The 56,321-nt window shown below is 64.5% G+C and carries 59 protein-coding genes and 1 tRNA gene (2 of these 60 only partly in view); 50 read left to right on the top strand and 10 right to left on the bottom strand.

Annotation, left to right across the window (positions count from 1 at the left end; genetic code table 11):
• Positions 1–395, bottom strand: the 5' portion of a protein-coding gene (locus QRM95_RS16530; RefSeq protein ID WP_043456042.1) for a winged helix-turn-helix transcriptional regulator. The gene continues 304 nt to the left of window position 1, outside the view; 395 of the gene's 699 nt are visible here — the first part of the coding sequence; its start codon is at positions 393–395; its stop codon lies off the left edge, out of view.
• Between the two features lie 340 nt (positions 396–735).
• Between QRM95_RS16530 and QRM95_RS16535 the strand changes: the two genes are divergently transcribed.
• The 6 genes from QRM95_RS16535 (at position 736) to QRM95_RS16560 (ending at position 6,172) form a co-directional block, all read left to right on the top strand.
• Positions 736–1,503, top strand: coding sequence for a permease (locus tag QRM95_RS16535; protein ID WP_285248617.1), 768 nt, complete (start codon positions 736–738; stop codon positions 1,501–1,503).
• A 171-nt stretch (positions 1,504–1,674) separates the two neighbouring features.
• A complete protein-coding gene (locus QRM95_RS16540; RefSeq protein ID WP_018760487.1) occupies positions 1,675–2,283 on the top strand; it encodes a nitrobindin family protein in 609 nt (202 codons plus the stop codon).
• 17 nt (positions 2,284–2,300) lie between these two features.
• The gene (locus QRM95_RS16545) at positions 2,301–3,035 is read left to right on the top strand and encodes a flavodoxin family protein (protein WP_285248618.1); all 735 of its coding nucleotides are present in this window, start codon (positions 2,301–2,303) and stop codon (positions 3,033–3,035) included.
• A 58-nt stretch (positions 3,036–3,093) separates the two neighbouring features.
• Positions 3,094–4,176, top strand: a complete 1,083-nt coding sequence (gene ygfZ / locus QRM95_RS16550) for a CAF17-like 4Fe-4S cluster assembly/insertion protein YgfZ (protein ID WP_285248619.1) — start codon at positions 3,094–3,096, stop codon at positions 4,174–4,176.
• A complete protein-coding gene (locus QRM95_RS16555) occupies positions 4,176–4,595 on the top strand; it encodes an ankyrin repeat domain-containing protein (RefSeq protein ID WP_285248620.1) in 420 nt (139 codons plus the stop codon). Before ygfZ ends, QRM95_RS16555 begins: the two co-directional genes overlap by 1 nt.
• Before the next feature lie 53 nt (positions 4,596–4,648).
• Positions 4,649–6,172, top strand: coding sequence for a DHA2 family efflux MFS transporter permease subunit (locus tag QRM95_RS16560; RefSeq protein WP_285248621.1), 1,524 nt, complete (start codon positions 4,649–4,651; stop codon positions 6,170–6,172).
• Here the strand turns inward: QRM95_RS16560 and QRM95_RS16565 are convergent.
• From QRM95_RS16565 to QRM95_RS16585, 5 genes are all read right to left on the bottom strand, one after another.
• Positions 6,134–6,850: a GNAT family N-acetyltransferase gene (locus QRM95_RS16565; protein WP_285248622.1), complete on the bottom strand. Its 717-nt coding sequence runs from the start codon at positions 6,848–6,850 to the stop codon at positions 6,134–6,136. The genes QRM95_RS16560 and QRM95_RS16565 overlap by 39 nt on opposite strands.
• Before the next feature lie 27 nt (positions 6,851–6,877).
• On the bottom strand, positions 6,878–7,903 hold the full coding sequence (locus QRM95_RS16570; protein ID WP_285248623.1) for an ATP-dependent 6-phosphofructokinase: 1,026 nt from the start codon (positions 7,901–7,903) through the stop codon (positions 6,878–6,880).
• 209 nt (positions 7,904–8,112) lie between these two features.
• Positions 8,113–8,376, bottom strand: a complete 264-nt coding sequence (locus QRM95_RS16575; RefSeq protein WP_285248624.1) for a PspC domain-containing protein — start codon at positions 8,374–8,376, stop codon at positions 8,113–8,115.
• A gap of 3 nt (positions 8,377–8,379) precedes the next feature.
• Positions 8,380–8,634 (bottom strand): hypothetical protein, encoded by a 255-nt coding sequence (locus QRM95_RS16580; RefSeq protein ID WP_285248625.1) that lies wholly within the window; start codon positions 8,632–8,634, stop codon positions 8,380–8,382.
• Between the two features lies 1 nt (position 8,635).
• Positions 8,636–10,189 carry a PspC domain-containing protein gene (locus tag QRM95_RS16585; protein WP_285248626.1) on the bottom strand — a complete coding sequence of 518 codons (1,554 nt, stop codon included), beginning with the start codon at positions 10,187–10,189 and terminating at the stop codon, positions 8,636–8,638.
• 125 nt (positions 10,190–10,314) lie between these two features.
• Here QRM95_RS16585 and QRM95_RS16590 point away from each other — a divergent pair, with 125 nt between their 5' ends.
• Positions 10,315–11,649 (top strand): ATP-binding protein, encoded by a 1,335-nt coding sequence (locus tag QRM95_RS16590; RefSeq protein ID WP_285248627.1) that lies wholly within the window; start codon positions 10,315–10,317, stop codon positions 11,647–11,649.
• Complete coding sequence (locus tag QRM95_RS16595) at positions 11,646–12,335, top strand: LuxR C-terminal-related transcriptional regulator (RefSeq protein WP_285248628.1); 690 nt, start codon at positions 11,646–11,648, stop codon at positions 12,333–12,335. The genes QRM95_RS16590 and QRM95_RS16595 overlap by 4 nt, the downstream gene beginning before the upstream one ends.
• 104 nt (positions 12,336–12,439) lie before the next feature.
• Here QRM95_RS16595 and QRM95_RS16600 read toward each other — a convergent pair whose 3' ends face one another.
• Complete coding sequence (locus tag QRM95_RS16600) at positions 12,440–13,657, bottom strand: pyridoxal phosphate-dependent aminotransferase (RefSeq protein ID WP_285248629.1); 1,218 nt, start codon at positions 13,655–13,657, stop codon at positions 12,440–12,442.
• Between the two features lie 277 nt (positions 13,658–13,934).
• On the opposite strand from QRM95_RS16600, the gene QRM95_RS16605 reads away from it, so the two are divergent.
• The 9 genes from QRM95_RS16605 (at position 13,935) to rplL (ending at position 20,474) form a co-directional block, all read left to right on the top strand.
• Positions 13,935–14,007, top strand: a tRNA-Trp gene (locus tag QRM95_RS16605).
• 83 nt (positions 14,008–14,090) lie between these two features.
• Positions 14,091–14,375: a preprotein translocase subunit SecE gene (gene secE, locus QRM95_RS16610; RefSeq protein WP_018760474.1), complete on the top strand. Its 285-nt coding sequence runs from the start codon at positions 14,091–14,093 to the stop codon at positions 14,373–14,375.
• 115 nt (positions 14,376–14,490) lie between these two features.
• The gene (gene nusG, locus QRM95_RS16615; RefSeq protein ID WP_285248630.1) at positions 14,491–15,312 is read left to right on the top strand and encodes a transcription termination/antitermination protein NusG; all 822 of its coding nucleotides are present in this window, start codon (positions 14,491–14,493) and stop codon (positions 15,310–15,312) included.
• A 128-nt stretch (positions 15,313–15,440) separates the two neighbouring features.
• Complete coding sequence (gene rplK, locus QRM95_RS16620; protein ID WP_018760472.1) at positions 15,441–15,872, top strand: 50S ribosomal protein L11; 432 nt, start codon at positions 15,441–15,443, stop codon at positions 15,870–15,872.
• Positions 15,873–16,051: 179 nt separating this feature from the next.
• A complete protein-coding gene (gene rplA, locus QRM95_RS16625; RefSeq protein ID WP_018760471.1) occupies positions 16,052–16,759 on the top strand; it encodes a 50S ribosomal protein L1 in 708 nt (235 codons plus the stop codon).
• 115 nt (positions 16,760–16,874) lie between these two features.
• On the top strand, positions 16,875–18,014 hold the full coding sequence (locus tag QRM95_RS16630) for a GNAT family N-acetyltransferase (protein ID WP_285248631.1): 1,140 nt from the start codon (positions 16,875–16,877) through the stop codon (positions 18,012–18,014).
• A gap of 7 nt (positions 18,015–18,021) precedes the next feature.
• Entirely contained in the window at positions 18,022–19,140 is a 1,119-nt protein-coding gene (locus QRM95_RS16635; RefSeq protein ID WP_285248632.1) for a GNAT family N-acetyltransferase, read from the top strand.
• A 296-nt stretch (positions 19,141–19,436) separates the two neighbouring features.
• Complete coding sequence (gene rplJ, locus QRM95_RS16640; RefSeq protein ID WP_285248633.1) at positions 19,437–20,018, top strand: 50S ribosomal protein L10; 582 nt, start codon at positions 19,437–19,439, stop codon at positions 20,016–20,018.
• Between the two features lie 78 nt (positions 20,019–20,096).
• On the top strand, positions 20,097–20,474 hold the full coding sequence (gene rplL, locus QRM95_RS16645) for a 50S ribosomal protein L7/L12 (protein WP_018760467.1): 378 nt from the start codon (positions 20,097–20,099) through the stop codon (positions 20,472–20,474).
• 80 nt (positions 20,475–20,554) lie between these two features.
• Here rplL and QRM95_RS16650 read toward each other — a convergent pair whose 3' ends face one another.
• The gene (locus QRM95_RS16650; protein WP_285248634.1) at positions 20,555–21,052 is read right to left on the bottom strand and encodes an aminoacyl-tRNA deacylase; all 498 of its coding nucleotides are present in this window, start codon (positions 21,050–21,052) and stop codon (positions 20,555–20,557) included.
• Positions 21,052–22,251: an acetyl-CoA C-acetyltransferase gene (locus tag QRM95_RS16655; RefSeq protein ID WP_285248635.1), complete on the bottom strand. Its 1,200-nt coding sequence runs from the start codon at positions 22,249–22,251 to the stop codon at positions 21,052–21,054. Before QRM95_RS16655 ends, QRM95_RS16650 begins: the two co-directional genes overlap by 1 nt.
• Before the next feature lie 257 nt (positions 22,252–22,508).
• Here QRM95_RS16655 and QRM95_RS16660 point away from each other — a divergent pair, with 257 nt between their 5' ends.
• From QRM95_RS16660 to QRM95_RS16705, 10 genes are all read left to right on the top strand, one after another.
• Positions 22,509–22,973 (top strand): hypothetical protein, encoded by a 465-nt coding sequence (locus QRM95_RS16660; protein WP_285248636.1) that lies wholly within the window; start codon positions 22,509–22,511, stop codon positions 22,971–22,973.
• 297 nt (positions 22,974–23,270) lie between these two features.
• The gene (gene rpoB / locus QRM95_RS16665) at positions 23,271–26,780 is read left to right on the top strand and encodes a DNA-directed RNA polymerase subunit beta (protein ID WP_018760463.1); all 3,510 of its coding nucleotides are present in this window, start codon (positions 23,271–23,273) and stop codon (positions 26,778–26,780) included.
• A gap of 145 nt (positions 26,781–26,925) precedes the next feature.
• Positions 26,926–30,825 carry a DNA-directed RNA polymerase subunit beta' gene (locus QRM95_RS16670; RefSeq protein ID WP_018760462.1) on the top strand — a complete coding sequence of 1,300 codons (3,900 nt, stop codon included), beginning with the start codon at positions 26,926–26,928 and terminating at the stop codon, positions 30,823–30,825.
• Between the two features lie 388 nt (positions 30,826–31,213).
• Positions 31,214–31,588, top strand: a complete 375-nt coding sequence (gene rpsL / locus QRM95_RS16675; protein WP_009358312.1) for a 30S ribosomal protein S12 — start codon at positions 31,214–31,216, stop codon at positions 31,586–31,588.
• A gap of 1 nt (position 31,589) precedes the next feature.
• On the top strand, positions 31,590–32,060 hold the full coding sequence (gene rpsG / locus QRM95_RS16680; RefSeq protein ID WP_003803829.1) for a 30S ribosomal protein S7: 471 nt from the start codon (positions 31,590–31,592) through the stop codon (positions 32,058–32,060).
• A 69-nt stretch (positions 32,061–32,129) separates the two neighbouring features.
• Complete coding sequence (gene fusA, locus QRM95_RS16685) at positions 32,130–34,244, top strand: elongation factor G (protein WP_018760461.1); 2,115 nt, start codon at positions 32,130–32,132, stop codon at positions 34,242–34,244.
• A 265-nt stretch (positions 34,245–34,509) separates the two neighbouring features.
• Positions 34,510–35,700: an elongation factor Tu gene (tuf, locus tag QRM95_RS16690; RefSeq protein ID WP_018760460.1), complete on the top strand. Its 1,191-nt coding sequence runs from the start codon at positions 34,510–34,512 to the stop codon at positions 35,698–35,700.
• Positions 35,701–35,849: 149 nt separating this feature from the next.
• Positions 35,850–40,052, top strand: a complete 4,203-nt coding sequence (locus QRM95_RS16695; RefSeq protein ID WP_285248637.1) for a hypothetical protein — start codon at positions 35,850–35,852, stop codon at positions 40,050–40,052.
• Positions 40,053–40,082: 30 nt separating this feature from the next.
• Entirely contained in the window at positions 40,083–40,208 is a 126-nt protein-coding gene (locus tag QRM95_RS16700) for a hypothetical protein (RefSeq protein ID WP_285248638.1), read from the top strand.
• A gap of 105 nt (positions 40,209–40,313) precedes the next feature.
• A complete protein-coding gene (locus QRM95_RS16705) occupies positions 40,314–41,564 on the top strand; it encodes an Nramp family divalent metal transporter (protein ID WP_285248639.1) in 1,251 nt (416 codons plus the stop codon).
• 21 nt (positions 41,565–41,585) lie between these two features.
• Here QRM95_RS16705 and QRM95_RS16710 read toward each other — a convergent pair whose 3' ends face one another.
• A complete protein-coding gene (locus QRM95_RS16710; protein ID WP_018760456.1) occupies positions 41,586–43,022 on the bottom strand; it encodes a GH1 family beta-glucosidase in 1,437 nt (478 codons plus the stop codon).
• A gap of 395 nt (positions 43,023–43,417) precedes the next feature.
• On the opposite strand from QRM95_RS16710, the gene rpsJ reads away from it, so the two are divergent.
• The 23 genes from rpsJ to map all read left to right on the top strand — a co-directional run.
• On the top strand, positions 43,418–43,726 hold the full coding sequence (gene rpsJ / locus QRM95_RS16715; RefSeq protein ID WP_003803825.1) for a 30S ribosomal protein S10: 309 nt from the start codon (positions 43,418–43,420) through the stop codon (positions 43,724–43,726).
• A gap of 17 nt (positions 43,727–43,743) precedes the next feature.
• Entirely contained in the window at positions 43,744–44,394 is a 651-nt protein-coding gene (gene rplC / locus QRM95_RS16720; RefSeq protein ID WP_013601833.1) for a 50S ribosomal protein L3, read from the top strand.
• Positions 44,395–44,398: 4 nt separating this feature from the next.
• Positions 44,399–45,019, top strand: a complete 621-nt coding sequence (gene rplD / locus QRM95_RS16725) for a 50S ribosomal protein L4 (protein WP_018760455.1) — start codon at positions 44,399–44,401, stop codon at positions 45,017–45,019.
• Complete coding sequence (gene rplW, locus QRM95_RS16730) at positions 45,016–45,321, top strand: 50S ribosomal protein L23 (protein ID WP_011692807.1); 306 nt, start codon at positions 45,016–45,018, stop codon at positions 45,319–45,321. Before rplD ends, rplW begins: the two co-directional genes overlap by 4 nt.
• A 29-nt stretch (positions 45,322–45,350) precedes the next feature.
• Positions 45,351–46,190 carry a 50S ribosomal protein L2 gene (gene rplB / locus QRM95_RS16735; protein ID WP_026264302.1) on the top strand — a complete coding sequence of 280 codons (840 nt, stop codon included), beginning with the start codon at positions 45,351–45,353 and terminating at the stop codon, positions 46,188–46,190.
• 12 nt (positions 46,191–46,202) lie between these two features.
• Complete coding sequence (gene rpsS / locus QRM95_RS16740) at positions 46,203–46,484, top strand: 30S ribosomal protein S19 (protein ID WP_003803803.1); 282 nt, start codon at positions 46,203–46,205, stop codon at positions 46,482–46,484.
• A 38-nt stretch (positions 46,485–46,522) separates the two neighbouring features.
• Entirely contained in the window at positions 46,523–46,888 is a 366-nt protein-coding gene (rplV, locus tag QRM95_RS16745) for a 50S ribosomal protein L22 (protein WP_009358304.1), read from the top strand.
• Entirely contained in the window at positions 46,889–47,719 is an 831-nt protein-coding gene (gene rpsC, locus QRM95_RS16750; RefSeq protein ID WP_056075369.1) for a 30S ribosomal protein S3, read from the top strand.
• Positions 47,720–48,136: a 50S ribosomal protein L16 gene (gene rplP / locus QRM95_RS16755; protein ID WP_015937848.1), complete on the top strand. Its 417-nt coding sequence runs from the start codon at positions 47,720–47,722 to the stop codon at positions 48,134–48,136. It abuts the gene before it with no gap.
• A 2-nt stretch (positions 48,137–48,138) separates the two neighbouring features.
• The gene (rpmC, locus tag QRM95_RS16760) at positions 48,139–48,468 is read left to right on the top strand and encodes a 50S ribosomal protein L29 (RefSeq protein WP_018760452.1); all 330 of its coding nucleotides are present in this window, start codon (positions 48,139–48,141) and stop codon (positions 48,466–48,468) included.
• Positions 48,465–48,770 carry a 30S ribosomal protein S17 gene (gene rpsQ / locus QRM95_RS16765; protein ID WP_018760451.1) on the top strand — a complete coding sequence of 102 codons (306 nt, stop codon included), beginning with the start codon at positions 48,465–48,467 and terminating at the stop codon, positions 48,768–48,770. The genes rpmC and rpsQ overlap by 4 nt, the downstream gene beginning before the upstream one ends.
• A gap of 483 nt (positions 48,771–49,253) precedes the next feature.
• Positions 49,254–49,622, top strand: coding sequence for a 50S ribosomal protein L14 (gene rplN, locus QRM95_RS16770; protein WP_003803789.1), 369 nt, complete (start codon positions 49,254–49,256; stop codon positions 49,620–49,622).
• A 3-nt stretch (positions 49,623–49,625) separates the two neighbouring features.
• Complete coding sequence (gene rplX, locus QRM95_RS16775; protein WP_018760450.1) at positions 49,626–49,988, top strand: 50S ribosomal protein L24; 363 nt, start codon at positions 49,626–49,628, stop codon at positions 49,986–49,988.
• The gene (gene rplE, locus QRM95_RS16780) at positions 49,988–50,569 is read left to right on the top strand and encodes a 50S ribosomal protein L5 (RefSeq protein WP_018760449.1); all 582 of its coding nucleotides are present in this window, start codon (positions 49,988–49,990) and stop codon (positions 50,567–50,569) included. The genes rplX and rplE overlap by 1 nt, the downstream gene beginning before the upstream one ends.
• A gap of 82 nt (positions 50,570–50,651) precedes the next feature.
• Entirely contained in the window at positions 50,652–51,050 is a 399-nt protein-coding gene (gene rpsH, locus QRM95_RS16785) for a 30S ribosomal protein S8 (RefSeq protein ID WP_018760448.1), read from the top strand.
• 18 nt (positions 51,051–51,068) lie between these two features.
• The gene (gene rplF / locus QRM95_RS16790) at positions 51,069–51,605 is read left to right on the top strand and encodes a 50S ribosomal protein L6 (RefSeq protein ID WP_018760447.1); all 537 of its coding nucleotides are present in this window, start codon (positions 51,069–51,071) and stop codon (positions 51,603–51,605) included.
• Positions 51,606–51,607: 2 nt separating this feature from the next.
• Entirely contained in the window at positions 51,608–51,991 is a 384-nt protein-coding gene (gene rplR, locus QRM95_RS16795) for a 50S ribosomal protein L18 (protein ID WP_018760446.1), read from the top strand.
• Positions 51,988–52,704, top strand: coding sequence for a 30S ribosomal protein S5 (gene rpsE, locus QRM95_RS16800; RefSeq protein ID WP_018760445.1), 717 nt, complete (start codon positions 51,988–51,990; stop codon positions 52,702–52,704). The genes rplR and rpsE overlap by 4 nt, the downstream gene beginning before the upstream one ends.
• Positions 52,705–52,706: 2 nt before the next feature.
• On the top strand, positions 52,707–52,913 hold the full coding sequence (gene rpmD, locus QRM95_RS16805) for a 50S ribosomal protein L30 (RefSeq protein WP_018760444.1): 207 nt from the start codon (positions 52,707–52,709) through the stop codon (positions 52,911–52,913).
• A complete protein-coding gene (gene rplO, locus QRM95_RS16810; RefSeq protein ID WP_013601817.1) occupies positions 52,914–53,399 on the top strand; it encodes a 50S ribosomal protein L15 in 486 nt (161 codons plus the stop codon).
• Positions 53,400–53,610: 211 nt separating this feature from the next.
• The gene (gene secY / locus QRM95_RS16815; RefSeq protein ID WP_026264301.1) at positions 53,611–54,921 is read left to right on the top strand and encodes a preprotein translocase subunit SecY; all 1,311 of its coding nucleotides are present in this window, start codon (positions 53,611–53,613) and stop codon (positions 54,919–54,921) included.
• 5 nt (positions 54,922–54,926) lie between these two features.
• On the top strand, positions 54,927–55,496 hold the full coding sequence (locus QRM95_RS16820) for an adenylate kinase (RefSeq protein WP_285248871.1): 570 nt from the start codon (positions 54,927–54,929) through the stop codon (positions 55,494–55,496).
• Positions 55,497–55,568: 72 nt separating this feature from the next.
• Positions 55,569–56,321 carry the 5' portion of a type I methionyl aminopeptidase gene (map, locus tag QRM95_RS16825; protein ID WP_285248640.1) on the top strand. It continues 75 nt past the right edge of the window, so the window shows 753 of its 828 coding nt (coding positions 1–753); it begins with the start codon at positions 55,569–55,571; its stop codon lies beyond the right edge, outside the window.

The following is a 56,321-nucleotide window of genomic DNA, read 5'->3' on the forward strand; positions in this document are numbered from 1 at the left end:
ACACCGGCGGCCCGGATCTCGCTCGGCGTGTCCTCCTGCTCCGGGACGGCCCTTGCTACGGACAGCCGGATGCGGGCTTCCACCTCGGCGGGTCCGGCAGAATCGAGGACGATGTCGTCAACGGCCCATGCCGAGGAAACTGCGGCCATGCCGCCCTCTGTCAGGATCAGGACGAGGGGTGCGCTCAGCCCAGTGGCCTTCAGCAGCTGGGTGAGGGAACGGGCACCCACAAGGTCTTTGCGCGCATCCAGCAGCACGATGTCACACGGGTCGGTCTCCAGCAGGGCAGTGGGTTCCGCGGGCAGGATGTGGACCCGGTGGTTCAGCAGCTCGAGGGCAGGCAGGATGTCCACCGAAGAACCGGTGCTGTTCGTCAGTAACAGGATGTGCGACATTGTTCCTCCAAGGGCCGTCCGCGCATCATTGGGCGACTGAACCGGATTCTCACCGGCCGGTACGGGCTTCCTGCGGGAGGTTGTTGGACCGTCAGCGCGCCGCCGGCCAGCCACCTCAGCAGGGAGCGTAGCTGAACTTTGAGTATACCCGGCACCCCCTTCCCAGCCACAGATTCGAGCCCCGGACAGGTACGTTTTGCGACATAAGCGGTTCATATAGGGCAGGATTGGACCAGGGCGGACCAGCCCTGCCACGAGGGGGCGGACCAGCCTTCCACCCGACGCCAGGATGGGAAATCAGCGCAGTGAGTGCACCGACAAAGCACAGGCCGGGCCCCGGATGACGGCGGAACTGCAGTCACCTGTGCGGTCACTTGGCTCCTGGACCATCGGGGTCGTCGGGATCGCCGGGCTCATTGCCATCATCGCCGGCGTCTATTCCTCCCCGGAAGCCCTCGCCGCCGTCGGCATCCTGATCGCCGCGGCCGTGGGCATCGGGTGGCCGCACTTCCTGCGCATCCCGGCGAAGAAGACCCTGGCCGCCGTGATCGCCCTGCCGGGCGCCGCCGCCGCGGTCTGCGCCTCCTTGGCTCCGCCCCCGGGCTACCTCGACTGGACGCCCGCCTTCGTCGCCCTGGGCATGATGGCCGTCTTCGTGGTCCAACTCATCCGCGGCACCGGCCAGGCCCAACGGCTGGAATCCACCCTGGGGTGCTGCGTGGGTGTCCTCCTGTCCTGCCTCGGCGCCGGCTGGATAGCCGGCGCCCGGTTCAACGGTGTCCGAGAAATGCTCCTGGTGGCCGCGATCAGTGCCGCCGTGGCGCTCCTCGCCGGACTCATCCAGTGGCCGGACAGCATCGTCGCGCCCCTGGGCGTTGTGCTGGCCGGCTTGGCAGGTCCGCTCGCCGGTCTGGTCCTGTCCGATATCGCTGTCCTGCCAGCCGCCGTCTTCGGCGTCATCGTCGGTGCGGTCCTGGCCAGCTTCCGCAGGCTGGCGACACTGCGCGGCGCACCGTTGAATATGCTGGCAGCGTTGAGCATGGGCCTGGCGCCGGTGTCAGCCGTCGGATCCCTGGCGTACTTCATAGACAAACTACTCATCTACTAACGGGTTAGGATTGCACCATGTCCGTACTTGCATTTGAAATCTTCTTCCTCGTCCTGCTCGGTATCGCGAGCGTTTCCATGGCCTGGTTTGCCGGTTTCGTGGTCTACCGCCTCTTCAAGGGCCAGAAGTAGCCACATCCTTTCCCCCTGCCGTATCTCGAGGTAATAGACAGTGCCCATTGAGATTCCCACAGACCTGACCCCCGAACTCGTCCCCCTTTCCTGGCTCATTGGTGAGTGGGAAGGACGTGGCCGGCTGGGCAGCGGTGACGAGGATTCCGAGCACTTCCTGCAGCACGTCTCCTTCACCCACAACGGCCTGCCGTACCTCCAGTACCGCGCCGAAAGCTGGTTGACCGACGACGACGGCACGCGGCTGCGGCCGCTCACCGTCGAGACCGGCTTCTGGGCGCTGGAGCGCAAGCAGCTGGACGCCGACGGCGGCCCGGGGCTGGTGCCGGCCGACATCGTTCCCGTGTTGAAAAGCGCCGACGAGGTGGAAGCGCTGCGCAACAAGGACGGCGGCTTCGACATTTCCGTATCCATCGCCCACCCCGGCGGCATCACGGAGCTGTACTACGGCCAGATCAAGGGACCACAGATCCAGCTGACCACCGACATGGTGATGCGCGGCAGCCATTCCAAGGATTACAGTGCCGCCACCCGGATCTTCGGCCTGGTGGACGGGAACCTTTTGTGGCGGTGGGACGTGGCAACGGGTGGAGAGGCCGGGAAAGGGCTGGAGGCCCACGCCTCTGCATTCCTGAAAAGAGTTTCCTGACCCGGAAAGGCACCGCCATGGAAGACGGAACGGAACACGCAGGCAAGCCCACCAGCTACAGCGACCTCAAGGCCGTCTTCTTCAACGGCACCCTGAAGAAGTCACCCCAGACATCCAACACCGAAGGGCTGATCACCATCAGCCGCCGGATCATGGAGAAGCAGGGCGTCAGCACCAGGCTCATCCGCACCGTCGATCACGACATTGCCTCGGGCGTCTACCCCGACATGACCGAGCACGGGTGGGCCACCGATGAATGGCCGGAGATCTACCCGGCAGTCCGGGAAGCGGACATCGTGGTGGTGGCCGGGCCCATCTGGCTGGGCGACAACTCGTCCCAGACCAAGAAGCTGATCGAGCGCCTCTACGCCCACTCCGGCCAGCTCAACAGCTTGGGCCAGTGGGCGTTCTACCCGAAGGTGGGCGGCTGCCTGATCACCGGAAACGAGGACGGCATCAAGCACTGTGCCATGAACGTCCTCTACAGCCTCCAACACATCGGCTTCAGTATCCCGCCGCAGGCCGACGCCGGGTGGATCGGGCCGGTAGGGCCCGGCCCCAGCTACCTGGACGAGGGCTCGGGCGGCCCGGAGACAGACTTCACCAACCGGAACACGACGTTCATGACCTGGAACCTCCTGCACCTTGCCAGGATCCTCAAGGATGCCGGAGGCTACCCGGCCTACGGCAACCTGCCCGGTGAATGGGCGGCCGGTACGCGGTTCGATTTTGAGAACCCGGAATACCGCTAGCGTTGGCTGAACCTTCACAACCCGGAATACCCCGCTGCTAAAGGACGTTGCCGCCAATATGAGTACGCCCAGCCCTTTGTTGTCGCGTCCCGGCGCCATTGAGGCCGCCGGCCCCGACGCCGGTGTCGCCGCCCACTATGGCGAGCCATTGCGCGAGCAGCGCGCACTCGCTGCCGGAACCGCCGTCGTCGACCTGTCACACCGTGGTGTGGTCACCGTTGCCGGACCGGACCGGTTGAGCTGGCTCAACACCCTCTCGTCCCAGCAGGTGGCAGCCCTGGCGCCGGGTGAGTCCAGCGAACTGTTGCTCCTCAGCGTCCAGGGGCGCATCGACTTTGATGCCAGGGTTGTTGACGACGGCGAGACCACCTGGCTGATCGTGGAGGCCGCCGAGGCTGCACCGCTGGCCGAGTACTTGAACCGGATGAAGTTCATGCTGCGGGTGGAGATCGCCGACGTCTCCGCCGATTGGGCCGTGGTGGGCAGCACCACAGCGGTTCCCGAATGGGCCGGACGCCTTGCCTGGCAGGATCCCTGGCCGCATGTCTCGGCGGGCGGGTACTCCTACGCCACTGTGTCCGAGGAAAGCCACCCCGGCCTTGAGCGTCCCTGGTTCGAATACCTCATCCCCGCCGCGGAACTCGAGGCCGCCGTCGCCGGCCGCCCGCTGGCCGGAGTGCTCGCAGCCGAAGCCCTCCGTGTCGCTGCCTGGCGTCCCAGGATCGGCGCAGAAACCGATGACAAGACCATCCCGCACGAACTCGACCTGCTGCGCACCGCGGTGCACTTGGCCAAGGGCTGCTACAAGGGGCAGGAAACCATCGCCCGCGTGCACAACCTTGGCCACCCGCCGCGCCGGCTCGTCTTCCTGCAGCTGGACGGTTCGCAGCACACGCTGCCCGCGGCCGGCAGCCCGGTCATGGCAGGGGAGCGCAAAGTGGGGACAGTGACAACCGTTGCCCAACACCACGAGATGGGTCCCGTGGCGCTGGCAGTCATAAAGCGCTCCGTGGCGCCGGATGAAATACTGACGGTCCTGGACGGCGATGAACCATATCCGGCCGTCCAGGAGCTCATTGTCGCCCCGGACGCCGGCCAGGTTGTCGGGCGGCAGACCGGATTCCTGAAAGGGCCTCGCTGATGACAGACCACACCGCACCGGGTACTGCCCCGGAGGCCGCGGAGGACAACGATGCCGCGGTGGCGCTGGCGCACTCGATCTTCCAGGCGGCCCGCGACGGCAACGACGCCCTGCTTGGCGCCTACCTTGAAGCCGGGGCACCGGCAACCATGACCAACGCCACAGGAGACTCCCTGCTGATGCTGGCCGCTTACCACGGCCACGCCGATACTGTGGAGCTGCTCCTCAAACACGGCGCCGACGCCAACACTGCCAATGACCGTGGCCAGACCCCGCTTGCCGGGGCCGCCTTCAAGGGCTACCCGGACGTGGCCCGTGTCCTGCTGGGCGCCGGGGCCGATCCGGATGCCGGAGCGCCGTCGGCCCGGGCCGCGGCGCAAATGTTCGCCCGCGCGGAGATCCTGGATCTGCTGGGCTAGCGCCTTCGCCGGGTCCGCCCGGCACCAACACCAAAATTTCAAAGGATGATCGAGTGGAAAACGTAGCGAAGCCCTGGCCGGCCCTGTGGTCCCTGGTGATCGGGTTCTTCATGATCCTGATCGACACCACCATCGTGTCCGTGGCCAACCCCCGGATCATGGAAGGCCTGCACGCGGACATCAACTCGGTCATCTGGGTGACCAGCGCCTACCTGCTGGCCTACGCTGTCCCGCTGCTCATCACCGGCCGCCTCGGCGACAGGTTCGGGCCCAAGAAGCTGTACCTCTCCGGCCTGGTGGTCTTCACGCTGGCCTCGCTGTGGTGCGGCCTGTCCGGCGACGTGCGCGTCCTGATCGCCGCCCGCGTGCTCCAAGGCCTCGGCGCCGCCATGATGACCCCCCAGACCATGGCGGTCATCACCCGGATCTTCCCGCCGGACCGCCGCGGCTCCGCGATGGCAGTCTGGGGCGCAACCGCCGGCATGGCGACCCTCGTCGGGCCCATCCTCGGCGGCGTCCTGGTGGACGGGCTCGGCTGGGAATGGATCTTCTTCATCAACGTCCCGGTTGGCCTGGTCGGATTCATCCTGGCGTGGCGCAACGTGCCGGCACTGAGCACGCACCCGCACAAGTTCGACATCCCCGGGGTCCTGCTCAGCGCCGTCGGCCTGTTCCTGCTGGTTTTCGGCATCCAGGAAGGCGAGACCTACAACTGGGGCACCATCACCGGCCCCATCAGCGTCTGGGGCCTGATCATCGCCGGCATCGTGGTGCTGGCGGCCTTCGTGGCGTGGCAGCGCTTCAACAAGGGTGAGCCGTTGCTGCCCCTGGCGCTCTTCAAGGACCGGAACTTTTCGCTCGCCAACATCGGGATCACCACGGTGGGCTTCACCGTGACTGCCTTCAGCCTGCCCCTGATCTTCTACTACCAGCTGGTCCGCGGCCTGACGCCCACGCAGTCCGCCCTGATGATGGTGCCCATGGCCCTGATTTCCGGTGGACTCGCGCCCGTCGTGGGAAAGCTGGTGGACCGCGTCAACCCGAAATACATCACCGCCACCGGGCTCGTGCTGATGGCTGTGGCGCTGCTCTGGAACTCAGCCCTGATGCAACCGGACACACCTATCCTGATGTTCCTGCTGCCCAGTGCCGTCCTGGGCTTCGCCAACGCAGGCATCTGGGCCCCGTTGAGCACCACGGCCACCAGGAACCTGCCGCCACGGCAGGCAGGGGCGGGTTCGGGCGTGTACAACACCACCCGCCAGATCGGAGCAGTCCTGGGCAGTGCCGCCATCGCGGTGCTGATCCAGTCTCGGCTTGCGGCGGAACTGCCCGCGGGAGGCCCGGGCGGATCCGCCGGCGAAGGCCTGGCGATGGGCGGCTCGCTGCCCGAATTCCTGCACGGCGGATTTTCGACGGCGATGGGCCAGTCCATCCTTCTTCCCGCCGGGGTGATCCTGGTGGGGGCCGCCGTCGCGTTGTTCTTCGCCAAGCCGCAGCCCGTCCAGGGTTGGGGAGCGCCGGCCGAAGGCCAGCCCTCAGCGAAGGTGGACGCTGGTCTGGATTCCGCCGGCTGAGAGGCCAAGCTTCCGGGCCAACGCCAGGCAGCCCGTGTTGCTGACGTCGGCGCGCCACTGCAGCGTCAGTCCCGCTGCGAGTGCTTCGTGGGCCGCGATGGAGCCCGCCAGGGAACCGAGGCCGCGCCGGCGCCACTCGGGGTCAACCAGTACGCCCATGTTGGCCAGCAGGCCTTCCCACTCGCCGTAGGCCCCGCACGCCAAGGGTACGCGCCGGCCATCCTGCTCGTGGACGATCGTGTACCGGTTTTCCAGGTCGGAGAGGCCAACCTCGTTGACGTCATCGGGCGGGCAGCGGCCCTCCAATTCGATTGCCTCGGGGTTGCCGTGGGAGACGGTGAGCTCGTCGGCGGGCTGCTGCAGGGGCAGGTCGTCCGCGAAGAACAGTGCCGCCGCGCCGAGGCCGTGACCACCCTGGTCCCGGGTGAGGGTCAGGAGGGTCACGTGCTGGGCCATTTCCTCATCCGGGATGCCGGCGGCGGCGTCGATCACGCTCTGCGGCCCTACGAGCACTGAACTTCCGAAAAGCCGCACGAACTCAACGGTCCGGGCTGACTCGTCCGCCCGCACAATCCGTTCTGCCGAGGCGAGTCCGGTCCCGAACGCGTCGTCGTCAAGGCCCAGCCGGCGCGCCCACGCCAACTGGATGATGGCAGCAGAGCCGGGATCGAGTGTCATGTTCCCAGCCTAGGGCGGCCCTGCGGCTTATCCGAACAGGACAGCCGCTTCGTCGTACCGGTTCTGCGGAACGGTCTTCAGCTGGCCCAGGGCCTCCTGGAACGCGACGTGGTGGATGTCGGTTCCCTTCAGCGCCACCATGGTGCCCCAGTACCCCTCCACCACGGAATCGATGGCGGCCATGCCCAGCCGGGTGGCCAGGACGCGGTCGAAGGCCGACGGTACGCCGCCGCGCTGGATGTGGCCCAGGATGGTTGCCCGGGTTTCGATGCCGGTCCGGGCCTCCAGCTCGGGTGCCAGCTGATCGGCAATGCCACCCAGCCGGGGCCGGCCGAACGTGTCCAGGCCGCGCTCGGAGTGCGGGCTCTCCCTGTGCTCGGGGACAAAGCCCTCAGCCACCACCACCAGGGGCGCGCGGCCGCGGGCATGGGCTTCATTGACCCACTCGGTGATCTGTTCGATGCTGACTTTCTGCTCCGGGATCAGGATGGCGTGCGCACCCGCGGCCATGCCTGCATGCAGGGCGATCCAGCCTACGTGCCGGCCCATGACTTCGGCGATCATGCAGCGGTGGTGGGACTCGCCGGTAGTGCGGAGCCGATCGATCGCTTCGGTGGCGATCTGGACGGCGGTATCGAAGCCGAAGGTGTAGTCGGTGGCGTCGAGGTCGTTGTCCACGGTCTTGGGGACACCGACAATCTTCAGTCCGGCGTCGGTCAGGCGCTTGGCGGCGGCAAGCGTTCCCTCACCGCCGATCGCGATGATGGCGTCGATGCCCAGCCGGTCCATGTGCGCCTTGATGGCCTCGGGGCCGCCGCCGTTTTCGAACGGGTTGGTGCGGGAAGTGCCCAGGATGGTGCCACCCTGTTTGGCAATGCCGCGGACCATGGTGCGGGGGATGTCGATGATGTCGCCCTCCACCACGCCGCGCCAGCCATCGAGGAATCCGACGAATTCGTGGCCGTGGATGGCGATGCCCTTCAGCACGGCGCCGCGGATCACGGCGTTCAAGCCGGGGCAGTCGCCACCACTGGTAAGGATTCCAATTTTCATGTTCAGCTCAAATCCTGGGAGAAGGTTTACAGGCAGAGCGCCACGCTGAGCTCACCTAGAAGTGTAGTGGGGTGTGTGGGGTACGACACAAACCGGTTACATGCGGTGCCCGTTCCGGAGGGTGGCAGCGGACAGGAAAAAGCCCCCGCCTCCGTGATCCGATCACGACGGCGGGGGCCTGGTCCCAGCGGGGGAGGTGCCTTCCGTGGCTACATCCGTGGCCCGTTGATCGAGCGGCGCTCCAGGAAGGTCTGCAGCGGGATCTCGTCGCGCTGGTCCGGCAGCACCACCCACGCCAGCAGGTAAAAGACGACGGCGGGTCCCGGAAGGAGGCAGAACAGCAGGAACGCGATGCGGACATAAGCCACGTCCACGTTCAGCTTGGCCGCGATGCCGCCCAGCACCCCGCCGAGCCAGCGCTGCGGGCCGCGCTTCAGGCCAAGGCCCCTGACAATGCCGAAGAACTTATCCATGGTTCAAGACTTCCTTTTCATTGGGTCGTTGTCACGTTTGCGGGCAGAGAGCAGGCCGCCGGCCACCAGGGCCACTCCCGCGCCGATCATGAGGCCGATCAGGACGTAGGTCCCGTTGAGGGTGACGATGCCCAGTTGCGCCACGATGATCAGCGCGGCCAGAGCCAGGACGATCAGGCCCCACACCACGGTTCCCACCCTGGCAGGTGCCGCCCCGGCAGGCTCCTGGCCCGCCGTCGTCGGAATGTTGCTGTCCATGTCAGTTTCCTTCCTGGATAGTGACGTTGCTGAAGGTGCCATCGATCCGCACCACCAGGTGGTTGCCGGGTTTGTCCGTGTTGTAGCTGCTCTCGCGGGTGGTGGTCCCGCCGCGCTGGCCCGTGGCCTCGTTCAGGTTGCCCATGGTCATGTCCGCCTTGATATCCACGGGCACGTTCTGCGGGATCACCACGGTCACGTTGCTGGCGGTGATATCGAGCGGAACCACGACGTCGGAGGTCAGGGGGGCGGAGGGGGACAGGTCCGTGAGGTTCACGGTTCCCCGTCCGGCCGTGATGTCGATGCCGCCGCGCGCCTCCTCGATGCTGGCGGGATTCCAGTCCACCTGCTGGAAGCGCATCCTGCCGTCGTTCGCCACGTTGTAGACGCCGCCGGTAACCAGGGCGATCACGGCGAACAGGCTCAGGATCCCCGAGGTCCGGCCGCGCAGTCCCGCCACCAGGATGCCAAGGCCAAGGACTGCCGCGGCGCTGGCCCAGACAATCGCGTTGCCGGAGCCGCCAAGGTCGATGACATGCCCGGCGTCCAGAGCCTTGAGGCCCCCGCCCACCAGCAGGGCAGAGCCGGCGGCGATGGCGACGGCGGGGGCACCCGGTCCGGCCGGCCGGGGCTTGGGCGGCCGCGGCGGAACCCACGGCGCCGGGTATCCGGTCCCGCCGGGAACCCCGCCGCCGGGACCGCTGGGGCCGCCGGTCCCTCCGAACGCCCCCGGGCCATTCCCTGCGGGCCCGCCGGCGGTGCCGCCGCCATAGGCGGGCGCCGGAGGGAACCCCTGGGTTGGGCCGGACGGGGTGGCCGCGGAGAATGACGACGTGTGTTCGGAACCGGGCCGTCCCGCTGTGTACGGCACCCCCGGAGCCGCCGGAGCATGGCCCGCCACGGTGGGACGTGCCTTGTTGCGCTGGGAGAGGTGGTAGATCAGGAAGATCGCACCGGCCACCCAGAACACGGTCCAGAGGAGGCCGCTCAAGCCGTTATGGCTCCATCCCCAGAAACCTCCGCCCAGGCCGGTAAATCCGAGGACGGTGGCGATCAGTGCGCCCGTCATGCCACTGGACCAGCGGCCCGCGCCGGCTTCTTGGACATGGATCCTGCCGTCGGGTTCCGGGAGGAAGGCCCAGGCCAGGCCGTAGAGCAGTACGCCGATGCCTGCCAGGAGGGTCAGGACAATGAGGGCGCCGCGGATGATGATGGGGTCCACACGGAGCCGGTGGGCTATGCCGCTGCAGACGCCGCCGATCCAGCGGTCGCTGCCACGGGAGATGCCCTGGCTGCGGATCCAGCCGAAGAAGTCGCTTGAGGCTGCTGGCGGGGTGGGGCCGGCGTGGAAGGCATAGCCCTGTGCCGGGTCGGCAGTGGGGGGAGCGGTGGGGCCGCCCTGCGAACCGGCGGGTCCGTCCTGGGCGGGGCCCGACTCCGGGCCGGTAGGATTCGCGTTTGAGGCCGGCAGCGGCTCGGTGGGCTGCTGGCTGCCGGAACCGGGCAACAGCCCGGCTGGGTGTTCGTCGTCGGGGGAAGGGGTCTGCGAGTTCATACCTCGATCCTCCCGTCCGGGCCCGGCGCCGCTCTACTGGGGGAAACCCTGAACGGTCCCTGAGCCACCCCCGGGAAAGCGCAGAACCCGGTCCGGGCTACCCTGATCCATGCTTGGATTGATCCATGACAACCCTCCCGGCGCGGCCGCCCCTGGCCCGCAGCAGTGACCGGGTCATCGCCGGTGTGTGCTCCGGCCTGGCCCTGCACCTCGGGTGGCCCGTGAAGACCGTCCGCTGGGGCATGGTCCTCGCGTCCTTCGCGGGCGGGGCCGGCCTGGTGTTTTACGCGTGGCTCTGGATTATGGTTCCCACCGCGGATGAGGCTGCCCGGCGCAATACCCGCCGCCCGGCGTCGCCCATTGCCCCGGCGGTGAGCCGGCCCCCCGCCGCAACAACGGACGACGACGGAACCCCCTCGGGTGCCACAGGTTCCGTCCCGGGCGGTACGGTCCCACCCCCCGGCGCTCCCTGGTTCAGGGTGCGGGGGATGCGCTATGGCAAGGAGATCCTGCTCGGTAGCGGGCTCCTGCTGGTCGCCGGGATCATGATCGCCCAGTTGCTGGGCGTGGATGTGTCCCTGGGCACCCTCATCCCCGCCGCCGCCGTCCTGGGTGGCGCCTCGATCGCTTGGATGCAACTGGACGAGACCCGACGGGCGGGACTGGTGGACAAGACCAAAGCGGACCAGGCCGGCGGCTGGGGCCGGTTGGCAGCGGGGCTGGCACTGGTGGTCGCCGGTGTCCTGGTGATGGTGTCCGGCTCGGGTTCCTGGGAACAGACGTGGCTCGCGCTGCTGGCTTCCGTGGCCGTCCTGGGCGGCGTGGTGCTGGTCTTGCTGCCGTGGGCCTTGAAATTTTGGCGGGACCTCGAAGCCGAGCGCGCGGGCCGCATCCGGGAAACGGAACGCGCGGAGATCGCCGCCCACCTGCACGACTCGGTCCTGCAGACGCTCGCCTTGATCCAGCGGCGGGCGGGCAACGAGCACGACGTCGTCCGCCTGGCCCGCGCGCAGGAGCGCGAGTTGCGTGGCTGGCTCTTTCAGGACCACGGACGGGAAAGCGGGCAATTGTCGGACCGGATCAAGGCCGCAGCCGCCGAGGTGGAGGACCTGCTTGGCAACGCTGTGGAGGTGGTCACGGTGGGTGACGCCGCCATGACGGAGGCCCACGAAGCCTTGGTCCAGGCCAGCCGTGAGGCGATGCTTAATGCCTCCCGGCACGGCGGCGGAACAGTGTCCGTGTATCTTGAGGCTTCGGACGGGCAAGCCGAGATCTTCATCAAGGACAGGGGCCCCGGCTTTGAGCTGGGGAACGTTCCCTCGGACCGGCTTGGCGTCCGGGAATCGATCATCGGCAGAATGAAAAGGCATGGCGGCTCGGCTGCCATCCTCAGTACGGATGACGGCACCGAGGTTCGGTTGAGGCTGCCGGCAGCGGAGAACGCGGAAGGGAAACCATGAGCACCATCCAGGGAGCAGGGGGCGCAGCCGCCCGCCCGGCCAAATCCGTGCGGGTGGTGATCGTGGACGATCACGCGATCTTCCGCTCCGGGCTGAAGGCCGACCTCGACGCCAGCATCCAAGTGGTGGGGGAGGCCGCCACCGTGGAACAGGCCATCGCCGTGATCGCCGAGCAGCGGCCCGACGTCGTCCTCCTGGACGTTCACCTGCCCGGTGGGCTGGGCGGCGGCGGCCGGGAAGTCATCGCCGGCTCCGCGCCGCTCCTCTCCGCCACCCGCTTCCTGGCCCTGAGCGTTTCCGACGCCGCGGAGGACGTGGTGGCGGTGATCCGCGCCGGGGCCAGGGGCTATGTCACCAAGACCATTTCCGGTGCCGAGATCACCGATGCCGTGTTCCGGGTGGCCGGCGGCGACGCCGTGTTCTCGCCCCGCCTGGCCGGGTTCGTCCTGGACGCGTTCGGAACCGCCCCCGCGGACATTGCGGACGACGAGCTGGACAAGCTGTCCGCACGCGAACTGGAGGTCATGCGGCTCATCGCGCGGGGCTACAGCTACAAGGAAGTGGCCAAGGAACTCTTCATCAGCATCAAGACGGTGGAAACCCATGTGTCCGCGGTGCTCCGGAAGCTGCAGCTTTCCAGCCGCCACGAGCTGACCAAGTGGGCCGCCGAGCGCCGCCTCCTCTAACCAACGCCCGCTCACCTTTGACGCCTTAAACCCCAACGCCCGCTCACTTCCTCAAGGAAAGTGAGCGGGCGTCGGTGTCTAACCGGCCGGAAGTGAGCCGGCGTCTACTGGGCCTTGCCCAGGAAGTCCTGCAGGCGCTGGACGCCGGCGGCGAGGTCGTCATCGCCCAGTGCGTAGGAGAGGCGCACGAATCCGGACGGGCCGAACGCCTCGCCGGGGACCACAGCCACCTCTACCTCATCCAGGATCAGGGCGGCCAGCTCGGCAGACGTCTGAGGCGTGGCGGTGCCGGACGCGGTGGGGAATTCCTTGCCCAGCAGCCCCCGGACGTCCGCGTAGACGTAGAAGGCGCCCTTCGGCGTCGGGCATTCCACGCCGTCGATGGCGTTCAGGCCGGCAACGATGGCCTTGCGGCGGCGGTCGAAGGCCACCTTCATCTCATCGACGGCGGTCAGCGGACCGGACACGGCGGCGAGTGCGGCGATCTGCATGATGTTGGAGACGTTGGACGTGGCGTGCGACTGCAGGTTGGTGGCGGCCTTGATGACGTCGGCGGGGCCGATCATCCACCCCACGCGCCAGCCGGTCATCGCGTACGTCTTGGCGACGCCGTTGAGGATGACCACCTTGTCGCCAAGTTCTGGGGCCGCCGTGGCGATGGAGGTGAAGGGGACGCCGTCGTAGGTGAGGTGCTCGTAGATCTCGTCCGTGACAACCCAGAGGCCCTTTGCTGCGGCCCACTTGCCGATCTCAGCCACCTGCTCCGGCGAGTAGACAGCGCCGGTGGGGTTCGACGGCGAGACGAACAAGAGGATCTTCGTCTTGTCGGTGACAGCCGCTTCCAACTGCTCCACGGTTACCAGGTAGTCCTGCTCGGGCCCGGCGAAAACTTCCACGGGCACGCCGCCGGCCAGGCGGATCGCCTCGGGGTAGGTAGTCCAGAACGGGGTGGGCACGATCACTTCGTCGCCTGGATCCACCAGGGTGGCGAACGTGTTGTACACGGCCTGCTTGCCGCCGTTGGTGACCAGCACCTGCGAGGGGTCGACGGTGTAGCCGGAGTCCCGGAGGGTCTTTTCGGCAATGGCCTTCTTCAGCTCAGGCAGGCCGCCCGCGGGAGAGTAGCGGTGGTACTTGGGCTGGCCGGCTGCTTCGATGGCGGCCTGGACAATGTAGTCCGGGGTGGGAAAGTCGGGTTCGCCCGCGCCGAAGCCAATAACCGGACGGCCTGCTGCCTTGAGCGCCTTCGCCTTGGCATCAACGGCAAGGGTTGCGGATTCGGCAATTGCGGATATGCGCTTGGAAACGCGGGCGGCAGACATGGCAGGTCCGTTCTTCGCTTGCAGCCGGAAGGCTGGAATGTGGGTTTCGACGAGTTCTACTCTAAGCTGTTCAGCGGACCCTCCGGGGAGCCGGTTTGGATTTGTGACTGCTGACTGCTGCACAAGTCGGACCGGCCGGCGGATGGGCCGGGTCGGGCCGGTTTTACCTACGCGGACTTCTTGCGTAGACTGGTTCACCGGTGTTGAAACACGGATGATGGCGTGCGCCCCAGTTCAAACTGGTGCATGGGTCGTCAAAGAGTGGCATTCACTCCATAGGGTAGTGGCGCAATTGGTAGCGCAGCGGTCTCCAAAACCGCAGGTTGCAGGTTCGAGTCCTGTCTGCCCTGCGCAAGCTGTCTCCGGGCGAAAGCCCGGAGCAGGCGCAGCAACCATGGTTCTGATCAGGGCCGGGTAATCCACCATTGCAAAGATGAGCGAGGACCAGGTGACCGAAACAGCTGCCAGCAGCTCCAAGGGCCGCCCAGCTAAGAAGGAAGCCAAGGCAAGCTTCTTCGCCCGCATTGCTCTCTTTGTCCGCCAGATCATTGGCGAACTCAAGAAGGTTGTGGCCCCCACCCGCAAGGAACTGATCAACTACACGCTCGTGGTGCTGGTGTTCGTGGCCATCATGATGGTCATCGTCAGCCTGCTGGACATTGGTTTCGGAACCGCTGTCAGCTGGATCTTCGGCGGTACCGGCTCGACGGACAGCTAAGGCTGGATGGTCCGCAGGCCGAGTGTTTCATCCGGGAAACCGGAAGCGAAGCGCCGGCGTGCGGAATTGAGCCATTTAAATAGGCATGTTAGGCAATGAGGAAGCAGGAGACCAAGTGTCTGAGCAGGAGCTCGAGGTAACCGAGTCTGGGCTGGAAGAGTCCCAGGACGTCGCGGCAGAAGCCGGTGAAGAGTCCGAGGTTGAGTCCTTCGCGCCCGAATCCGACGACGCCGGCTCCGATGCTGACGGCGCCGCCGGTGAAGAAGCCGACGCTACGGAAGACGGCGACGACGAGTCCGCCGACGCCCTCGCCGCCGCAGCGGCCGCCGCAGCCGCTGATCCCGCCGAGGAATTCAAGGCCAAGCTGCGCCGCCAGGAGGGTGACTGGTATGTCATCCACTCCTACGCCGGTTACGAGAACCGCGTGAAGGCCAACCTTGAAACCCGCATCCAGACCCTGGACATGGAAGATTACATCTTCGAAATCCAGGTGCCCATGGAAGAGGTCGTGGAGATCAAGAACGCCCAGCGCAAGGTGATCAACCGCGTCCGCATCCCCGGTTACGTCCTGGTCCGCATGGACCTGACCGACGCCTCCTGGGGCGCCGTCCGCCACACCCCCGGCGTGACCGGCTTCGTGGGCAACGCCCACAACCCGGTCCCGCTGCGCCTGGACGAGGTCTTCTCCATGCTCGCCCCTGTCTTCGAGGAAGAGCAGGCCGAGAAGGGCAAGCCGGTCAACAAGCAGAACCAGGCTCCCGTGGCTGTCGACTTCGAGGTCGGCGAGTCCGTCATCGTCAAGGAAGGCCCGTTCGAGACCCTTCCCGCCACGATCTCCGAGATCAAGCCCGAGTCCCAGACCCTCGTGGTGCTGGTCTCCATCTTCGAGCGCGAAACGCCCGTCACCCTGGCGTTCAACCAGGTCACCAAGATCTGACCAACCGAGAATTCGTTCCGGCACCGCCCGCTTAGCGGCACCGGAACGGCCGGCCGCCTTGCCATGGCGGCCACAAACCTGAGGCACGCTCCTGTGCCCCAGGACGTTATTGAGAGAAGGACCCTACATTGGCTCCCAAGAAGAAGGTCACCGGCCTCATCAAGCTGCAGATCCAGGCAGGTGCCGCCAACCCGGCCCCGCCGATCGGTCCCGCGCTTGGCCAGCACGGTGTCAACATCATGGAATTCTGCAAGGCGTACAACGCTGCGACGGAAGCCCAGCGCGGAAACGTCATCCCCGTGGAAATCACGGTCTACGAGGACCGTTCCTTCACGTTCATCACCAAGACCCCGCCGGCTGCAGAGCTCATCAAGAAGGCTGCAGGCGTTGCCAAGGGTTCATCCACCCCGCACACCGTCAAGGTTGCCAAGCTGACCCAGGCCCAGGTCAACGAGATCGCCTCCACCAAGATGGAAGACCTCAACGCCACCAGCCTCGAAGGCGCAGCCAAGATCATCGCCGGCACCGCCCGCTCCATGGGCATCACCGTCGAGGGCTAACCACCCTTCCCGCTGTCCGGCGTCAAGGTAATTGACGACGACGGGCGGCACCGCCGGGACACCGGCACCAAACACAATGAAATGTCGGGCATCCGGGCCGGATAACGAACCGGACCACCGACTGTGGCAGGGCCCAGCGCGGTCCGCAGACCACAACTGCACAAGGAGAAATAAGCAGCATGGCAAAGCGCAGCAAAGCATATGAGGCAGCAGCCGCCAAGATCGACGCGGAGAAGCACTACGCACCGTTCGAGGCAGTAACGCTGGCCAAGGACACCAACCCGTCCAAGTTCGACGCAACCGTCGAGGTGGCTTTCCGCCTGGGCGTTGACCCCCGCAAGGCCGACCAGATGGTCCGCGGTACGGTCAACCTGCCCCACGGTACCGGTAAGACCGCCCGCGTCCTGGTCTTCGCCACGGGCGACAAGGCTGAGGCAGCAATCGCAGCCGGCGCCGACTTCGTTGGTTCCGACGACCTGATCGAAAAGATCGCCGCCGGCTGGACCGACTTCGACGCAGCCGTTGCCACCCCTGACCTCATGGGCAAGGTTGGCCGCCTCGGTAAGGTCCTTGGTCCGCGTAACCTGATGCCGAACCCGAAGACGGGCACCGTGACCCCCGATGTCACCAAGGCCGTCAACGACATCAAGGGTGGAAAGATCGACTTCCGCGTCGACAAGCACTCCAACCTGCACTTCATCATCGGCAAGGTGTCGTTCGACGCCATCAAGCTGGCCGAGAACTACGCAGCAGCCCTGGAAGAGGTCCTTCGCCTGAAGCCGTCTGCTGCCAAGGGCCGCTACATCCAGAAGGCCACCGTTGCCACCACGTTCGGTCCCGGCATCTCTGTCGACCCCAACGTCACCAAGGTGCTCACCGAGGCCTAGTCCTTGATGAAAGTTCCTGCCCCGGGCTGAGCCCGGAGCATCAGGAGCCCGCCCCGACGCGCGTGCGCCGGGGCGGGCTCCTTTGTTGTCCGGCGTATTTGCCTAAGCTGGCTGCATGGATAATCAGGATGCCCCCGGCGTCCCGCCCTGGCCTGTACCTGGCGCACTGGTGATTGCCGCCGTCGTGATCCCTGCCGCCGGAAGCGGCCCGGGTCCTTCCGGTATGTTGGCGGACTTCCGGGAATGCCAGGCCATGCGGGCGGCGGAGGACTTGGCCGTGTGGGGAACCCTGGAGCGCTGCCTTACAGACAAGGAGGCGCTTGAGTACTGGCGTGGCAACCCGTATGAAGAACGGCATCTCTTCCTGGCCCGGATCGGCAGTGAACCGGTGGGCCTGTGCTCGGTGACCTTCCCGTTGCGGGACAACACGGCCACGGCGGGCATCGAGGTCCTGGTGGTTCCCCGCTGGCGACGCCGGGGGATCGGGCGTGCGCTGCTGGGCCATGCCGAAGCCGTGGCCCACGCCCGCGGCCGGTCATCCCTCGGCGGCTTCCATGAAATACCCCTGGGCGCTTCGGGACATGGCACCGGTGTTCTGGCCGCGAAGTCCGGGACCGGACACTTGCCACTGGACCACCCCGCAACCGCGTTTGCCGTGTCCGCCGGCTACCGGCTGGAACAGGTGGAACGCTCCAGCCGGCTGGCCCTGCCCGTGCCCGGTGACCGGCTGGCCCGGCTGGAAGCGGAAGGGCTCGCGCATGCAGAGTGTTACACGCTAACGGCCTGGAATGATCGTTGCCCGGAAGAGCTTGTTGCCGCCTATGCACGGCTCAAGGTCCGGATGAGCACGGATGCCCCCACCGCGGGCATGGACTGGGAACGCGAGGACTGGGACGCCGCCCGCGTCCGGGAAGACGAATCGGCCCTTATCCGCAGTGGTGTCCAGTCTTCCGTGGCGGCCGCCGTGCACGGCCACACCGGCGAGCTGGTGGCGTACACGGTCCTGACCTGGCGCCCGGAGGTGCCGGAGTCGCTGATCCAGCAGGACACCTTGGTGGCGGCGGAGCATCGCGGGCATCGGCTGGGCATGCTGGTCAAGGCGGCCAACCTCCGGCGCGCGCAGGAAAAGTGGCCCCCGGCGCGCTCGGTCCTGACATGGAATGCCAGCGAAAACCAGCATATGCTGGCGATTAATACCGCACTTGGATTCAAGCCCGCTGGCTATGAAGGTGAGTGGCAGAAACGGCTGGGATGATGCCCGAATGGCGATAGACGTAAAGATCGAACAGCTGTGGATTCCGGATTCCCTGGACACCCCGGACGCAGCCGACTTCCTGGCCGCCGTCGAAGTGGGCCGCAAAGTGCGGATGCAGACCTGGGGGAGTGACGATCTCGCCTACGGTCCGCTGGAGAAACTCCTTGAGTTCGCTGATCCCTATGAGCGGCAGCTGATCCTCGTCGCCAAGGTGGACGGAGACATCGTGGGCACTGTGGACATCGCGCTGCCGCTGACGGACCACCTGGACCTCGCCGAACTCACCCTGGACATCCTGCCCGAGTTCCAGCGCCAGGGAGTGGGCCGGCGCCTGCTCGAGGCGGCCGAGCAGCTGGCCCGGGGCGAGGGGCGCACCATGATCCTGGTGGACACCAACCACCCCGGCGCATCGCTCCACGAATTTGGTCAGGCCCAGTTGGTCCCGGGCACTGGCCAGGGGTTCGTTCCCTTGGAAAGCCGGGAGGTGGAGTTCGCGCAGCGGACCGGCTACACACTCCAGCACATCGAGCAGTTCAGTTCCTGCCTGCTTCCCCTTGACACAAAACTGGTGGCAGACCTCCAGGCTGAGGCCGAGGAAGCCAACGCGGGCCGGTACCTGCTGCACCATTGGACGGACCGCTGCCCGGACCAGTGGCTGGAGGCCGTGGCTGTCCTGGAGAACCAGGCGGGTGCCGACGTCGACCCCTCCCTGGACGTGCCGGTTGAGCAGGACATGGTGTTCGACGGCGGGATCCTGCGTGAGGCCGAAGACGTCGCCATCGCGCAGGGAAGGCGGACGGTGGTCACCGCCGTGGAACACATCGCCACGGGATCGCTGGTGGGACTGACCACCATCACCGTGCTGGCCCACCGCGCCGACGTCGTTTTCCAGGACGATACTCTGGTCCTCCAAGAGCACCGCGGCAACAAGCTGGGCCTGCTGATCAAGGTGGCCAACATGGAGCGGCTCAGCGAGCAGTTCCCTGATGCCCGCATCATCTACACCTGGAATGCCCCCGAGAACCGGTACCTGCTCACGGTCAACAAGCAGCTTGGGTTCCAGACGGCAGGGGTGACGGGTATCTGGCAAAAGGAACTTCCCACCTTGCGGACCAGCACCAGTTGACGCCCGATTTGGCGTAGCGGCGCCCCCTCACGTAAGCTGGGAGTACCAAAGACCGTCGGTTGTTGGAAATCCACTCTCCTGTTCATGGCTCAACTCTGCAGTTGTGCGCCGGAGGTCACAGTAGGTTTCCGGACGAAGGACCCTCAACGCAGGGCGGCCGGCGCAGGTGAACGAAGCAAAGCTCCACGGCGAAGTCGTGTTGAGCCAAGCCCCGTGCATCTGCGCGGGGCGTTTTTAGTTTTAGCTCTCTTGAGCGGGGACCGTCGAATACCGGCACTATCCCCGGAAGGAGGGTTATGGCAACGCCTACCAAGGTTTCAGCAGTAGCTGAGATCACTAACGATTTCAAGGAATCGAACGCCGCTGTCCTGACCGAATACCGCGGGCTCACCGTTGCACAGCTCAAGCAGCTGCGTGTTTCTCTCGGCCAGGACACCAAGTTCGCGGTCGTCAAGAACACCCTGACCGCCATTGCAGCCAAGGAAGCCGGCGTCGAAGCATTCGACGGCCAGCTTGCCGGCCCCACTGCAATCGCGTTCATCAAGGGTGACGCAGTTGCCGCTGCCAAGAGCCTGACGGATTTTGCCAAGGCCAACAAGCAGCTGGTCATCAAGACCGGTTACTTCGAGGGCAAGGCATTGGACGCCACCGAGGTTGCAGCCCTGGCTGCCCTCGAGTCCCGTGAGTTGCAGCTCGCCAAGGTTGCGGGCGTCCTCAAGGCACCCGCCGCCGCAGCCGCACGCATCATCGACGCACTGCGCCTCAAGCTTGAAGAAGAGAACGGTGCACCGGCAGCTGCCGAAGCGCCTGCCGCTGAAGAAGCTCCCGCCGCTGAAGCCGAGGCACCTGCCGAAGCTGCCGCTGCCGAAGAGAACTAATTCTCTTTACCCCACCAGACTCCGGTGTCAGGCCCGGCTCCGCGCCGTTCGGACACCACAACAGGAAGGACGCCAACCATGGCGAAGCTCAGCAACGAAGAGCTCATTGAAGCTTTCAAGGAACTGACCATCATCGAGCTCTCCGAGTTCGTCAAGCTCTTCGAAGAGACCTTCGAAGTTACCGCCGCTGCTGTTGCAGTTGCCGGCCCCGCCGGTGGCGGAGCTGCTGAAGAGGTTGAAGAGAAGACTGACTTCGACGTCATCCTCGAATCTGCCGGTGACAAGAAGATCGCCGTCATCAAGGAAGTTCGCGCCATCACCTCCCTCGGCCTCAAGGAAGCCAAGGACCTGGTTGACAGCGCCCCCAAGGCTGTTCTCGAAGGCGCCAACAAGGAAGCTGCCGAGAAGGCCAAGGAGCAGCTCGAGGCTGCAGGCGCCACCGTTACCCTCAAGTAACAACGCCTTTTCCTCGGGAAACCCCGCCCCACTGCGAGCCAGTTGGGCGGGGTTTCCTGCTTTAAGCGGAGATGGAAGGGTCAGCCGGGATCTGAGATGTCGGCGACGACGGCACCCAGGGCTGCGGTCAGCGAGTCGGCGTCAACGAACGCACTGTAGCCGTGGGCTCCGGCGCCCATGGAGATCTTGCGTCCGGTGATCGTGGCGTCGGCATAAACAGGCCAGGCAGTGGTGCTGCCCAGCGGCGTGATGGTGCCACGCTCGTAGCCGGTCGCTTCCAGGGCAACGTCTGCCGGCGGCAGCGAGAGCTTATTGACACCCAGCAGCGACCGGAGTTTCGGCCAGGAAATCTGACGGTCGCCGGGAACCAGGGCGAACAGGAACGAACCGTCCTTGTGCTTGACCACCAGAGACTTCACAATGTCGGCCGGAGGGATGCCCAGGATATCGGCCGCCTCCGCGAGGCTGCGTGCCTGCGGACGTTCCACGACCTCAACGTGCAGGCCGCGCGCGGCGGCGTCGGCCATGAAACGTTCCCGCCCGACGCCGTCCGTTCCGTTTGCGGTCAGGCCCGCCATTAGTCGCGGTAGAGCAGGAGCGCTTCGCCCTGCCCCCCTCCACCGCACAGGGCCACCGCGGCCTTGCCCGTCCCGCGGCGCTTCAGCTCATGGGCGGCGTGCGCGGCCAGCCGGGCTCCCGAAGCCCCGATCGGATGCCCCAGGGCGATCGCCCCGCCGTGGATGTTGCACTTTTCGAGGGGGTAGTCCAGGTCCTTGAGCGACTGCACGGCAACGGAACCGAAGGCCTCGTTGATTTCGATGAAGTCCAGGTCGGCCGTGCCCCAGCCGGCTTTGCCGAGGGCGTTCATGATTGCGTGCGACGGCTGTGAATGCAGGGAGTTGTCCGGTCCGGCAACCTGGCCCGGCTTCCCCACGACGGCCAGGTAGTCCAGGCCGTGTTCGTCGGCGTAGGCGCGGGAACAGAGCACCAGTGCGCTGGCGCCGTCGGACAGGGGAGAGGAGTTGCCGGCGGTGATGGTCCCGTCCGTAACGAAGGCGGCGCGCAGCCCGGCGAGCGACTCCACGGAGGTGTTGGGGCGCACGCCCTCGTCACTGTCCACCACCAGGGGCTCACCCTTCCGCTGCTTCACGCTGACCGGGGCGATTTCGCCGTCGAACGTTCCGTTCTTTGCCGCCAGGGCCGCGCGTTGGTGGGACTGTGCCGCCACGTTGTCCTGGGAGGTCCGGTCGATGCCCAGGGTGAGGTTGCGCGTCTCGGTGGACAACCCCATGGACTCGCCGTCGAAGGCGTCGGTCAAGCCGTCGTGGGCGGCTGCGTCCAGTGCTTGGATGGAGCCGTAGGTCCATCCCTGGCGGGACCCGGGGAGCAGGTGCGGGGCCCGGCTCATGGATTCCTGGCCGCCGGCCACCACCACGGCGGCTTCGCCGGCCCGGATCATGCGGGCGGCGTCGATCACGGCGGTGAGCCCGGAGAGGCATACCTTGTTGACCGTGACGGCGGGGACGTTCCAGCCGATCCCGGCGCCGATGGAGCTTTGCCGCGCAGGGTTCTGGCCGGCACCGGCCTGCAGTACCTGGCCCATGATCACGGCTTCCACATCGGCTGTATCGATGCCGCTGGCCGCCAAAGCAGCCTTGATGGCGTGGGTGCCGAGGTCCACCGCCGTCAGGCTGGACAGTTGGCCGTTGATGCGGCCCTGCGGGGTCCGCGCTGCTGCAAGGATGACAACGTCACTGTTGTCAGGAGAGTTGCCCATGGTCATCACTTTCAATCCGATTCAGGTGTAAGCCACCAAGGCTATCGTGAGCCTGGTCACCCATATACTCAAACGCCGGAACGCCTGTGGGCATTCCGGCGTCCCGGTTGCTGCAGGATTCCTCCCCTCCGGGCGGGCGGGCAGGGGAGAGGTCCCCATCCCGGAGTTGTGCACGACGGCGGCGGCTTGCGTAGGGTGGTGGGCGAGGCTTTCCAGGGGGACACCGGTTCCGGGGCCGTGACGGACGGAGCGAGAACTTGAAGACGACATTTGCCGCAGCAGCCCTTGCCGCCGCTGCCGCGCTCACCGGCTGCTCGGTATCGACACCGGCGCCGGCGGAGTCAACGCAGTCGTCCGCTTCGCCCTCGGTCCGGTCCAGCGATGCCAGCACGCCCCGTGCGTCAACAGGCGCCGGCAACGCGGCTGCGGGTGCCAAGGAAGCCTGCGAACTCTTCAACAAATTGTTCGCGGACTACGCTGCGGTTTCCCCCACCGATGCAAAGGGCTACGAGGACGTCTACTTGAAGGCCCAGGACGCCAAAGGCACCGTTTCCGGCGACCTTGAGGGACTCTTCGCCTCGCTCAGCCTGCTGGCGATCGACCACTCGGCTGCCGCGGAGTCCGGCGGCACGCCCGCCCAGGAGTCCAAGGACGCGGTGCGGGATGCCGTCTTCGCCAATTCGGGGACCTGCACGGCGGAAGGCGTCACGCTGCGCCTGTAGGGCGGCGGGTGCACAGCGCGAAAACGGTGCTTGCAATCCGGCCGGATGTGGGGTAGACACGTAGGTTGTTTTGCCGTATCGTAGATATTTGCGTCTTCCCTGTTTACCTTCAGCCTTCATATAGCGGTGGGCTTTGCCTGGCAGCTGGCAATCAACGTGCCGTGACAACGTCACAGCATCGTCAGCGCGGGTCCCGGGTCATATAGCGGAACCGGATGGTAGCGCTGCGGAGTCACTCCGCAGGGTGCACAGCGGGGGAGATCTGAAAACGCCTGAAGGTCTGTGGAAGGATCCCTCTTGGTCGCCTCGAGCACCTCTAATAACGAAACCGCTAACACCGCCGACAGCACTGATGGTGCCACTCGCCGGCTCTCATTCGCAAAGATTCACGAACCTCTTGACGTTCCGAATCTGCTTGCCCTGCAGACAGACAGCTTCGACTGGCTGGTCGGCAATGAGCGCTGGCAGGCACGCGTGGCAAAGGCTGTCGAAGAAAACGATCTCAGCGTCGCCACCACGTCCGGCCTGTCGGACATTTTTGAAGAGATCTCCCCGATCGAGGACTTCCAGGGCACCATGTCCCTGAGCTTCTCCGATCCGGAGTTCGCTGACCCCAAGTACACAATGGCCGAGTGCAAGGACCGGGACGCAACGTACTCGGCTCCGCTGTACGTGAAGGCCGAGTTCATGAACAACAACACGGGCGAAATCAAGCAGCAGACCGTGTTCATGGGCGACTTCCCGCTGATGACCGAGAAGGGTACCTTCGTGGTCAACGGCACCGAGCGTGTCGTCGTCTCCCAGCTGGTCCGTTCGCCGGGCGCCTACTTCGAGCGCGCCGCCGACAAGACCAGCGACAAGGACATCTTCACCGCCAAGATCATCCCGTCCCGCGGTGCCTGGTTCGAGCTCGAGATCGACAAGCGCGACCAGGTCGGTGTCCGCCTCGACCGCAAGCGCAAGCAGTCCGTCACGGTCCTGCTGAAGGCCCTCGGCTGGACCGAAGGCCAGATCCTCGAAGAGTTCGGCCAGTACGACTCCATGCGGGCAACCCTGGAGAAGGACGCCACCGAAACCCGCGAAGACGCCCTGCTGGACATCTACCGCAAGCTGCGTCCGGGCGAGCCGCCCACCGTCGAGGCTGCCCAGTCCCTGCTGGACAACCTGTACTTCAACTCCAAGCGCTACGATCTGGCCAAGGTTGGCCGCTACAAGATCAACCGCAAGCTCGGCATCGACCGCTCCCTTGGTGACAAGGAAGCCTCGGTCCTGCACGTTGAAGACATCGTTGCCATGATCAAGTTCCTGGTCGCGCTGCACGCCGGCGAGAAGACCATCAAGGGCACCCGCGATGGCCAGGAAGTGGACCTGCGCGTCGAAATTGACGACATCGACCACTTCGGCAACCGCCGCATCCGCGCCGTCGGCGAGCTCATCGAGAACCAGGTCCGTACCGGCCTGTCCCGCATGGAGCGCGTCGTCCGTGAGCGTATGACCACCCAGGACGTCGAAGCCATCACGCCGCAGACCCTGATCAACATCCGCCCTGTGGTTGCAGCCATCAAGGAGTTCTTCGGAACGTCCCAGCTGTCCCAGTTCATGGACCAGAACAACCCGCTCTCGGGCCTGACCCACAAGCGCCGCCTGTCCGCGCTTGGTCCGGGTGGTCTGTCCCGTGACCGTGCCGGCATGGAAGTCCGTGACGTGCACCCGTCCCACTACGGACGTATGTGCCCCATCGAAACTCCTGAAGGCCCGAACATCGGCCTGATCGGTTCGCTGGCGTCCTACGGCCGGATCAATCCGTTCGGTTTCATCGAAACCCCGTACCGGCTGGTCAAGGACGGCGTCGTGTCCGACGACGTCCAGTACCTGACGGCCGACGACGAGGCCGAGGTGCTGATCGCGCAGGCCAACGCCCCGCTGGACGAGAACAACAAGTTCGCCGAGGACACCGTCCTGGTCCGTGCCCGTGGTGGTGGAGGCGAGCCCGTCCTGGTTCCCGCCGCCGACGTCGAGTTCATGGACGTCTCCCCGCGCCAGATGGTGTCCGTGGCAACCGCCCTGATCCCGTTCCTGGAGCACGACGACGCCAACCGTGCCCTCATGGGTGCCAACATGCAGCGCCAGGCCGTGCCGCTGGTCCGTTCCGAGGCCCCGTTCGTGGGTACCGGCATGGAACGCGCCGCCGCCGTCGACGCAGGTGACGTTGTCATCGCCAAGAAGGCCGGTGTGGTCACCGAGGTTTCCGCCGAGCTCGTCATCATGCTTAACGACGACGGCACCGAGACCAACTACCGCATCAACAAGTTCGCCCGCTCCAACCAGGGCAACTGCTACAACCACCGCGTCCTGGTGAACGAAGGCCAGCGCCTGGAAGTCGGCGGCATCATCGCCGACGGCCCGGCAACGGACCAGGGTGAACTTGCACTCGGCAAGAACCTGCTCGTGGCATTCATGTCATGGGAAGGCCACAACTTCGAGGACGCCATCATCCTCTCGCAGCGCATCGTTGCCGAGGACGTCCTTTCCTCCATCCACATCGAGGAGCACGAGATCGATGCCCGCGACACCAAGCTTGGTGCCGAGGAGATCACCCGTGACATCCCCAACGTGTCCGAGGAAGTCCTGGCCGGCCTGGACGAGCGCGGCATCATCCACATCGGTGCCGAGGTTGAAGCAGGCGACATCCTGGTCGGAAAGGTCACCCCGAAGGGTGAAACCGAACTGACCCCGGAAGAGCGCCTGCTGCGCGCCATCTTCGGTGAGAAGTCCCGCGAAGTGCGCGACACCTCCCTGAAGGTGCCGCACGGCGAGTCCGGCACCGTCATCGGCGTCCGCGTCTTCGACCGCGACAACGACGACGAGCTGCCCCCGGGCGTGAACCAGCTGGTCCGCGTCTACGTGGCCGCCAAGCGCAAGATCACCGACGGCGACAAGCTCGCCGGCCGCCACGGCAACAAGGGCGTTATCTCCAAGATCCTCCCGGTCGAGGACATGCCCTTCCTTGCCGACGGCACCCCTGTTGACATCGTCCTGAACCCGCTGGGTGTTCCGGGCCGTATGAACGTGGGCCAGGTGCTCGAAACGCACCTCGGCTGGGTTGCCAAGACCGGTTGGAAGATCGAAGGCGAGCCCGAGTGGGTCAAGCAGCTGCCGAACCTGCCGCGCGAGAGTGGCCCCACCACTGTTGCCACCCCGGTGTTCGACGGTGCCCGCGAAGAGGAAATCACGGGCCTGCTGGATTCCACCAACGTGACCCGCGACGGTGACCGCCTGATCAACTCCTCGGGCAAGACCCGCCTGTTTGACGGCCGCTCCGGCGAACCGTTCCCGGATCCGATCTCGGTCGGCTACATGTACATCCTGAAGCTCCACCACCTGGTGGACGACAAGATCCACGCGCGCTCCACCGGCCCGTACTCCATGATCACGCAGCAGCCGCTGGGTGGTAAGGCACAGTTCGGTGGCCAGCGCTTCGGTGAAATGGAAGTGTGGGCGCTCGAAGCCTATGGCGCCGCCTACACGCTCCAGGAGCTCCTCACGATCAAGTCGGACGACATCCACGGTCGCGTGAAAGTCTACGAAGCGATCGTCAAGGGCGAGAACATCCCCGAGCCGGGTGTTCCCGAATCCTTCAAGGTCTTGATCAAGGAAATGCAGTCGCTGTGCCTGAACGTGGAAGTGCTTTCCACGGACGGAACCACAATTGAAATGCGTGACTCTGATGACGCAGTCTTCACGGCTGCGGAAGAACTGGGCATCGATCTGTCTCGCGCAGAGCCCAGCTCCGTAGAAGAGGTCTAGCAGGAGGTTGACGACGGCGGGTGACCACCCGCCGTCGTACGCCCCCTCCCTCCTCCCGCAACCAGGGCGCCCGGTGGTTGAGCTGTCGAAACCCCGGCGCCGTCAAGACTTCAGAATTTAGAGAACAAGAGAGAACAGGGACCATATGTCCAGCGAATCCTCCTTCGGCCTCATGCAGATCGGCCTCGCCACCGCGGAAGACATCCGCGGCTGGTCGTACGGCGAGGTTAAGAAGCCGGAAACCATCAACTACCGCACGCTCAAGCCCGAGAAGGACGGCCTCTTCTGCGAGAAGATCTTCGGCCCGTCCCGGGACTGGGAGTGCTACTGCGGCAAGTACAAGCGCGTGCGCTTCAAGGGCATCATCTGTGAGCGCTGTGGCGTCGAAGTCACCCGCGCCAAGGTCCGCCGTGAGCGCATGGGCCACATCGAGCTGGCCGCTCCCGTCACGCACATCTGGTACTTCAAGGGTGTTCCGTCCCGCCTGGGCTACCTCCTTGACCTGGCTCCGAAGGACCTCGAGAAGGTCATCTACTTCGCCGCCTACATGATCACCAGCGTCGACGAGGCTGCCCGCCACGAGGAACTGCCCAACCTGCAGGTTGAGCACGACATCGAGAAGAAGCAGTTGATCGACAACCGCGACGCCGACATCGCCGCGATCGCCCGCGACCTCGAAGGCGAAATCGCACGCCTCGAGGGCGAAGGCGCCAAGGCAGCGGACAAGAAGAAGGCCCGGGACTCCGCCGACCGCCAGATGGCCAACGTGCGCAAGCGCGCCGACGCCGACATCGAGCGCCTCGAGCAGGTCTGGGACCGCTTCAAGAACCTCAAGGTCGCCGACCTCGAAGGTGACGAAGGCCTGTACCGCGAACTGCGCGACCGCTACGGCATGTACTTCGAAGGCTCCATGGGTGCCGAAGCGATCAAGAAGCGTCTTGAGAACTTCGACATGCAGGCCGAGTCCGACCTGCTGCGCGACATCATTGCCAACGGCAAGGGCCAGCGCAAGACCCGTGCCCTCAAGCGCCTGAAGGTGGTCAACGCGTTCCTGACCACCAACAACAGCCCGCTCGGCATGGTGCTCGACGCCGTCCCGGTGATCCCGCCGGAACTGCGCCCGATGGTCCAGCTGGACGGTGGCCGCTTCGCGACCTCCGACCTCAACGACCTCTACCGCCGCGTGATCAACCGGAACAACCGCCTCAAGCGCCTGCTTGACCTCGGGGCCCCGGAGATCATCGTCAACAACGAGAAGCGCATGCTTCAGGAAGCTGTTGACAGCCTCTTCGACAACGGCCGCCGCGGCCGTCCGGTCACCGGACCGGGCAACCGTCCGCTGAAGTCCCTGAGCGACATGCTCAAGGGCAAGCAGGGCCGTTTCCGCCAGAACCTCCTCGGCAAGCGCGTCGACTACTCCGGCCGTTCGGTCATCGTCGTCGGCCCGCAGCTGAAGCTGCACCAGTGCGGCCTGCCCAAGCAGATGGCCCTGGAGCTCTTCAAGCCGTTCGTGATGAAGCGCCTGGTTGACCTCAACCACGCCCAGAACATCAAGTCGGCCAAGCGGATGGTGGAGCGCTACCGCCCGCAGGTCTGGGACGTTCTCGAAGAGATCATCACCGAACACCCGGTGCTGCTCAACCGTGCACCTACCCTGCACCGCCTGGGTATCCAGGCATTCGAGCCGCAGCTTGTTGAAGGCAAGGCAATCCAGCTGCACCCGCTGGTTTGTGGCGCGTTCAACGCCGACTTCGACGGTGACCAGATGGCAGTCCACTTGCCGCTGAGCCCCGAAGCGCAGGCTGAGGCCCGCATCCTGATGCTGTCCTCGAACAACATCCTGAAGCCCTCCGACGGACGCCCGGTCACCCTGCCCTCGCAGGATATGATCATCGGCCTCTACCACCTGACCACCAAGCGCAAGGGTTCGGCCGGTGAAGGCCGCATCTTCGGTTCGGTTTCGGAAGCCATCATGGCGTTCGACGCCCGCGAGCTGCACCTGAACTCGCAGGTCAAGATCCGGCTCGAAGGCTTCGTGCCCTACGCCGGCTGGGAAGCTCCGGAAGGTTGGGAGCAGGGTCAGCCCGCTCTCGTCCAGACCTCCCTGGGCCAGGTCCTCTTCAACGAGACTCTGCCCGAGGACTATCCCTGGGTCGAGGCTGTTGCCGACAAGGGCGAACTGTCCCGCATCGTCAACGACCTCGCCGAGCGCTACCCGAAGGTCGTCACCGCGGCAACGCTGGACAACCTGAAGGATGCCGGTTTCTACTGGGCCACCCGTTCAGGCGTCACGGTTGCCATCTCCGACATCGAGGTTCCGGCTGCCAAGCCGGAAATCCTTGCCGGTTACGAGGAACGGGCCGCCAAGATCCAGGGCCAGTACGACAAGGGCCTGATCGACGACGACGAGCGTCGCCAGGAACTGATCGAGATCTGGAACAAGGCCACCAACGACATCGCCTCGGTGATGCGCGAGAGCCTGTCCCCGATGAACACCATCAACCGCATGGTGTCCTCCGGTGCACGTGGTAACTGGATGCAGGTCCGCCAGATCGCGGGTATCCGTGGCCTGGTGGCCAACCCGAAGGGTGAGATCATCCCGCGCCCCATCAAGTCCTCCTACCGTGAGGGCCTGTCGGTGCTGGAATACTTCATCGCCACGCACGGTGCCCGTAAGGGCCTGGCCGACACCGCCCTGCGTACCGCCAACTCGGGTTACCTGACCCGACGTCTGGTGGACGTCTCGCAGGACGTCATCGTCCGTGAAGAGGACTGCGGTACGGAGCGTGGCTTGGTCACGCCCATCGCCGTCGCCGATTCCAACGGTGAGCTCGTCCTGGACGAGAACGTCGAGAACAGCGCCTACGCCCGTACGCTGGCCGTCGACGTCGTGGACTCCGAGGGCAATGTCCTCGCAGCCGCCGGCACCGACTGCGGCGACGTCGTCATCGCGGAACTCTTCAAGGCAGGCATCACCGAGGTCAAGGTCCGCTCTGTCCTCACCTGTGAGTCCAGCGTCGGCACCTGCGCCCTGTGCTACGGCCGTTCGCTGGCCACCGGCAAGACCGTGGACATCGGCGAGGCCGTGGGCATCATCGCCGCACAGTCCATCGGTGAGCCCGGTACCCAGCTGACCATGCGTACGTTCCACACCGGTGGTGCAGTTTCCGCCGGCGGTGGCGACGACATCACCCAGGGTCTGCCCCGTATCCAGGAGCTCTTCGAAGCCCGTACTCCGAAGGGTGTCGCGCCGATTGCCGAAGCAGCCGGCCGCATCACCATCGAAGAGTCCGAGCGCCAGATGCGCCTGGTCATCACCCCGGATGACGGAACGGAAGAGATCGCTTACCCGGTCCTGCGCCGTTCACGCCTGCTCATCGAAGACGGCGACCACGTCACCGTTGGCCAGAAGCTGATCAACGGCCCCGTGGACCCCAAGCAGGTCCTGCGCATCATGGGTCCGCGTGCCGCCCAGAAGTTCCTGGTGGACGAGGTCCAGGGCGTGTACCGCAGCCAGGGCATCGGTATCCACGACAAGCACGTCGAGGTTATCGTCCGCCAGATGCTGCGCCGCGTCACGGTCATCGAGTCCGGCGAATCGGACCTGCTGCCCGGCGAGCTCGCCGAGCGGAGCCGGTTCGAGGAGGCCAACCGCCGCGTTGTGTCCGAGGGCAAGACTCCGGCTTCCGGACGTCCTGAGCTCATGGGCATCACCAAGGCGTCGCTGGCCACCGAGTCCTGGCTCTCGGCCGCTTCCTTCCAGGAGACCACCCGCGTCCTGACGCAGGCGGCCATGGAAGGCAAGAGCGATCCGCTGCTCGGCCTGAAGGAGAACGTCATCATCGGTAAGCTGATCCCCGCCGGCACGGGCCTCCCGCGCTACACGGAGGTCACGGTCGAGCCCACTGAAGAAGCGAAGGCCAACCTGTTCACCGGCCCCAGCGCATTCAGCGATTTCTCGTACGACACCCTGGGTGGTGACGGAGCTCCGGAGTTCCACGCCATCCCGCTGGATGACTACGACCTCGGCAACGACTTCCGCTAACCAGCAGAAGCCGGCTTAGCCGAAAGGGATGGTCCCGCACCGCACGGTGGGGGACCATCCCCCTTTAACCCGTCGATTAAGGCCTGGACACTGTCCGTGGTAGACTGGTTACCAATTGTTATTGTGGCAGTGGATGAGTGCGCCGGTATCAGCTGAAAGGCTGGACCAGAGCGACGTTTCCGGTTTGCAGGGTTCTTGTGCAACGTATGCCACATTTTTGCATGCCTAGGGACTGATGGGATCGCAAGCTCCTTCCCGGTATGCGATCCGACTATTAAAGGCTTCGCCTTCGCCGCCATGAAGATCCTCTTCAGGGCTCGGGCGGCGGGGCAACGCAACAAGAGAGTGGCCGGAAACAGCCACTCCGGATAAAACGGAGAACACGAGAGTGCCTACGATTAACCAGCTGGTCCGCAAGGGCCGCACGCCTAAGGTCTCAAAGACCAAGGCTCCCGCGCTTAAGGGCAGCCCCATGCGCCGCGGTGTTTGCACCCGCGTTTACACCACCACCCCGAAGAAGCCGAACTCGGCTCTGCGTAAGGTGGCGCGTGTTCGCCTCAACGGCGGCGTGGAAGTTACCGCCTACATCCCCGGTGTTGGCCACAACCTGCAGGAGCACTCCATTGTGCTCGTCCGCGGTGGTCGTGTTAAGGACCTCCCCGGTGTCCGCTACAAGATCGTCCGTGGCGCCCTTGATACCCAGGGCGTGAAGAACCGTAAGCAGGCCCGCAGCCGCTACGGCGCAAAGATGGAGAAGAAGTAATATGCCTCGCAAGGGTCCGGCCCCCAAGCGGCCGCTCGTTTCGGATCCGGTTTACGGCTCCCCGCTGGTAACCCAGCTCATCAACAAGGTGCTTGTTGACGGCAAGAAGTCCACTGCAGAGCGCATCGTCTACGGTGCCCTCGAAGGCGCACGCGCCAAGTCCGGTGGCGACCCCGTCGCAGCGCTGAAGAAGGCCATGGACAACGTCAAGCCTTCGCTTGAAGTTCGCTCCCGCCGTGTCGGTGGCGCCACCTACCAGGTCCCGGTTGAGGTCAAGCCGGGCCGCTCCACCGCACTCGCCCTGCGCTGGCTGGTTGGCTACTCCAAGGCCCGCCGTGAAAAGACGATGACCGAGCGCCTCCAGAACGAAATCCTGGATGCGTCCAACGGTCTCGGTGCCGCTGTGAAGCGTCGCGAAGACACCCACAAGATGGCCGAGTCCAACAAGGCCTTCGCACACTACCGCTGGTAATACTCCCCGGGCGCCGCCGGCTCAACAGAGCCGGCGGCGAACGTGTAGTCCATCCCAAAAGGAGACCCCGTGGCACAGGACGTGCTTACCGACCTTAGTAAGGTCCGCAACATCGGCATCATGGCCCACATTGATGCCGGCAAGACCACCACAACCGAGCGCATCCTGTTCTACACGGGTGTGAACCACAAGATCGGCGAAACGCACGACGGCGCTTCGACCACTGACTGGATGGAACAGGAAAAGGAACGCGGCATCACTATCACGTCTGCCGCCGTGACCTGCTTCTGGGAGAACAACCAGATCAACATCATCGACACCCCCGGCCACGTTGACTTCACGGTTGAGGTTGAGCGCTCCCTGCGCGTCCTCGACGGTGCAGTTGCCGTCTTCGATGGCAAGGAAGGCGTTGAGCCGCAGTCGGAAACCGTTTGGCGCCAGGCTGACAAGTACAACGTTCCGCGTATCTGCTTCGTCAACAAGATGGACAAGCTCGGTGCTGACTTCTACTTCACCGTAGACACCATCATCAGCCGCCTCGGTGCCAAGCCGCTGGTCATGCAGCTGCCCATCGGTGCCGAGAACGACTTCATCGGCGTCGTCGACCTGCTTTACATGCGTGCCCTGGTTTGGCCGGGCGACGCCAAGGGCGACGTGACCATGGGTGCCAAGTACGAAATCCGCGAGATCCCTGCCGACCTGCAGGAAAAGGCTGAAGAGTACCGCGCGAACCTCGTTGAGACGGTCGCCGAGTCCTCTGAGGAACTCATGGAGAAGTACCTCGAGGGCGAAGAGATCTCGATCGACGAGCTCAAGGCCGGCATCCGCAAGATGACCATCAACTCCGAGCTGTACCCGATCTTCTGTGGCTCCGCCTTCAAGAACCGCGGCGTCCAGCCGATGCTCGATGCCGTGGTGGACTACCTGCCGAACCCGCTCGACGTCCCCCCGATGGTCGGCCACGATCCTCGCGACGAAGAGAAGGAACTGACCCGCAAGCCTTCCTCGGAAGAGCCCTTCTCGGCTCTGGCGTTCAAGATTGCGGCCCACCCCTTCTTCGGCCAGCTCACCTTCATCCGCGTGTACTCCGGTCACGTGGAAGCAGGCGCCCAGGTGGTCAACTCCACCAAGGGCAAGAAGGAGCGCATCGGCAAGCTGTTCCAGATGCACGCCAACAAGGAAATGCCCGTCGAGGGTGCTACCGCCGGCCACATCTATGCAGCCATCGGTCTGAAGGACACCACCACGGGCGACACCCTGTGCGATGCCAACAACCAGATCGTGCTCGAGTCCATGAGCTTCCCGGAGCCCGTGATCTCGGTTGCCATCGAGCCGAACACCAAGGGTGACCAGGAGAAGCTCTCCACGGCCATCCAGAAGCTCTCCGCTGAGGACCCCACCTTCCAGGTGTCCCTCAACGAAGACACCGGCCAGACCATCATCGCCGGCATGGGCGAGCTTCACCTGGACATCCTGGTGGACCGCATGCGCCGCGAATTCAAGGTCGAGGCCAACGTGGGCAAGCCGCAGGTTGCTTACCGCGAAACCATCAAGCGCGCCGTCGAACGCCACGACTACACGCACAAGAAGCAGACCGGTGGTTCGGGCCAGTTCGCAAAGATCCAGATCGCGATCGAGCCGCTGGACACTGCCGAGGGCGAACTGTACGAGTTCGAGAACAAGGTCACCGGTGGCCGCGTTCCCCGCGAGTACATCCCGTCCGTTGACGCCGGCATCCAGGATGCGCTGAACGACGGCGTCCTGGCCGGCTACCCGGTTGTCGGCATCAAGGCCACGCTGATTGACGGCGCGTACCACGATGTTGACTCTTCGGAAATGGCGTTCAAGATCGCCGGCCGCATGGCTTTCAAGGAAGCTGCGCGCAAGGCGAACCCGGTTCTGCTTGAACCGCTGATGGATGTCGAGGTCCGCACCCCTGAGGAATACATGGGTGAAGTTATCGGTGACCTCAACTCCCGCCGTGGCCAGATGCAGTCCATGGAAGATGCACAGGGCGTCAAGGTCATCCGTGCGCACGTTCCGCTGTCCGGCATGTTCGGCTACATCGGTGACCTGCGCTCGAAGACCCAGGGCCGTGCTGTGTACTCCATGACGTTCAACAGCTACGCCGAGGTCCCGAAGGCAGTTGCCGACGAGATCATCCAGAAGACCCGCGGCGAGTAGTCCCTCGGACTTTTCGCAGCGAAAAAACTCGGGTGCGCTTGCCGGTTACGGAAAGCACAGCCGGTGCAGGTGGCCGGGGCACGGTCGGATTCGTCCGGTCAAGCCGGTTCCCGGCCATCTGCACGAACAGGCTCTAGGGACTAGTATTAGTTCCTGAATCTGCAATTTCACCAATCCAAAGCCCCCCAAGTAGACTTACCTGAGTTTCTGCCGCGACAAGAGCGGCAGGAGGGTATGTCATTTGAAAACGTTCTAGGAGGAACCTGTGGCAAAGGCAAAGTTCGAGCGGACTAAGCCGCACGTCAACATCGGCACCATTGGTCACGTTGACCACGGTAAGACGACGCTGACGGCCGCCATTTCCAAGGTGCTGTACGACAAGTACCCGACTCTCAACGAGAAGCGTGACTTCGCGTCGATCGACTCTGCACCCGAAGAGCGTCAGCGCGGTATTACCATCAACATCTCCCACGTGGAGTACCAGACCGAGAAGCGTCACTACGCACACGTTGACGCCCCCGGCCACGCTGACTACATCAAGAACATGATCACCGGTGCTGCCCAGATGGACGGCGCAATCCTCGTGGTTGCTGCTACCGACGGCCCGATGGCTCAGACCCGCGAGCACGTTCTGCTGGCCCGCCAGGTTGGTGTTCCCTACCTGCTGGTCGCGCTGAACAAGGCTGACATGGTTGACGACGAAGAGCTCCTCGACCTCGTCGAAATGGAAGTTCGTGAGCTCCTGAGCTCGCAGGGCTTCGATGGCGACAACGCTCCGGTTGTTCGCGTCTCCGGCCTGAAGGCCCTGGAAGGCGACCCCGAGTGGGTCAAGTCCGTTGAGGACCTGATGGCTGCAGTCGACGAGTCCGTTCCGGACCCCGTACGTGACCGCGACAAGCCGTTCCTGATGCCGATCGAAGACGTCTTCACCATCACCGGTCGTGGCACCGTTGTTACGGGCCGCGCCGAGCGTGGAACCCTCGCCATCAACTCCGAGGTCGAGATCGTCGGCATCCGCCCGGTCCAGAAGACCACGGTTACCGGTATCGAGATGTTCCACAAGCAGCTCGACGAAGCATGGGCCGGCGAGAACTGTGGCCTCCTGCTCCGCGGTCTGAAGCGCGACGATGTCGAGCGTGGCCAGGTTGTCGTCAAGCCGGGTTCCATCACCCCGCACACCGACTTCGAGGCCAACGTCTACATCCTCTCCAAGGACGAAGGCGGACGTCACAACCCGTTCTACTCCAACTACCGCCCGCAGTTCTACTTCCGCACCACGGACGTAACCGGCGTTATCACCCTGCCCGAGGGCACGGAAATGGTTATGCCCGGCGACAACACTGAGATGACGGTTGCGCTCATCCAGCCCATCGCAATGGAAGAGGGCCTCGGCTTCGCAATCCGTGAAGGCGGCCGCACCGTTGGTTCGGGACGTGTCACCAAGATCATCAAGTAGTTTCTGCTGATCTCGGACCATCCGAATCCTTGATTCGGTAATCCACAGAAAACCCCGCTGCCCAGTGCAGCGGGGTTTTCTTTTGCTAGCATTCATCCAGTCGTTGGATAAATAAACGGTGGCTGCTGACTGATGGAAGAAGGCCCAACATGAGGGACGAGTCGTATGCCGCAGGGTACCGTGCCGGTCATCTGCAGGGCTGGCTGGACGCCATGGCGCAAATGGAGCAGATGCGGCATCCGGCCGGCGCAGGCCAGCCCGCTGTGCAGGAGGCGAACCCGGCGCAGGTTCGTGTCGACATGGCTCATCCTGCGCCTCCGCCAGTGGCCGGAAGATTCGCTGCGGCAGCGCCCTCCGGGCGGCCCGCCCCGGCGCCCGTAGCACCGACTAGGCCTGCCGACGCCCACGGGTTGGGAATCATGCGTGGCCCCGGACGGGCGGGGCAGCCCCGGCCCGCCGCGCCAATGCCAGCGGCCGCCCGTGCCGTGCCGCGCGCCGGCACGCCGGCAGAGCGCCAGGCGCGCCGGGAACGCCGGGATCGGCAGAACATCAACATCACGCTCTACGTTGCAAGCCTGCTCCTGGTGGCGGCTGCGGCGCTCTTCGTTGGCAGCAGTCTGCCCCCGATGCTGCGCTTCGCCGGTGTTGGAGCTGTCACCGCAATGTTCTATTGCCTCGGGTTCGGGCTGCATGCAAAGGTGGCGCGGCTAAGGCCCGCCGCCGTTGCCTTTACCGGCACCGGGCTGGCACTGGTGCCGGTTACGGGCCTGGCACTGTACAACTTTGCCTGGCATGACGGGCCCGCCACCTGGTTGCTGACGTCCCTACTGGGGACCGCCGCCTATGTGGCGGCCGCCATCAGGCTGGAAAGTAAAGTCCTGACCTACCTGTCTCTGACGTTCGTGGTGTCGAGTGCGTGGTCGGGGGTTGCCGTCCTCGGAGGAGCACTCGTTTGGTATTTTGCGGCCATGATCAGTGTGGGCGTGGCCTTCACGCTGTTGTCGCACGTGCGCCCGTCATGGTTGCCGTCGGTCTTCGCCGGGCCGCTTGCCGCACTGCACCCCTATGTGGTGCCAGGTATTGGGGCTGCGGCCACGTTATCGCCGTTCCTGCCCGCTGGCCCGGGGCTGACCAAGGCAGAGTATGCGCTTGTCCTCGGCGCCTGCGGGGCATACTTCGCCGTGTTTGCAGTGGCCATGGCCGGTCTACGGTTGGCGTACTTCAGGGCCGCGAGGGTGGCGCTGACTATCGCGGCCACCATCGGGATCTGGGACGTGTCAGGACGCGGGACGGCCGCCCTGTTCACACTTGCCGTTGTGGCCGGCGCCCAGTCAGTGGCAGTTGCATTCATGGGTGCACGCCTTGCAGCCTGGATTACACGGACACCAGACGCGTCCGGCGGGCACCACCGGACGGCCGGCGCCGGTTCGCAGGCGGGTACGGCACGCTGGCGGCGTGACGCGTTCGTCGCGTTCGGTGTCCAGTTCGCGGCCACGGCCGGCTATGCGCTGGCCGTCGTCGTCGCGGGATTCTTCCCGCCGGCTCGGATACCGGCAAGTCCTGTGCCACTGTGGCTTCCGGTTCTGCTGTGCCTTGTCACGGGCTTCGCGCTGGCTGCCAGGCTGCGCGGCCGCGCCGAGGTCGTGCCGGTCCCGGCACTGTTGTTGGCAGCCGTCGTCAGCCACCGCCTCGGTGAGGGCGTGTTTGCGCTGCTGCTGGCCCCGGCTGCCTTCTTCTGGGCCGCCCGGGCCTACGCAGCAGACGGGGCGCTGCGGCACCGCATGGTGCTCAACGCACGCCTGGCCTGCACGGTGCTGGCTCCCGCGCTGGCAGCAGCCCTGACCGACGGCGCCGAGCAGGATAGGGCCGTGTGGTTCACGTTGCTGATCGCGGCGGCCCTGCAGCAACTCCTGTCTGCGGCGATGCAGCGTTTCGGAATAAGCACCCTGGCGCCCGCCCTGAGCCTGGTGGGCTTCACGCTTCTCGGGCTCGGAAGCATCGCCAGCCTCTCGTCACTTGCGGGCCGCGGGTCCCAGGGACTGGTGTGGGCGGCGGTGTTGATCCAGCTCACAGCTGCACTCGTGACCGGCCTGTTGCTGACCGGCAAACCTGCGGACTGGCGCAACTGGCGGCCCGGTGCCGGAGAGGTCCTGGCGCCCGTAGTGGCCGCGATGCTTGCGGCGTTTGCGTTTGACAGGCTGGCGGAGGGGGCCGGGAACCTCGTCCTCTTGCTGCTGCTGGCATACTTGGTTGCTTCTGCGTCCAGGCTCCCGGCGCTGGAGCACCGGTGGGCATATTGGTGGGCCGCCCGGGCGACAGGCACCGTTCTGGTGTTGACGGCGTTCTCGCAGTTGCAGCACAGCACCGGCAGCCTGGTCGTCGGAGGCGAGGCGCTGCATCCGGCCACCGTACTCATTGCCGCCCTCTTTGCCCAGCTGTCCCTGCCTCTGGCCGGAAAGATCTTGAGGCGGGCCCCCTCGGGCGTAGTCTTCGACGCTGCCGGTGTCATCGTGCTGCAGCTTGCCGCCTGTGCCGTCCTGGCGTTTCAGGCCTCCGGGAGCTGGCAGCACCTGGCTGCCGTGTCCGGAGCTGCTGTTTCCGCCGCAGTGGCTGCCTACGTCCTGCGGACAGAGCCGGCCGCTGGAGTCATCGCCCCTCTGTCCTTCATGGCCCTCGCGGGCCTATCGCTCGGAAATGCCCGGGTGGTAGAGGTTCTGCTGGGTGTCTTCGCAGTGTTTGCGGGCGTCATGGTGGCAGCGGTGCCCCGGCCTCGGAGCAAAGGGTGGTACTTCGTTGCCGCGCGCGTCCTCATTGCCGCCCTTGCCTTGGTGCTCAGCGACGACGTGACGGCCTCACCCACTGCTGTATCCGTAACGTTTGCGTTCGTCCTTGCCGCACAGCATTTCATTCGCTGGTTGATGCGTTTCCGGCTCGCTGCCGTGCCGTTCCAGCAGGCCGCCGTGTGGATCACCCTTGCAGGGCAGGCCGTGCTGCCCCTGGCGTACGCAGTGCAGCACGGGGAGTTGCGGCTTGGCGCGTACCTTGGCGGACCGCTGCCGGGCGGCGGAACCGGGATGGACGGCGCCAGCCGTTGGGTATTGCTTTTGGAGCTGGGCCTGCTGGTGGTGTCGGCCGCTGCGGCCCGCAGGCTGTTCGTTGCCCGGGGTGCGCTGTACTTCGGCGTTTACGGACTGCTCCTCGGCGTATTGTCCCTCGGCCCGGTAGTTGATTTCGGGGACGTGCCTGCCCTCAGCTTCACCGGGACAGCTGTTGTGCTTCTGGTCCTGGGCCTCGCGGCAGCCGCCGCCGGTCCGGAATGGCGGCGGCGCAGTGCCTCGATGGGCCCGGAGCGCCGCTTATGGCTCGCCGGTGCAGGAACATTCACCGCTGCGGCGTTGGCTGTCTCGCCCCAAGCGTCCGACTGGGTTCCGGGCGCTGCCGTGCTGGCCGTTGCCGCAGTCCTGCTAACGGCTTCCCACGTGGAAGCGATGCCGCTCCTCTATCCGCCGGCTGTGGCCGCTGTGCTTGTCGGTGCCTTCATGCTGGCGGTCGCCTGGCTGGGAGAATCCAGGGGCAATGGCGCGGGGGAGTGGGCACACTACCTCCCGTGGCTGGCAGGACCAGGCGTGGGGGCAGTGGGGCTTTATGCCGTGCGCAGGGCACGGTCCGGGGCGCTGGCGGATGATCCGTTCCGGCGCTGGTCACTGGCCGTAGGCGCCTTCGCCGGCCTTCTGCTGGCAGCACTTGCGGGCCTTTACCGTGATGGAACTTCCTGGGCCGGTGTGGGCGTCCTCGTTGCCGCCGCCGCTGTTGCTGTCGTCGAAGCGACACCCCGCATGCGCCGGCCGGCGGCGGAGCTGGCCGCCTTGGCAATCGTGGCTGCTGTCCAGCGGGCCGCCCTCTTCGAGTTCAGTGCAGTCCGGGGACTCCTGCCGTGGCCTGTCGTTGCGCACGCGGATCCCTTCTGGGTGGCGCAGTGGTACATGCTGCTGGCCTCCGTGCTGGCCGGCCTGCGATATCTGACAGGCAGTCCTGCGATCGGCCGGCGCTATGCGTGTGCTGCCGCTGGGCTGCTCAGCCTTTCAGGGGCGGGCACAGTGTTCGGAGGTGAAAACTCGCAGCAGTTGTGGGTACTGGTATGGCTCGCCGGGCTTTTGGTCGCCGGGCTGGTCCTTGGTGACAGGCTCTTTGTCAGGTGGGGCGCGGCAGGGATTGCCGTCTGCGTCCTGTGGGCGATGCGGCAGTACACGTTTGCACTCCTGGCGGTTGTGGCCACCGGCCTGATTGCTTTTGCGGTCTGGCGGCTCAACCGTGGCACGGCTGGTCAGGACAAGGCCGGGAACGCGCCCTGATACTGTTTCAGCTACTGAGAGGAGTCCATCATGGGGTGGCTTATTTTCCTGATCATCGCGGTTGCCGTCGTTGCCGGGGCGTTCTGGGCCAAAAAGTATTTCCGGCATGAGATCGATCGCGCCAAACGGATAAACAGGTCCAACAAGAACCAGTAATGTCATGCCGCGCACGTTCGCTGGTATGCCGTAGTCCTACTTTTCGGTATACCTAAATTCGCGCTATCCTCGTCTCATAGATGCCCGCAACGACGAGGACACGTGATGGTTGCCCCCACACTGACGGCCGGACCTGGCCGCCCCAAGGCCTGGTCCCGGCTCCTGCTGCTCGGACCTGCCTTCGTGGCGGCCATAGCGTACGTGGACCCGGGCAATGTCGCCGCAAACCTGACGGCCGGGGCCAACTTCGGGTACCTGCTTGTGTGGGTCCTCGTGGCCGCCAACGCCATGGCGGTGCTGATCCAGTACCAATCCGCGAAGCTTGGCCTCGCCACCGGCATGAGCCTGCCGGAAATCCTGGGCGAGCGGCTGGGTACGCGGCGCCGCCGCGCCTACTGGGCCCAGGCAGAGCTTGTGGCCGGGGCTACGGACATGGCCGAAGTGATCGGTGGCGCGGTGGCGCTGAACCTCCTTTTCGGAGTACCCCTGCTGGCCGGTGGATTCATCATCGGTGTTGCCTCCATGCTGTTGCTGACCCTTCAATCGCACCGCAGCCAGAAGTCCTTCGAGATCGCCATCCTGGTGCTCCTGGGAGTGATTGCGGTGGGGTTCGTCTCGGGCCTGTTTGTCAGCCCACCTGACGCGGGCGGTGCGCTGAACGGCCTCGTGCCGCGGTTCGAGGGGACAGATACGGTTCTGCTGGCCGCCAGCATGCTCGGGGCAACGGTCATGCCGCACGCGATCTACCTGCACTCAGCCCTGGCACGGGACCGCCATGGCTTCTCGCCTGATCCCGGGGTCCGGTCCCGGCTCATCCGGGCAACGCGCGTTGATGTCGCCGGTGCCCTGCTCCTTGCCGGAATCGTCAATATAGCCATGCTGCTGCTGGCCGCAACCAGCCTCCGCGGCGTGGAAGGAACCGACACCATTGCCGGGGCGCATGCCGCCGTGACGTCGGCACTCGGGCCGGTGATCGGCGTCGTATTCGCCGTGGGCCTGCTGGCCTCCGGACTGGCCTCCACCTCGGTGGGCTGCTACGCCGGAGCCACGATCATGGGCGGCCTCCTGAAGATGAGGGTTCCCCTCCTGGTCCGGCGGATCATCACCTTGATCCCGGCGCTGGTGGTCCTGGGCGCCGGGATAGAGCCGACGCTCGCCCTCGTCTTGAGCCAGGTGCTCCTCAGCTTCGGGATTCCATTCGCGCTGATCCCCCTGATCCGGCTCACCGGCAGCCGTGAGGTGATGGGCATCCATGTGGATTCCCGGCCGCTGCGGATTGCCGGTTGGACCAGTGCCGCGCTGATCGTCGGACTGAACTGTGTCCTGATCGTCCTCACGGTCTCCGGACATGCCTGAGCAGGCGCCGGCGGCCCTGCGCTAGCTGTCCCGGCGTGCCCGGGCCCGCGAGAGGGCCTGGTACCAGTAGAAGGACTTTTTGGGGGTCCGTTCAAGGGTCTCAAAGTCCACATGCACCAGGCCGAAGCGCTGCGAGTAGCCGGCGGCCCACTCGAAGTTGTCCATCAGGGTCCACACGTAGTAGCCGCGCAGGTCCACGCCCTCGGCAATACCCCCGGGCGCCGTAGCCTCCAGCGCAGTCCCCAGGTGGGTTGCCAGGTAGTCCACCCGGTCGGCGTCGTCCAAAGTCTCGGATACGCGGTCGGGCTCGGGGAAGCTGGCCCCGCCCTCGGTGATGTACACCGGCGGCAGGGCATCACCGTAACGGTCCCGCATTTCCTGCAGCAGGATACCCAGGTGGTGCGGTGCCACCGGCCAGCCGAAACCCGTGCTGCCGTACTCCGGGTACCCCACCTCGTGGAAGGGAAGCTTGGCCAGTTCCTGGTGCATGTCCGCCGGCAGGGGCGTGATGCCAGGCCCCAGCGCCACCTTGACCGGGAAATAGTAGTTGAGCCCATAGAAATCCAGCGGCTGGTGGATGGTTTTCAGGTCGGCGTCGGAAATCCTGCCGATGGAACGAAGCCATGGCCTGGCATACAACGGCAGGGACGGGTAGCGGCCCAGCAGGACGGGGTCGGCGTACAGCCGGTTCATCAGCAGGTCGTACAGGTGGGCGACCATCCGGTCACCGATCTTCCGGGACGCGGGCCTGACCGGTGAGTGCAGGTTCGTCAGGCCGATGCCACCAACAACTCCGGCGGCCCGCAGCGCCTGGACCCCCAACCCGTGCGCCAGGAGCTGGTTGTGGATGGCGGGCAGTGCATCGAACATCAGGCGGCGTCCAGGTGCATGCACCCCCAAGGCATAGCCGTTCAGGGTCACCGATACGGGCTCATTGAGGGTGACCCATTGCGGCACCCGGTCCCCGAACCGCTCGCCGGCCGCCCTGGCGTACTCGGCAAAGCGATGCGCCGTGTCCCGGTTCAGCCAGCCGCCCCGGTGCTCGAGCGGCAAAGGAGTGTCCCAGTGGTAGAGAGTGGCCATGGGGGAGATGCCGGCCTCGAGGAGTTCGTCGATCAGCCGGTCGTAGAAATCCAGTCCCTGGGCGTTGAAGCTGCCCTGGCCATCGGGCTGGATGCGGGGCCAGGAGAGCGAAAAGCGGTACGAGCCAACGCCGAGCTCCTTGAGCAGCGCCACATCTTCGGGCAACCTGTTGTAGTGGTCGCAGGCGACGGCGGGGGAGTGGCCGTCCAGGATTGCCCCGGGCTTTTCGGCGAAGGCGTCCCACCCGGAGGGTCCCCGGCCATCCGCCTTGAGGGAGCCTTCGATCTGGAACGCCGCAGCCGCAACACCCAGGGTGAACGACGGCGGCACCCGCCCGGCCAGTTCGGTCACCGATTCCGTGCCTTCCATGGTCATGCCCCTATCATCCAGTGGCTTCCGGTCCACGGCAATGGCCGTTCACGGGGCTGAAAAGCGGCGATTCGCATCTGGCAGGGTTTTCCGGCATACTAGATGAGTTGTTCAAGCGCTTCTTCGCGTCCCGATCCGGATAATGCCGGGTGCAGGGTCCAAGCTGAAGACCAAACATAACCCACCCCCATGGAACTGCGGATTCATATGCGCGCCCAGCGCGACACGCCCGACCGCGGGGGTCGGTTACGCCGGCAAGGTGAGGAACCCGGATTTATCCGGATTCAGTTTGTGCGGCGGATGGTGGTTACGACCTCAAATGCTTCGGCAGCCATACAACAGGTAAGTGAACAGGGCAGCCCTAAACCGGGGAAGCACAGACTGAAAGAGAGTCAGGCGACATGGCGGGACAAAAAATCCGCATCCGGCTGAAGTCATACGACCACGAGGTCATTGACGTTTCAGCACGGAAGATCGTTGAGACGGTCACGCGCGCAGGCGCAACGGTAGTCGGCCCCGTGCCGCTGCCGACGGAGAAGAACGTGTACTGCGTGATCCGCTCTCCGCACAAGTACAAGGACAGCCGCGAGCACTTTGAAATGCGCACGCACAAGCGTCTTATCGACATCATCGATCCCACGCCGAAGGCCGTCGACTCGCTCATGCGTCTCGACCTGCCGGCTGACGTGAACATCGAAATCAAGCTGTAGGGAGGTGCTGAGAAACTATGACCGCAACCCGTAACGTAAAGGGCCTGCTGGGCACGAAGCTCGGCATGACCCAGGTCTGGGACGAGAACAACAAGCTCATCCCCGTCACTGTGGTCCAGGCAGATTCGAACGTCATCACCCAGCTGCGCAACGCTGAGGCCGATGGCTACGTCGCCGTCCAGATCGGCTACGGCCAGATCGATCCCCGCAAGGTCACCAAGCCGCTGGCTGGTCACTTTGAAAAGGCAGGCGTCACGCCTCGCCGCCACGTCGTCGAACTTCGTACCGCAGATGCTGCCGAGTACGAGCTGGGCCAGGAGCTCTCCGTAGAGGTCTTCGAAGCCGGTCAGAAGATCGACGTCATCGGCACCACCAAGGGTAAGGGCTTCGCCGGTGTTATGAAGCGTCACGGCTTCCACGGCGTTGGAGCTTCCCACGGTGCCCACAAGAACCACCGTAAGCCCGGTTCAATCGGTGGCGCATCCACCCCGAGCCGCGTCTTCAAGGGCATGAAAATGGCCGGCCGCATGGGCGCCGTTCGTCACACCACGCTGAACCTCACCGTTCACGCGGTTGACGTCGAGAAGTCGCTGCTCCTGATCAAGGGTGCCGTTCCCGGTGCCCGCGGCCAGGTCGTCCTCGTACGTACCGCCGTGAAGGGAGCCTAGTTCAATGGCTAACACTGTCCAGGTTGACCTGCCTGCAGAGATCTTCGACGTTCAGACCAACGTGCCGCTGCTGCACCAGGTTGTCGTTGCCCAGCTCGCTGCTGCCCGCCAGGGAACCCACAAGACCAAGACCCGCGCTGAAGTTTCCGGTGCAGGACGCAAGCCGTTCAAGCAGAAGGGCACCGGCCGCGCCCGTCAGGGTTCCATCCGTGCTCCCCACATGACCGGCGGTGGCGTTGTCCACGGTCCGACCCCGCGTGACTACAGCCAGCGGACCCCCAAGAAGATGATTGCTGCTGCACTGCGCGGCGCACTTTCCGACCGGGCCCGCAACGGACGCATCCACGTTGTCGCTGAACTGGTTGAAGGCACCAAGCCTTCCGCCAAGACCGCACTTGCAACGCTCCGCGGTGTTTCCGACCGCAAGAACCTGCTGGTCGTCATCGAGCGCGACAACGACGTTGCCGCACTGTCCGTGCGCAACCTCGCCGGCGTTCACGTTCTGTACGCAGACCAGCTGAACACCTACGACGTTCTCGTCTCCGATGACGTTGTCTTCACCAAGGCAGCCTACGAAGCATTCGTGGCCGCCAAGGCAGCCAAGAACGAGGAGGATGCCAAGTGAGTGCAGCCACCATCAAGGATCCCCGCGACGTCGTGCTTGCACCCGTCGTGTCGGAAAAGAGCTACGGCCTGATCGACGAGGGCAAGTACACCTTCCTGGTGGACCCCCGTTCGAACAAGACCGAGATCAAGCTGGCCGTGGAGAAGATCTTCTCCGTCAAGGTCGAATCGATCAACACCATCAACCGTGCCGGTAAGCGCAAGCGCACCAAATTCGGATGGGGTACCCGCAAGAACACCAAGCGTGCGATTGTCACCCTCAAAGAAGGCACCATCGACATCTTCGGCGGTCCGCTCGCGTAGCGGAGACCACTTTAACGAGGAAATAAATTATGGGAATCCGTAAGTACAAGCCGACTACCCCGGGCCGTCGTGGCTCGAGCGTAGCGGACTTTATCGAAATCACGCGGTCGACGCCGGAAAAGTCGTTGGTACGTCCGCTGCCCAAGAAGGGCGGCCGTAACAACACCGGTAAGATCACCACCCGCCACAAGGGTGGTGGACACAAGCGCCAGTACCGTCTGATCGACTTCCGTCGCCACGACAAGGACGGCGTCAACGCCCGCGTTGCCGAAATCGAGTACGATCCGAACCGCACGGCTCGCATCGCCCTCCTGCACTACGTTGATGGCACCAAGCGTTACATCATCGCCCCCAACAAGCTCTCCCAGGGTGACGTTGTGGAGGCAGGTGCCGGTGCTGACATCAAGCCCGGTAACAACCTGCCCCTGCTCAACATCCCGGTGGGTACCGTTATCCACGCAGTTGAACTGCGTCCGGGCGGCGGCGCCAAGATGGGCCGCTCCGCCGGTGCATCCATCCAGCTTGTTGCCAAGGAAGGCCGTTTCGCCCAGCTGCGCCTGCCTTCCGGCGAAATCCGCAACGTTGACGTGCGCTGCCGCGCAACCGTCGGCGAGGTCGGCAACGCCGAGCAGTCGAACATCAACTGGGGCAAGGCCGGCCGTATGCGGTGGAAGGGCGTCCGCCCGACCGTCCGTGGTGTCGCCATGAACCCGGTCGACCACCCGCACGGTGGTGGTGAGGGTAAGACGTCCGGTGGACGTAACCCCGTCAACCCGAACGGTAAGCGTGAAGGCCGCACCCGCCGCCCGAACAAAGAGAGCGACAAGCTTATTGTGCGTCGCCGTCGTACTGGCAAGAACAAGCGATAGGAGCCTGGACACATGCCACGCAGCCTGAAAAAAGGTCCTTTCGTTGACCAGCACCTCTTTGTGAAGGTCGCCAGGGAAAACGAAAAGGGCACCAAGAACGTCATCAAGACCTGGTCCCGCCGTTCGATGATCATCCCCGACATGCTCGGGCACACGATCGCCGTACACGACGGACGCAAGCACATCCCGGTGTTTGTCACTGAGTCGATGGTCGGGCACAAGCTCGGCGAATTCGCTCCCACGCGGACATTCCGCGGCCATGTCAAGGACGACCGTAAGGGCAAGCGCCGCTAGGCGCCTGCGTTTACGTCAAAGACGAGAGAAGGAAAGCAATGGAAGCCAAGGCAATTGCGCGCCACATCCGCGTAACGCCTATGAAGGCCCGGCGCGTCGTCAACCTTGTTCGTGGATTGCAAGCGAATGAGGCTCTGGCAATTCTGAAGTTTGCCCCCCAGGCAGCTTCGGAGCCGGTATTCAAGGTAGTTCAGTCGGCAATCTCCAACGCCCGGGTCCTCGCGGACCGCGACGGCGTGGCGTTTGACGAAGGTGACCTCATCATCAGCGAAGCGTTTGTTGATGAAGGCCCGACCATGAAGCGGTTCCAGCCGCGTGCCCAGGGTCGTGCATTTCAGATCAAGAAGCGCACCAGCCACATCACCGTGGTAGTCGCTACCCCGGAGAAAGAGGAGGCTCGCTAAGTGGGACAGAAAGTAAACCCGCACGGGTTCCGACTCGGCATCACCACCGATCACGTATCGCACTGGTTCGCTGACAGCACCAAGGCCGGACAGCGGTACAAGGACTTCGTTCGCGAAGACATCCGCATCCGCCAGCTCATGTCCACGGGCATGGAGCGCGCCGGCATCGCCAAGGTCGAAATCGAGCGCACCCGTGACCGTGTCCGCGTGGACATCCACACGGCCCGCCCGGGTATCGTCATCGGCCGCCGTGGAGCAGAAGCAGACCGCATTCGCGGCGAGCTCGAAAAGCTCACCGGCAAGCAGGTTCAGCTGAACATCCTCGAGGTCAAGAACCCCGAGATGGAAGCACAGCTGGTTGCCCAGGGTGTTGCAGAGCAGCTGACCTCACGCGTGGCTTTCCGCCGCGCGATGAAGAAGGCCATGCAGTCCGCACAGCGTGCCGGTGCCAAGGGTATCCGTATCGCTTGCTCGGGCCGCCTGGGTGGCGCTGAAATGTCCCGCTCGGAGTTCTACCGCGAAGGCCGTGTGCCCCTGCACACCCTCCGCGCGAACATCGACTACGGCTTCTACGAAGCCAAGACCACCTTCGGCCGCATCGGCGTGAAGGTCTGGATCTACAAGGGCGACGTCACCGCCAAGGAACTGGCCGCACAGGCTGCTTCGGCACCGTCCCGCGGACCCCGCTCCGACCGTGGCGGACGTCCGGGTGGCGCTGACCGTGGTGACCGCCGTCGTCGCAACGACCGCCCGGCCGCTGACGCAGCTCCTGCTGCAGAGGCTCCGGCAGTTGAGGCTGCACCTGCAGCAGCAGAAGGAGGACAGGCTTAAATGCTTATCCCACGTCGAGTCAAGCACCGTAAGCAGCACCACCCGGGTCGTTCCGGCGCTGCTACGGGCGGCACCGAGGTCTCGTTCGGCGAGTGGGGTATCCAGGCTCTGAGCCCGGCATACGTCACCAACCGTCAGATCGAATCTGCCCGTATTGCGATGACCCGCCACATCAAGCGTGGCGGTAAGGTCTGGATCAACATCTACCCGGACCGTCCCCTGACCAAGAAGCCTGCCGAAACCCGCATGGGTTCCGGTAAGGGTTCACCGGAATGGTGGGTCGCCAACGTCAAGCCGGGGCGGGTTCTGTTCGAACTCTCCGGTGTCAATGAAGAGGTAGCTCGCGAGGCCCTGCGCCTGGCAATCCACAAGCTGCCGTTGAAGGCACGCATTGTGCGTCGCGAAGGTGGTGAGTAGAAATGGCAGTAGGATCCAAGGATCTGGCTCCCGCGCAGCTGGACGGTTTCGACAACGAGCGTCTCGTTGAAGAACTCCGCAAGGCCAAGGAAGAGCTGTTCAACCTGCGCTTCCAGTCCGCCACCGGACAGCTGGAGAACCACGGTCGCCTGCGTGCAGTAAAGAAGGACATTGCCCGCATCTACACCGTTCTCCGCGAACGCGAGCTGGGCATTCGTGCCGAGGTTGCCGCACCGGTTGTGGAAGCCAAGGAAGAAAAGAAGTCCAAGAAGGCTGCAACCAAGAAGGCCGAAAAGGCTGAAACGGTTGAGACCGAGGAGGATGCCAAGTGAGTGAAAAGGACGAGAACGTGACGGAAACTGCTACCGCCGCCAAGGCTGGGGAGCGCGGTTACCGCAAGACGCGTCGCGGCTACGTGGTCTCCGACAAGATGGAAAAGACCATCGTTGTCGAGGTTGAGGACCGCGTCAAGCACGCACTGTACGGCAAGGTTATCCGCCGTACCTCCAAGGTCAAGGCACACGACGAAGAGAACACCGCCGGTATCGGCGACCTTGTTGTCATCGCCGAGACCCGTCCGCTGTCCGCCACCAAGAACTGGCGGCTCGTGGAAATCCTCGAGAAGGCCAAGTAGCACCTGCTGCTTCGCTGTTGCCCCTGCTCCCTTCCGGGAGCGGGGGCTTCCTCGTTTAAGGGGCCGGCAGTGTCACGCCAGGCACCCCTTGGACGCAGCGGACGACGCCGGCGCCTGGCCCCGTGGGGGAGTGGCACCATTGGCGGGCCGAAAGGCCGCCGTGCGTGACGCCGTCGTCCGTCTTGCGGTGCGGAGGCGAGGGGTGATATGGGGACTGGCGGAAAACGTGCTAGGATATTGAGTTTGTATGGCGCCTTCTGTGCGCTGTCATCAACCTCGTAAACAAGCGTGCCACAGCATAGTGCCCCTGTGCGCCCGGGATTCGTCCCGGACCGGGTGGGAGCAACTGCTTCTGGCACGGGCGTTTAGGCCTGGTCTGGCAAAATCCAGGCAGGTCAAGAGACACCCCGATCAACCGTTCCGCAAGGCTCATTCCGTAGCAAGACCACGGCCTGAGAACCGGCGCGACGCAAGGAGTAAATAGTGATTCAGCAGGAGTCGCGACTCAAGGTCGCCGACAACACGGGTGCTAAGGAAATCCTTACCATTCGCGTTCTCGGTGGATCCGGCCGTCGCTACGCAGGCATCGGCGACGTCATCGTCGCCACCGTCAAGGATGCAATCCCGGGCGGCAACGTAAAGAAGGGCGATGTGGTCAAGGCCGTCATCGTCCGTACCAAGAAGGAACGCCGCCGTGCGGATGGTTCCTACATCAAGTTTGACGAGAACGCAGCTGTGATCCTGAAGAACGACGGTGACCCCCGCGGTACCCGTATCTTCGGACCGGTTGGTCGTGAACTGCGTGACAAGAAGTTCATGAAGATCGTTTCTCTGGCTCCGGAGGTGCTCTAGTCCATGGCTGCAAAGATCAAGAAGGGTGACCTGGTTCAGGTCATCACTGGCGCCAAGGCTGAGCGCGGCGGCGACCGTGGCAAGCAGGGCAAGGTTCTGCGGGTTTTCACCGACACCAACCGCGTGCTGGTTGAGGGCGTTAACCGCGTCACCAAGCACACTCGGGTTGGACAGTCGCAGCGCGGCACCAAGACCGGCGGCATCGAGGTTGTAGAGGCCCCGATTCACGTTTCCAACGTGGCCCTGGTTGACCCGTCGACCAAGAAGCCGACCCGCGTGGGCTTCCGCCTCGACACTGTGGAGAAGAACGGCGTCAAGAAGACCGTCCGCATCCGCGTGTCCAAGAGCACCGGGAAGGACATCTAATGACCGAGACTATCGAGACCCCGGCAACGAAGATCGTTCCTCGTCTGAAGACCAAGTACGCCGAATCCATCAAGGCTGCGCTGCAGGATGAATTCAAGTACTCGAACGTGAACCAGGTACCCCGCCTGGTGAAGGTTGTTGTGAACATGGGTGTTGGAGATGCCGCCAAGGACTCCAAGCTGATCGACGGCGCTGTCCGCGACCTCACCCAGATCACCGGCCAGAAGCCGCAGGTTACCAAGGCCCGCAAGTCGATCGCACAGTTCAAGCTGCGCGAAGGCATGCCCATCGGTGCGCACGCAACCCTGCGTGGCGACCGCATGTGGGAATTCGTGGACCGCCTGGTCAGCCTGGCCCTGCCCCGTATCCGCGACTTCCGCGGCCTCAGTGGCAAGCAGTTCGATGGCAATGGCAACTACACCTTCGGTCTGACCGAGCAGGTTATGTTCCACGAAATCGACCAGGACAAGATCGACCGCGTCCGCGGTATGGACATCACGGTTGTCACCACTGCGAAGACCGACGACGAAGGCCGTGCGCTGCTCAAGGCGCTTGGTTTCCCGTTCAAAACCGAAGCTTAATTAACTACGTAAAAGGTCCGGCTGCTCCGCTCCCCAGGGGACGGAACGGCGGAAACCGTTATGAGGAAGGGCATGAGCCCACATGACAATGACAGATCCTGTCGCAGATATGCTTACGCGCCTGCGTAACGCAAACTCGGCATACCACGACTCCGTGACTATGCCGTACAGCAAGCTCAAGGCACGCGTTGCCGACATCCTCAAGGCCGAAGGTTTCATCGCCGGCTGGAAGGAAGAGGACGCAGAGGTTGGCAAGAAGCTGACCCTCGAACTCAAGTTCGGTCCGAACCGCGAGCGTTCCATCGCCGGTGTACGCCGGATCTCCAAGCCGGGTCTCCGCGTTTACGCGAAGTCCACCAACCTCCCGCACGTGCTCGGTGGCCTGGGAATCGCAATCCTGTCCACCTCTTCCGGCCTCCTGACTGACAAGCAGGCCGGCAAGAAGGGCGTGGGCGGCGAAGTCCTCGCGTACGTCTGGTAACGGGAAAGGAAGAGAATAATGTCACGTATTGGACGTCTCCCCATCACCGTTCCTGCCGGCGTTGAGGTCAAGGTTGACGGCTCTGTCGTCAGCGTCAAGGGTTCCAAGGGGGAGCTTAGCCACACTGTGGCCAGCCCCATCGAGGTTGCCCTGGACGAGAACACCCTGACCGTTACCCGCCCGAACGATGAGCGCGCCTCCCGTTCACTCCACGGCCTGACCCGCACCCTGATCGCCAACATGATCCAGGGCGTCACCGCAGGCTACGAGAAGAAGCTTGAAATCGTCGGTACCGGTTACCGCGTTCAGGCCAAGGGATCTGACCTTGAGTTCGCTCTCGGCTTCAGCCACCCGGTCAGCGTTTCCGCTCCGGCCGGCATCACCTTTGCAGTAGAGGGTCCGACCAAGCTCTCTGTCTCAGGCATCAACAAGCAGCAGGTCGGCGAAGTTGCTGCCAACATTCGCAAGCTGCGCAAGCCTGACCCCTACAAGGGCAAGGGCATCCGTTACGCCGGCGAAGTCATCCGCCGCAAGGTCGGAAAGGCTGGTAAGTAACCATGGCCATCGCCATTAACAAGAAGCGTACGAACAAGAGCAAGGCAGCTGCACGCAGCCGCCGCCAGCTTCGTATCCGCAAGCGCATTGCCGGTACGGCTGCCCGCCCCCGTTTGGTGGTCAACCGCTCCGCACGCCACGTATTTGTCCAGGTTGTCGATGACAGCATTGGCCAGACCGTAGCAAGCGCGTCCACTCTGGAAGCTGACCTTCGTGCATTCGACGGTGACAAGACTGCGAAGGCCAAGCGCGTCGGCGAGCTCGTTGCCGAACGTGCCAAGGCTGCCGGTGTCGAGGCTGTCGTTTTCGACCGTGGTGGTAACAAGTACCACGGCCGGATCGCCGCCGTCGCCGACGGTGCACGCGAAGGTGGGCTGTCACTGTGACCGAAGCAAACAAGGAAAAGGACACTGTGTCTGCAGATCAGAAGGCGCCCGAAGCCGCAGCTGCTGAGACCACTGCCCCCGCTGCCGAGGACCGCCGTGGTGGCGCCCGTCGCGGCGAGCGTGGAGACCGTGGCCAGGGCCGCGGCGACCGCGGTGGCCGTGGCGGCCGCGACGGTGGCCGTGAAGCCGAAAAGAACCAGTTCGTAGAGCGCGTTGTCACCATCAACCGCGTTTCCAAGGTCGTCAAGGGTGGTCGTCGCTTCAGCTTCACCGCTCTGGTGGTCGTTGGTGACGGTAACGGCATGGTCGGCGTCGGCTACGGCAAGGCCAAGGAAGTTCCCGCCGCTATCGCCAAGGGCGTTGAAGAAGCCAAGAAGTCCTTCTTCCGCGTTCCCCGCGTTGGCAGCACCATCCCGCACCGGGTTCAGGGTGAAGCCGCTGCCGGCGTCGTAATGCTGCGTCCGGCCTCCGCCGGTACCGGTGTTATCGCCGGTGGTCCGGTCCGTGCAGTACTGGAGTGCGTGGGTATCCACGACATCCTCTCCAAGTCGCTCGGTTCCTCCAACGCCATCAACATCGTTCACGCGACCGTTGACGCCCTGAAGCGCCTCGAAGAGCCGGCATCCGTGGCAGCACGCCGCGGCCTGCCGCTGGACGAGGTTGCCCCTCAGGCACTGGTGAAGGCCCTTCTCGCCCCGAAGGCAGGTGCCTAGTCATGGCTAAGAACCTGGTCCCCTCCGACGCTCAGTTGGAGATCACTCAGATCAAGTCCGCCATTGGCGGCAAGCAGAACCAGCGCGACACCCTGCGGTCCCTCGGCCTGAAGCGGATCGGACACACCGTTGTCCGCACCGCCGACGCCGTGACCGTCGGGATGATCAACACGGTTCCGCACCTGGTAAAGGTAGAGGAGGCGAAGTAAATGGCAGAGAACACTGCTGATAAGGCACAGGCTGCTGAGAAGCAGAACGCCCTGAAGGTTCACCACCTGCGTCCCGCTCCGGGTGCCAAGACCGCCAAGACCCGTGTTGGTCGTGGTGAGGCATCCAAGGGTAAGACCGCCGGCCGCGGTACCAAGGGTACGGCTGCCCGCTACCAGGTGAAGGCTGGCTTTGCCGGCGGCCAGCTGCCGCTGCACATGCGCCTGCCGAAGCTGCGCGGCTTCAAGAACCCGTTCCGGGTTGAGTTCCAGGTTGTAAACCTGGACAAGCTCAACGAGCTGTTCCCGGAAGGTGGCGCAGTCACCGTGGAGAACCTGGTCGAAAAGGGCGCCGTTCGCAAGAACCAGCCCGTCAAGGTGCTGGGCACCGGCGACATCACCGTCAAGGTTGACGTCACCGCCCACGCATTCTCGGCCAGCGCCGCAGAAAAGATTGCCGCAGCAGGCGGAAGCACCACCGCCCTCTAAAGGGACGGCGCCAGCTGTTGAACTCCCGGTATCCGCGGGCTTTGGCCCCGGATACCGGGAGTTTTCCATATCCGCCGGGCGAATTTTTCCTGCCTTCCGGCGCACCCTGGCCGGTATGGATTGTTCGCATGGCGCATCCAACCGTTAGACTCGGATGTCGGGATTTATCAAGTTCCGCAACCCCACTCTTATTGACACCACAGGAGGACGCTTGCTTAGCGCATTTGGCCGGGCCTTTCGCACGCCTGATCTGCGACGCAAGTTGTTGTTCACGCTGGGAATCATCACCATCTTCCGCTTGGGTGCTTTCATTCCCTCGCCAGGTGTGAACTACCAGAATGTCCAGCAATGCTTGCATAACGGTCAGACTGCCGGCGGGCTGTACCAGCTCGTCAACCTCTTCAGCGGCGGCGCGTTGCTCCAGGTGTCTATCTTCGCCCTGGGCATCATGCCGTACATCACGGCCAGCATCATCGTCCAGCTGCTCCGGGTGGTCATTCCCCGGTTCCAGCAGCTCTACGACGAGGGCGCATCGGGCCAGTCCAAGCTGACCCAGTACACCCGCTACCTCACCATCGCCCTGGGCCTGCTCAACGCCACCACCCTGGTGTCCCTGGCCCGTTCCGGCCAGCTGCTGCCGGGCTGCCAGCTCCCGGTGATCCCGGACACGAGCATCATCACCACCATCCTGATCATCATCACCCTCACGGCCGGCACCGGCCTGATCATGTGGATGGGCGAGCTCGTCACCGAAAAGGGTGTGGGCAACGGCATGTCGCTGCTGATCTTCACCTCCATCGCAGCGCAGTTCCCCACCTCGCTCGGCGCGATCTGGACCTCCCAGGGACCGGGGACCTTCTTCCTCGTCCTGGTGGTGGGCCTCCTCACGGTCGCCCTGGTGGTCTTCGTGGAACAGTCCCAGCGGCGCGTTCCGGTCCAGTACGCCAAGCGGATGATCGGCCGACGGACCGTGGGCGGCACCAGCACCTACATTCCCATCAAAGTGAACATGGCCGGCGTCATTCCGGTGATCTTCGCTTCCTCCATGCTTTACATTCCCGGGCTGATCGCACAGTTCAACCAGCCCAGGAACGGCGAGCAGCTCCAGCCGTGGGTTGAGTGGATCAACAACAACCTGACCCGCGGTGACCACCCGATCTACATGGCGGTTTACTTCCTCCTGATCGTGTTCTTCACCTACTTCTACGTCGCGATTACCTTCAACCCTGAAGAAGTCTCGGACAACATGAAGAAGTACGGCGGCTTCATTCCAGGTATCCGCGCCGGCCGGCCGACCGCGGACTACCTGCAGTACGTGCTCTCGCGGATCACCCTGCCCGGCGCCCTCTACCTGGGTTTCGTGGCACTGATTCCACTGGTGGCACTGGTACTGATCAACGCAAACCAGAACTTCCCGTTCGGTGGCACCTCGATCCTCATCATGGTGGGCGTTGGCCTGGAGACCGTCAAGCAAATTGATGCGCAGCTACAACAACGTCACTACGAAGGGCTTTTGCGATGACGAGAATGCTGATTATTGGACCTCCCGGTTCCGGAAAAGGAACGCAGGCGGAGCGGATTTCAGAACGCCTTGGCGTTGTGGCCATCTCCACCGGCGACATCTTCCGTGCCAACGTGAAGGGCGAAACCCCGCTCGGCATCGAGGCGAAGAAGTACATGGACAACGGTGACTTCGTTCCGGACAGCGTGACCAACAAGATGGTCCGCGACCGCCTGGGCGAATCCGACGTCGAAAACGGCTTCCTGCTGGATGGCTACCCGCGCACCACCGCGCAGGTTGACTACCTTGACGAGATCCTCGCCGACGGCGACGAGAAGCTCGACGTGGTGCTGCAGCTGACGGCCGACGACGAGGAACTGGTTCACCGCCTCCTGGGCCGCGCCAAGGAAACGGGACGGAGCGACGACAACGAAGCCGTCATCCGCCACCGCCTTGACCTCTACCACGAGCAGACGGAGGCCGTGGTGGCGAAGTATGCCGAGCGTGGCATCCTGACCCAGGTGGACGGGATCGGTCCCATCGACGAAGTAACCAACCGCGTGATGCAGGCCATCAAGGCTGCACAGACAGCCTGACCCAAGGCGCCACGGTTATCGAGGCTCCTCCCGGAATCCGGGAGGAGCCTCAGCCATTTGAAAGGACACACCATGGCCTTCGGCCAACCCCGCATCGAATTCAAGAACAACGCCCAGATGCGCACCATGCATGAAGCCGGGCTGGTGCTCAGCCGCGCGCTGGATGCCGCCGTCGCCGCCGCGGTGCCCGGTGTCACCACCAAGCACCTGGACGACGTCTTTGCAGCGGTCCTCAACGAAGCGGGCGCAAAATCCAACTTCCTGGGCTACCACGGCTTCCCGGCCACCATCTGCACGTCCGTGAACGAGGAAGTGGTCCACGGTATCCCGGGCAGCCGGGTCCTGCAGGACGGTGACATCATTTCCATCGACGGCGGGGCAATCGTCAACGGCTGGCACTCCGATTCCGCGCGGACCGTGATCGTGGGCACGGCGGATCCCGAAGACCAGCGGCTCTCCGACGTTACCCAGGCAGCGATGTGGCGTGGCATTGCGGCCCTCGCCACGGGAAGCCATGTGGGCGATATCGGTGCCGCCATCGACGATTACGTCTCCTCCGTACCGGGAAAGCCCCTGGGCATCCTGGAGGACTACGTTGGCCACGGCATCGGCTCCGAGATGCACATGGCCCCGGACGTGCTGAACTACCGCACCAACCACCGGGGACCGAAGATCAAGCCAGGCCTGTGCCTTGCCATCGAACCCATGCTGGTCCGTGGCGGCATCGACACCGCGGTTCTTGAGGACGACTGGACCGTGGTCACCACCGACGGCAAGCGGTCCTGCCAGTGGGAGCATTCGGTTGCTGTGCATGAGAAGGGCATC

It is taken from the genome of Pseudarthrobacter sp. efr-133-R2A-89, from assembly GCF_030209315.1.
In the GTDB taxonomy this organism is placed as follows: Bacteria; Actinomycetota; Actinomycetes; order Actinomycetales; family Micrococcaceae; genus Arthrobacter.

What these genes read in the sequence shown, in the direction of transcription:
- QRM95_RS16535 (WP_285248617.1), top strand. Translation starts at nt 736, where the DNA reads ATGACGGCGGAACTGCAGTCACCTGTGCGGTCACTTGGCTCCTGGACC.
- rpsG (WP_003803829.1), top strand. Translation starts at nt 31,590, where the DNA reads ATGCCTCGCAAGGGTCCGGCCCCCAAGCGGCCGCTCGTTTCGGATCCG.
- rplF (WP_018760447.1), top strand. Translation starts at nt 51,069, where the DNA reads ATGTCACGTATTGGACGTCTCCCCATCACCGTTCCTGCCGGCGTTGAG.
- QRM95_RS16565 (WP_285248622.1), bottom strand. Translation starts at nt 6,850, where the DNA reads ATGACACTCGATCCCGGCTCTGCTGCCATCATCCAGTTGGCGTGGGCG.
- QRM95_RS16575 (WP_285248624.1), bottom strand. Translation starts at nt 8,376, where the DNA reads ATGGATAAGTTCTTCGGCATTGTCAGGGGCCTTGGCCTGAAGCGCGGC.
- QRM95_RS16545 (WP_285248618.1), top strand. Translation starts at nt 2,301, where the DNA reads ATGGAAGACGGAACGGAACACGCAGGCAAGCCCACCAGCTACAGCGAC.
- QRM95_RS16700 (WP_285248638.1), top strand. Translation starts at nt 40,083, where the DNA reads ATGGGGTGGCTTATTTTCCTGATCATCGCGGTTGCCGTCGTTGCCGGG.
- QRM95_RS16585 (WP_285248626.1), bottom strand. Translation starts at nt 10,189, where the DNA reads ATGAACTCGCAGACCCCTTCCCCCGACGACGAACACCCAGCCGGGCTG.
- QRM95_RS16710 (WP_018760456.1), bottom strand. Translation starts at nt 43,022, where the DNA reads ATGACCATGGAAGGCACGGAATCGGTGACCGAACTGGCCGGGCGGGTG.
- rplE (WP_018760449.1), top strand. Translation starts at nt 49,988, where the DNA reads ATGACCGAGACTATCGAGACCCCGGCAACGAAGATCGTTCCTCGTCTG.
- rplD (WP_018760455.1), top strand. Translation starts at nt 44,399, where the DNA reads ATGGCTAACACTGTCCAGGTTGACCTGCCTGCAGAGATCTTCGACGTT.
- rplX (WP_018760450.1), top strand. Translation starts at nt 49,626, where the DNA reads ATGGCTGCAAAGATCAAGAAGGGTGACCTGGTTCAGGTCATCACTGGC.
- QRM95_RS16570 (WP_285248623.1), bottom strand. Translation starts at nt 7,903, where the DNA reads ATGAAAATTGGAATCCTTACCAGTGGTGGCGACTGCCCCGGCTTGAAC.
- rplO (WP_013601817.1), top strand. Translation starts at nt 52,914, where the DNA reads ATGGCAGAGAACACTGCTGATAAGGCACAGGCTGCTGAGAAGCAGAAC.
- QRM95_RS16555 (WP_285248620.1), top strand. Translation starts at nt 4,176, where the DNA reads ATGACAGACCACACCGCACCGGGTACTGCCCCGGAGGCCGCGGAGGAC.
- rplR (WP_018760446.1), top strand. Translation starts at nt 51,608, where the DNA reads ATGGCCATCGCCATTAACAAGAAGCGTACGAACAAGAGCAAGGCAGCT.
- QRM95_RS16695 (WP_285248637.1), top strand. Translation starts at nt 35,850, where the DNA reads ATGAGGGACGAGTCGTATGCCGCAGGGTACCGTGCCGGTCATCTGCAG.
- QRM95_RS16635 (WP_285248632.1), top strand. Translation starts at nt 18,022, where the DNA reads ATGGCGATAGACGTAAAGATCGAACAGCTGTGGATTCCGGATTCCCTG.
- QRM95_RS16630 (WP_285248631.1), top strand. Translation starts at nt 16,875, where the DNA reads ATGGATAATCAGGATGCCCCCGGCGTCCCGCCCTGGCCTGTACCTGGC.
- QRM95_RS16650 (WP_285248634.1), bottom strand. Translation starts at nt 21,052, where the DNA reads ATGGCGGGCCTGACCGCAAACGGAACGGACGGCGTCGGGCGGGAACGT.
- rpsJ (WP_003803825.1), top strand. Translation starts at nt 43,418, where the DNA reads ATGGCGGGACAAAAAATCCGCATCCGGCTGAAGTCATACGACCACGAG.
- QRM95_RS16580 (WP_285248625.1), bottom strand. Translation starts at nt 8,634, where the DNA reads ATGGACAGCAACATTCCGACGACGGCGGGCCAGGAGCCTGCCGGGGCG.
- QRM95_RS16590 (WP_285248627.1), top strand. Translation starts at nt 10,315, where the DNA reads ATGACAACCCTCCCGGCGCGGCCGCCCCTGGCCCGCAGCAGTGACCGG.
- rplV (WP_009358304.1), top strand. Translation starts at nt 46,523, where the DNA reads ATGGAAGCCAAGGCAATTGCGCGCCACATCCGCGTAACGCCTATGAAG.
- rpmD (WP_018760444.1), top strand. Translation starts at nt 52,707, where the DNA reads ATGGCTAAGAACCTGGTCCCCTCCGACGCTCAGTTGGAGATCACTCAG.
- rplP (WP_015937848.1), top strand. Translation starts at nt 47,720, where the DNA reads ATGCTTATCCCACGTCGAGTCAAGCACCGTAAGCAGCACCACCCGGGT.
- QRM95_RS16670 (WP_018760462.1), top strand. Translation starts at nt 26,926, where the DNA reads ATGTCCAGCGAATCCTCCTTCGGCCTCATGCAGATCGGCCTCGCCACC.
- rplA (WP_018760471.1), top strand. Translation starts at nt 16,052, where the DNA reads ATGGCAAAGCGCAGCAAAGCATATGAGGCAGCAGCCGCCAAGATCGAC.
- rpsS (WP_003803803.1), top strand. Translation starts at nt 46,203, where the DNA reads ATGCCACGCAGCCTGAAAAAAGGTCCTTTCGTTGACCAGCACCTCTTT.
- rplC (WP_013601833.1), top strand. Translation starts at nt 43,744, where the DNA reads ATGACCGCAACCCGTAACGTAAAGGGCCTGCTGGGCACGAAGCTCGGC.
- rplL (WP_018760467.1), top strand. Translation starts at nt 20,097, where the DNA reads ATGGCGAAGCTCAGCAACGAAGAGCTCATTGAAGCTTTCAAGGAACTG.
- QRM95_RS16705 (WP_285248639.1), top strand. Translation starts at nt 40,314, where the DNA reads ATGGTTGCCCCCACACTGACGGCCGGACCTGGCCGCCCCAAGGCCTGG.
- QRM95_RS16655 (WP_285248635.1), bottom strand. Translation starts at nt 22,251, where the DNA reads ATGGGCAACTCTCCTGACAACAGTGACGTTGTCATCCTTGCAGCAGCG.
- QRM95_RS16820 (WP_285248871.1), top strand. Translation starts at nt 54,927, where the DNA reads ATGCTGATTATTGGACCTCCCGGTTCCGGAAAAGGAACGCAGGCGGAG.
- QRM95_RS16595 (WP_285248628.1), top strand. Translation starts at nt 11,646, where the DNA reads ATGAGCACCATCCAGGGAGCAGGGGGCGCAGCCGCCCGCCCGGCCAAA.
- rplB (WP_026264302.1), top strand. Translation starts at nt 45,351, where the DNA reads ATGGGAATCCGTAAGTACAAGCCGACTACCCCGGGCCGTCGTGGCTCG.
- QRM95_RS16600 (WP_285248629.1), bottom strand. Translation starts at nt 13,657, where the DNA reads ATGTCTGCCGCCCGCGTTTCCAAGCGCATATCCGCAATTGCCGAATCC.
- rpsH (WP_018760448.1), top strand. Translation starts at nt 50,652, where the DNA reads ATGACAATGACAGATCCTGTCGCAGATATGCTTACGCGCCTGCGTAAC.
- rpmC (WP_018760452.1), top strand. Translation starts at nt 48,139, where the DNA reads ATGGCAGTAGGATCCAAGGATCTGGCTCCCGCGCAGCTGGACGGTTTC.
- ygfZ (WP_285248619.1), top strand. Translation starts at nt 3,094, where the DNA reads ATGAGTACGCCCAGCCCTTTGTTGTCGCGTCCCGGCGCCATTGAGGCC.
- rplJ (WP_285248633.1), top strand. Translation starts at nt 19,437, where the DNA reads ATGGCAACGCCTACCAAGGTTTCAGCAGTAGCTGAGATCACTAACGAT.
- secE (WP_018760474.1), top strand. Translation starts at nt 14,091, where the DNA reads ATGAGCGAGGACCAGGTGACCGAAACAGCTGCCAGCAGCTCCAAGGGC.